We start from the raw sequence: 55,997 nt of genomic DNA on the forward strand, positions 1-55,997 counted from the left end.
CACCCCCCCCCCAGGCCGGGCAACCCGAAGGGAAGGTCCTTGCCGGCGCGCCACTCGTCGTTGCGCTCCTTGCGTGTGCACATGCACACGCCGTGTCACGCGCCTAGATTGGCACGCCGGCAAGGGCCTTCGCGACCCCGAAATGGGTGTTGACAGGCCCTAGATCCCGCCGCGCACCATGGACATCACCTTGGCCGCGTCCAGCGTGGCGGCCTTTTCCCGGATCTGCGGCAGGTACTGCGCCTGCAGGTCCTTGGCCGGGCCCAGCAGGTTCTGGAAGCTCTCGCGCAGCACGGCGGTGCTCATCACGCGGCCGCCCGCGTAGTAGCGTTTGGCCACCTGGCCCAGGGCATAGGTGGTGGCGAACGAGAAGGCCATGCCCGTGGCCGCCTGGCCGATGCCACCGATGGCGCGGCCCGCGACCTTGCCCAGCAGGCCGCCGAGCAGCTTGCGGCCGAACTGCTCGATGTACTGCGAGGCCATGCCCACGCCGGCCGCCGCGATGAAGTCCTTGATGTGGCCCTGGTCCAGCTCCACCCCATGCGCCTTGCCCACGGCATAGACCATCTTCACCTGCAGGGGGATGATGGCCATCGACGCCCAGGACTGCGGCAGCAGCTCCAGGGCACCGCACAGCAGCGCGTAGTTCAGGATGCTCTTGTCCAGCTCGGCGTCCGGCACCTGCGGCACATTGCGCACGGGCAAGGCCGCCGCTGCGGCAGCGGCCGCCGTGCCCGCAGCCACGGGCGCCAGGCCCCGGGCAATGGGCGCGGCGCGTTCGGCCACTTCCACCAGCGCATCGGCCTGCTGCTCGAAGGCCGCGGTGTCGCCGTCGCCCAGTTGCAGCCAGCCCTTGAGCTGCGCGAGGAAGGCGCGCTCGGTATCGGTCTGGCGCCCGTCCACATCGCAGACGCAGACCGCCATTTCGTAGGCCAGCTGGCGCAGGCCCGGTTCGGCCAGGGCCCGGGCTGCGGCCTCGGCGCTGGTGCGCTGCAGCAGCACGTCCTGCACCAGGCGTGGCAGGTCGATGGCGGGCGCGTCCTGGGCCAGCGACTGGGCAATGCGCCGGATCTCCTCGCGCTCGCTGTCACCCTTGTGGCCGTCGGCAAAGGCCGCTAACAGGGCGATGGTCAGGATGGCTTGTTGCTGGTCGAGTTGCATGGTGGCAGCGGCCGCGAGGGCTCCAAGGTGGCAGTACAGGGGTGCAGTGTGGCAAACCCGGGCTTTTCCACCAATGCGGTGGGGGCTTGCAGGGTGGCCAATGGCCGTACCGCTGCAAGGACGCGCCAATCGGCCTAGGATGTTGGCCAACCCATTTGACCTTTCGGTGACCGCATGACCACAGCCCTCAAGATCGATTTCGTCTCCGACGTTTCCTGCCCCTGGTGCATCATCGGCCTCAAGTCGCTGGAGCAGGCGGCCGAGCGCCTGAAAGGCGAGGTCGCGCTCGACCTGCACTTCCAGCCCTTCGAGCTGAACCCGCAGATGGTGCCCGAAGGCCAGGACATTGCCGAGCACCTGCACGAGAAGTACGGCGCCACGCCCGAGCAGAGCCAGAAGAACCGCGACGCCATCGCCGCACGCGGCGCGGCCCTGGGCTTCACCTTCAACATGGCGCAGCGCAGCCGCATCTACAACACCTTCGACGCCCACCGCCTGCTGCACTGGGCCGAGGAAACGGGCGACAAGCAGCCTGCCCTGAAGCACGCGCTGTTCAAGGCCTACTTCACCGACGGCCAGAGCCCCGGCGACCACGAAGTGCTGGCCCGCGTGGCCGGCGAGGTGGGGCTCGACGAGGCCGAGGCCCGCGCCGTGCTGGCATCGGACCGCTATGCCGACGCGGTGCGCGAGCGCGAGCAGTTCTACCTGCAGCAGGGCATCCACTCGGTGCCGGCCATCATCATCAACGACCGCCATTTGATCTCGGGTGGCCAGCCGCCGGAGGTCTTCGAGCAGGCCTTGCGCCAGATCGCATCCGGCAAGGCATAAATGACAAAAGGGCGCCGCAGCGCCCTTTGTCATTCTTCAGCCATTCATTTCAGAGGAATGGGCGTCGCCCGGTCCACCGGCACGGCCGTCACACTGTTCTGCGGCGAGCCGTCCACCAGCTTCTCCGAGTAGGTGAGGTAGACCAGCGTGTTGCGTGCCGGGTCCACCATGCGCACCACGCGCAGGCGCTTGAACAGAATGGACAGGCGCTCGCTGAACACCTCTTCCTGCTTGCGCAGCGGCGCCGGGAAGTTCACCGGCCCGGTCTGGCGGCAGGCGATCGAGGCTTCGGAGCGGTCCTCGGCCAAACCGAGCGAGCCCTTGATGCCGCCCGTGCGGGCGCGCGAGACATAGCAGGTCACGCCCGCCACGGCCGGGTCGTCGTAGGCCTCGACAATGATGTCGTGGTCGCGGCCCAGCAGCTTGAAGGCCGTGTCCACCGTGCCGATCTTGTCGGGGGCGGCGCTGGCCGCGCCTGCTGCCAGCAGTGTGAAGGCGGCCAGGGCCGCCGTGCGCAGGGCAGCTGCGCGCATCACGCGGCCGCCCCGGCTTCGGTGCAGCGCTTGGCCAGGTGGGCCAGGGCTTCTTCCACCTGGTCCACCAGCACCAGGCACAGGTCGCCCGGTTGCAGGCGGCCGAGGGCCGTGTCGATGGCGATGAATTCGCCGCGGATCTCTTCCACATGCTTGGTGCGTGCCGCGCCGGCCAGGCCTTCGCGCAGCAGCGCCATCACCTCGCCGTCGCCACGGCCGCGCTGGGCCGCGTCCTGGTACAGGATCACGTCGTCGAAAGCCGCGCCCAGGATCACGGTCTGCTCGCGGATGTCCTCGTCGCGCCGGTCACCGGCACCGCTGATGACCACGCTGCGGCGCTTGCCGGGCAGGGCGTCCACGGCGGCCACCAGGGCGCGCATGGCGTCGGGGTTGTGGCCGTAGTCGGCGATCACCGTGGCGCCGTTGTAGTCCATGATGTTGAAGCGGCCGGGCGCGTTGTCGCTGTCGTTCACGAAGCCCGACAGGCCGCGGCGGATGGTCTGCCAGGGCAGGCCCGCGCCCCAGGCGGCGGCCACCGAGGCCATGACGTTCTCCACCTGGAAGCCGATGCGGCCGTTGCGCGTGATGGGCACATCGCGCAGGTGGATGGTCTCGCGCCACGAGCCTTCGGAGGCGACGATGGAGTCGCCGTCCACGTACACCGTGCGGTTGCCCTGGGCGCGGTGCGTGGCCATCACGGGGTTGTGGCGGTCGCTCGCGAAGTAGATGATCTTGCCGGGGCAGACCGGTGCCATGGCCGCCACGATGGGATCGGCCGCATTGAGCACGCCGTAGCCGTCGGGTGCCACGTTCTGCACGATCACGCGCTTGAGCACGGCCAGGTCTTCCACCGTGGTGATGTAGTTCAGGCCCAGGTGGTCGCCCGCGCCGATGTTGGTGACCACGGCCACCTGGCAGCGGTCAAAGCCCAGGCCCTCGCGCAGGATGCCGCCGCGCGCGGTCTCAAACACGGCCGCATCCACCTCGGGGTGCAGCAGCACGTTGCGTGCGCTCTTGGGGCCGCTGCAGTCGCCGCTGTCGATCTGGCGGCCATTGACGTACACGCCATCGGTATTGGTCATGCCCACGCGCAGGCCCTGGGCCGTGAACAGGTGGGCGATCAGGCGTGCGGTGGTGGTCTTGCCGTTGGTGCCGGTCACGGCCACGGTGGGGATGCGGCCGTCGTCGCCATGGGCGTAGAGCTTGTCCACCATGGCCTGGCCCACGTTGCGCGGCTTGCCGTACGAGGGCGCCAGATGCATGCGCAGGCCGGGGGCGGCATTCACCTCGACGAAGCCGCCGCCTTGTTCTTCCAGCGGGCGCAGCACGGTCTCGGCGACCATGTCCACGCCGCAGATGTGCAGGCCCACCATCTGGGCGGCGGCAATGGCGCGTGCGGCCACCTCGGGGTGCACGTCGTCCGTCACGTCGGTGGCGGTGCCGCCGGTGGACAGGTTGGCGTTGTTGCGCAGGATCACGCGCTGGCCCTTGGGCGGCACGGAGTCGGGCGTCAGGTCCTGGGCCGCGAGCCGGGCCACGGCGATGTCGTCCAGGCGGATCTTGGTCAGCGAGGTGGCATGGCCTTCGCCGCGGCGCGGGTCCAGGTTGACCTGCTCGACCAGCTCGCGCACCGTGTGCTGGCCATCGCCCAGCACCTGGGGCGGCTCGCGGCGCGCGGCGGCCACGAGCTGGTCGCCCACCACCAGCAGGCGGAAGTCGTGGCCGGGCAGGAAGCGCTCGACCATCACCGTGCCGTATTCCTCGGCGTTCTTGTAGGCCGCTTCGAGCTGGGCGCGGTCGGTGATGTTCACCGTGACGCCCTTGCCCTGGTTGCCGTCCTGCGGCTTGACCACCACGGGCAGGCCCACCTTCTGGGCCACTTCCCAGGCCTCGTCGATGCACGCCACGGGCTTGCCCAGCGGCACGGGCACGCCCGCGGCGTGCAGCAGGCGCTTGGTCAGGTCCTTGTCCTGGCCGATGGATTCGGCCACGGCGCTGGTGGAGTCCACCTCGGCGGCCTGGATGCGGCGCTGCTTGGAGCCCCAGCCGAACTGCACCAGGCTGCCGCGCGTGAGGCGGCGGTAGGGAATGCCGCGCGCTACGGCGGCGTCCACGATGGAGCCGGTGCTCGGGCCCAGGCGCTCGTCCTCGTCGAGCTCGCGCAGCGCGGCGATCGCCTGGTCGGCGTCGAAGCTGCCCTGGCCCAATGCGGCCTGGATCAGCTTCTGGGCATCTTCGAAGGCCTGGCGGCCCACGGCCTCTTCGCTGTACTCCACGACCACCTGGTACACGCCGACATCGGTGGTGGCCGTGGTGCGCGCAAAGGTCACGCGGCAGCCGGCCTGGGCCTGCAGCGCCAGGGCGGCGATCTGCAGCACATGGGCCAGCGAGATGTCGCCATCGCCGCCTTCGGTATGCAGGGCGCCGACCGCGGGGAACAGGGCACGCAGCCGCGCCTCGAAGCCGTCCATGCGGCGGATGGCGCGCTCGCTCTCATCGCAGGTCACGATGGCCTCGATGGCCATGTGGCGGCTCCAGAGGTTGGGGCCACGCAGGGCCCGGGTGCGGGATACATCCATGGAAAAGTCTCTTTCAGTGTCCGTCGGGGCGGGCAGGCCCCGGAGTCATCGCAGTGTTCGGTCTCTCGGGCGCGCAGGGGCTCAGGTGCGCAAACCAGGTGGCGGTGGCAGGTCGGGCTCGAAGGTCTTGATGCCCGCGCCGATCAGGTCGGGCGCAATGTCCAGGGCCCAGGCGGCACCTGCGGCCGCCAGCAGGGCGTCGGTATCGGGCACCACGGCATTGCGGCCGAAGGTCAGCTCGGCGAGCGTGCCCAGCACATGCTCGGCGCTGCCCGTGGCCAGCACCACGCGGCCGTTCTTCACGAGCACGGCGCGGCCATTGTCCTTGGCGCGGTGCTCGGCAATCGCGGGCAGCGTGTGGTCCTGCGCGTACAGCACCACGTCGCCATCGCACAGGCGGGCCAGGTCGACGACCTGCTCCTCGGCGGCGTTGAGCACGGCAGCGCCATCGGCCAGCACCACGTCCACCTGGGTGCGCATGACCTTGGTCATCTGGTCCTGCTCGTGCACGTCGAACTCGGCCAGGGTGCTGGCGCCGTCCATGTCGGTCACCACGCCCACCTTGCAGCGGTCGTAGGCCAGGCCGTCGCGCAGGATGGTGCGGGCATCGTTCTCGATCACGGCGGCCTGCACCATCTGGTTCATCAGCAGGCGGTGGGCGGCTTCCCAGTGGGCGCTGTCGGTGGTGTCCACGTGGCGGCGGTCCAGGAACAGGCCGTCGCGGCAGGCCACGCCGGTGTGGCGGCCGCTCAGGTGCAGCAGCCAGGCCACCAGGCGCGAGATGGTGGCCGTGTTGCGCGTGCCGGCCACGCCCACCACGGGGATGCGGCCAGCTGTGCCTTCGGCATGGTCCTCGGCCGGGAACAGGTGCTCCACGATGGCCTGGCCCACGGGGCGGGGCGCGCCCACGGCGGGCTTCAGGTGCATCAGCAGGCCGGGGCCGGCGTTCACCTCGACGATGGCGCCACCCTGCGTGTGCAAGGGCTTGGAGATGTCCTGCGCCACCATGTCGATGCCGGCGATATCCAGGCCCACCACCTTGGCGGCCAACTGGGCGATGTAGGCGACTTCGGGGTGCACGTCGTCCGTGCAGTCCACGGCCACATTGCCGTTGCGTTGCACCACGATGACCCGGCCGGCGGCGGGCACGGAATCGGCCTCCAGCTCCTGGCGCTTGAGTTCGAGCTGCACCTTGGTGTCGGTGGCCAGGTCGATGATCTCCAGCGGGTATTCCTCCTCGTAGCCGCGGCGCGGGTCGGAGTTGAGCTGGCTGTCGATCAGCTCCTTGACGGTGGAGCGGCCATTGCCGGTGATGCTCACCACCTCGCCGCGCGCGGCGGCCACCACCTTGCCGCCCACCACCAGCAGGCGGTGTTCGTCGCCGGGGATGAAGCGCTCGACCATCACGTCGCTGCCCTCGGGGTAGGCCACGTGGTAGGCGGCCTCGATGTCTTCCTTCTTGCGCAGGTCCAGCGTCACGCCGCGGCCGTGGTTGCCGTCCGAGGGCTTGACCACCACGGGCAGGCCGATGTCCTCGGCCGCTTCCCAGGCTTCCTCGGGGCTGTTGACCACCTGGCCTTCGGGAATCGGCACGCCGCAGGCCTTGAGCAGGCCCTTGGTCAGGTCCTTGTCGCTGGCGATGCCTTCGGCGATGGCGCTGGTGAATTCGGTCTCGGCCGTCCAGATGCGGCGCTGGCTCGCGCCATAGCCCAGCTGCACCAGGTTGCCGTCGTTCAGGCGGATGTGGGGGATGCTGCGGTCCGTGGCGGCCGTGACGATGCAGGCCGTGCTGGGGCCCAGGTACTGGTCGTCCACCTCGGTGCGCACGCGCGCCACGGCGGCCGCCACGTCGAAGGGCTCGTCGTTGATGGCCGACATCAGCAGGCGGTGGCCCTGGGCCAGGGCCACGCGGGCCACCTGTTCGTCCCGCGCGCGGAAGACCATGCGGTACACGCCACGCTGCGAGGTGCTGCGCGTCTGGCCAAAGCCCGTGGGCATGCCCGCCAGGTTGAGCAGCTCGATCACGATGTGCTCCATCACGTGGCCGCACCAGGTGCCCTCTTCCAGGCGCTGCAGGAAGCCGCCGCGCTCGCCCACGCCGCAGTGGTGCTCGATCAGCGCGGGCAGCCAGGCCGTCAGGCGCTCGTTCAGGCCGGGCAGGGTGTGGGAGGGGTGGTCTTCCAGCACACCCAGGTCCAGCCAGACTTCCAGCACGGGCCGGTAGGTCCAGATGTTGGGTCCACGCAGGTAATTGATGCGAAGCAGTTGGATGTCGTTGAATTTCGCCATGGGATGCAGCGGTAGGGGTTCCGGCCTTTCGGGGCTATGCGGGGGAGGACAACGAGAAGAATATGGGGGAATATTGTGCTCCACTCGGATGGCAGCGGCGGCTGTCAGCCAGGGAGCCGTCGCAGACGTTACAGGTGGATGCCTTGATGTTCCTGCCTGCAGTATCGGGGAGAATTCGGGCTGTGGCGCAATCGGTGGCCGTTGGCTGCCAGGGGCGCAAATACCAATCCAACATGCAACATCACCATTCTGTGGACGCCTCCGGTGTCTTTTCCGGCCCCCAGGGGGCCGATCTGCGGGCCATGCTCGCTTCCCAAGAGAACGTGCTGGCCACGTTACAGGTTGACCTGAGCGGCGAACTGCGCTTTGCCACGGGCTGGGTGGTGGTGACTTCCGAGCGCCTTTTGGCCTGCGATCCCGGCACCAGCGCCTGGCGCGCCTGGCCTCGGGCCCCGGGCCTGGAACTGCGCATGCACGACCATGGCGGCATCGGCGCGCTGGAGCTGCACGATGCCGATGCCCGCCTGGCGCTGTGGCGCTTCACCCTGGGCCAGCACGCCCAGGCGCTGCGCCTGGTGCAGCGCTTCGAGCAGCCGGCCGGTGCCGCCGAATCGGACGAAGCCACCTGCCCCCAGTGCCACGCCCCGCTGCCGCCCGATACCGAGGAATGCCCGGCCTGCGCACGCGCCCAGCCGCCGCAGACCTCCACCTGGGTGCTGCTGCGCCTGTGGCGCTTTGCCCGGCCCTACCGCAAGCAGCTGGCCGCGGGCTTTGCGCTGACCCTGGCCTCCACGGCGGCCACGCTGGTGCCCCCCTACCTGACCATCCCTCTGATGGACGACATCCTGATCCCGTTCCAGAACGGGCAGAAGATCGAGCCCGGCCTGGTCCTGCTCTACCTGAGCGGGCTGCTGCTGTCGGCCCTGGCCGCCTGGGGCCTTTCGTGGGCGCGCACCTACATCCTGGCGCTGGTGTCCGAGCGCATCGGCGCCGACCTGCGCACCACCACCTACGAGCACCTGCTGCGCCTGTCGCTCGACTATTTCGGGGGCAAGCGCACCGGTGACCTGATGGCGCGCATTGGGTCGGAGACGGACCGCATCAACGTTTTCCTGTCCCTGCATGCGCTGGATTTCGTGACCGACGTGCTCATGATCCTCATGACGGCGGCCATCCTGTTCTCCATCAACCCCTGGCTGGCGCTGGTCACCCTGGTGCCGCTGCCCTTCATCGCCTGGATGATCCACACCGTGCGCGACCGCCTGCGCACCGGCTTCGAGAAGATCGACCGCGTCTGGTCCGAGGTCACCAACGTGCTGGCCGACACCATCCCCGGCATCCGCGTGGTCAAGGCCTTCGCCCAGGAAAAGCGCGAGGCCCAGCGCTTCCGTGACGCCAACCAGCACAACCTGGAAGTCAACGACAAGCTCAACAAGACCTGGTCGCTGTTCACGCCCACGGTGTCGCTGCTCACCGAGATCGGCCTGCTCGTGGTCTGGGCCTTCGGCATCTGGCTGGTCTCGCGCAACCAGATCACGGTGGGGGTGCTCACCGCCTTCATCGCCTACATCGGGCGCTTCTACAGCCGGCTCGACTCCATGAGCCGCATCGTCTCGGTCACGCAGAAGGCGGCCGCCGGCGCCAAGCGCATCTTCGACATCCTGGACCACGTGAGCAATGTGCCCGACCCGGCCCAGCCCGTGCAGGTGGACAAGGTGCAGGGCGCCATCGCCATGCGCGGCGTGGGCTTTCGCTACGGCAGCCGCGCCGTGATCAAGGGGCTGGACCTGGATATCCGCCCCGGCGAGATGATCGGCCTGGTGGGCCACAGCGGCTCGGGCAAGAGCACGCTGGTCAACCTGATCAGCCGCTTCTACGACGTCACCGACGGCTCCATCCAGGTCGATGGCGTGGACATCCGCCGCTTTGCCGTGGCCGACTACCGGCGCCACATCGGCCTGGTGCTGCAGGAACCCTTCCTGTTCTTCGGCACCATTGCCGAGAACATCGCCTACGGCAAGCCCGAGGCCACGCGCGAGGAAATCGTGGCGGCGGCCCGTGCAGCCCATGCGCACGAATTCATCCTGCGCCTGCCGCATGGCTACGACTCGCTGGTGGGCGAGCGCGGCCAGGGCCTGTCGGGCGGTGAGCGCCAGCGCATCAGCATTGCGCGCGCGCTGCTGATCGACCCGCGCATCCTGATCCTGGACGAGGCCACCTCGGCCGTGGACACCGAGACCGAGAAGGAAATCCAGAAGGCGCTGGACAACCTGGTCAAGGGCCGCACCACCATCGCCATCGCCCACCGCCTGTCCACCCTGCGCAAGGCCGACCGCCTGGTGGTGATGGACCGCGGCGAGGTGGTGGAAGTGGGTCCGCACGACGAACTCATGGAACAGCAGGGCGCCTACTGGCGGCTGTACGAAGCCCAGGCGCGCCGTGCCGAAGAGGATGCCCAGGCGGCCGGCGTGCTGCTGGACAGCAGCCTGCTGCACCCGGCCCACCCTGCGGGCAGCGCCTGAGCGCCCGCCCACCGACGGATGACAACACCGCCATGACCGATCTGACCCCTTCTTCCTCCGCCAGTCCGGTGCAGTTGCACCGCAACCCCCACGGGCGCCTGGTGCTCACCCTGCCCGACGGCACCCTGCACGAGGGCGTGGTGCCCGTGCGCGCCTTCCCCATCGCGGCACCTGCCGAAGGCCTGTCCCTGGTGGGCAGCGATGGCCACGAACTGCTGTGGCTGGACCGCCTGGACCAGCTGCCCCCGGCCGGGCGTGCCCTGGTCGAGGAGGAACTGGCGGTGCGTGAGTTTGTGCCCACTATCGAAAAAATAACGGCTGTATCGAGTTTCTCGACGCCCAGCACCTGGGATGTGGAAACCGACCGGGGCCCCGCGCGCCTGGTGCTCAAGGCCGAGGAAGACATCCGCCGGCTCGGCGGGCGCACCCGCCTGCTCATCGCGGCCGGCGAGGGCGTGCAGTTCAAGGTGCCCGATACCACGGTGCTCGACCGCCAGTCGCGCCGCTTCCTCGAACGCTTCCTCTGAGCGCCTGACGGGAACCGCACCCGCCCGCCGCCTGCTTTTTGCGGGCGGCGGGCTTTTTTTTGCCTTCAAAGGGCTTTCGACCTAGGGGTAAACCCTTAAATTTGAGCTTAAAGGTAAAAAAGACCTCAATTTCCCCTTTTGTTTGCCGTTATGAATGTACGAAGAGTCCGGAAGTGCCTCTGTCCATTCCATCCACCACCTGGGGCCTGCCATGCAAATGCCACCTGTTGATCGATCGCCGACCTGGCGTCCTCCGGGCGCCGATTTGTATTCCACCGGCGCCTCGGGGGCGCCGCCGATACGCCCTGTCAATGCGCCGCTGCCCGTCGAGTCCATGGACCGGCTGGGGGAGGGGGCCATCGTGCGCGAGCCCGACAAGCCCTCGGCGCCCGAGGCGCCGAACCGCGACTGGACCGAGGTGAAGAAGAAGGAAACCGTGGAAGAGCCGCCCGAGCCGCCGCCGGAGCCCATCTACAAGCAGTTGCTCGAACTCATCCAGTCCATGTGGCGTGCCAGCGGCAGCGCCGTGGAGGTGGCGCAGGACATCAACAAGGTGACCCAGCAGGAGCGCCTGGCCCAGCAGGTCAAGAACGAACCGCTGACCTACTCGGACCCCAAGGTCAAGCGCACGGCCGGGCTGTAGGCACGGTGGCAGGCTGGGGCGCGGCGACGGCGCCCGGCAGGGTGGATTTTGCTATTGAATCAATAGCGGTAGGGGTCAGGGAGCGCTGGCTGCGGGAGCGGGGGCAGCAGGCGCCTGTTGTTGTTGCTTGGCGCGATCCCGTTCGGCGCGGTACTTGGCCGCGAAAGCGCGCACCTCTTCGTACGAGACAAAGCCATCGTGGTCGGTGTCGGCCTCGTCAAAGGCATTGGCCAGGCGCGGGAACAGCTTCACTTCGGTCCGGCTGAGCTTGCCGTCGCCGTTGAAATCCAGCATCTTGAATTCGCGGATGGCCTTGGCCTCGCCCTTGGACAGGCCTTCGGTGTCGGCCGGGACCTGTGCAGCCGCCAGCCCGCAGCCCAGCAACGCGGCAGCGCCCCAGGCCAGGAAAATCGTCTTCATGTCGTTGAATCCTCGTGATGGGCCATGGTCCCACAAATGGGGCCACGGCCTGTGCTTAGAAGCCTGGTTTCACCACAAGTTGCAAACCATTGCACAACTTTGCGTACCGATGCCCCTGGCCGTGTTCAGTCGGCCAGCAGCGTGACGGGGTTGGACACCCCGCTGTTCACATGCCCGGCGGGCACATGCAGCGAGGCCGAGGTGACATGGCCGGTCTGGTCGTCGAAGAAGAAGTCGGGCTCGAACTCGCGCAGGAACTCCCCCTTGGCCAGGCCGCCGAGGAACATGGCTTCGTCCACCGCGATGTCCCAGTCCATCAGCGTGCGGATGGCGCGCTCGTGCGCCGGTGCGCTGCGCGCCGTGACCAGCGCGGTGCGGATGCGCATGCCCGTGCCGCCCGCATGCTGCAGCCGGTGCAGGGCGGCCAGCAAGGGTTTGAAGGGGCCGTCGGGCAGAGGCTGCGCCGCCTTGTCGCTCTCGTGCCGCTGGAAGGCGGCCAGGCCTTCGGCCTGGTAGATGCGCTCGGCCTCGTCCGAGAACAGCACGGCGTCGCCGTCGAAGGCGATGCGCACCTCGTTGGGGTTGGAGTCGCCCGCCCGCACGGATTCGGTCAGCACCCGTGCCGCGGGATAGCCCAGGTGCAGCGCCTCGCGCACATCGGCCTCGTTGGCCGAGAGGAACAGGTGCGCGCCCAGCGGGCGCAGGTAACGGAACGGATCGCGCCCCTGGGTGAACACCCCGCGCTGCACCATGGGCAGGCCATGGGCCACGCAGGAGCGGAACACACGCATGCCGCTGACCGGGTCATTGCGCGACAGCAGCACCACCTCCACCCGCTGGTGCTCGGTGGTGTTGAAGGCCAGCAGCTTGCGCACCAGCGAAAACGCCACGCCGGGCGCCGCGGGAATGTCGATGCGCTGGCGCTGCAGTTCCACGTAGGCACGGTCGTCACTGTCGTTGAAGACGCTGTTTTCTTCCTCGAAATTGAACAGCGCGCGCGAGGAGATCGCGACCACGAGCTTGTCGTCCAGGGTGGCAGCCATGGCTTTGTCTACTTCACGAACTGGTTGAGCTGGATGATGGGCAGCATCACGGCCAGCACGATGGCCATCACCACCAGGCCCATGGCCACGATCAGCAGGGGCTCCAGAATGGTCGCCAGCTGCATGGAGCGGCGCTGCACCTCGGCCGAGAGCTGGGCGGCGGCACGCTGCAGCATCACGGGCAACTGGCCGGTCTGCTCGCCCAGGCGCGCAAACATCGACAGCAGGCCCGGAAAGCGCTTCTTCTGCGCCAGGGCCGAGGCCAGGGGCGCGCCTTCGCGCACCAGCACCAGGGCGTCGAGCGCGTCGGCGCGCAGGGCACGGTTGTTCAAGGTCTCGGCAGCGGCCTGCAGGGCGCGCAAAATGGGCACGCCGGCGCTGGCCAGCATGGCCAGCGTGCCGGCAAAGCGCGCCGCGTTGTAGCCACGCGCCAGCTTGCCCACCAGGGGCAGTTGGAGCCAGGCGGCGTCGAAGCGCTCGCGCACCCCCTCGGACTTCAGCGACCAGCGCAGGCCCAGTGCGCCGAGGACCAGCACGCCGAACAGGGCCAGCCCGTAGCTGCGCACCAGCGCGCTGATGCCCAGCATCACCGTGGTGATCAGGGGCAGGGCCCGCTTGGAGCCGGCGAACACGCTGGCCACCTGGGGCACCACGTAGCCCAGCAGAAACATCACGATGGCAATCGCCACCAGGGTCACGATGGCCGGGTAGAGCGCGGCGCCGACCAGCTTGGCCTTGAGGGCCTGGCGGTCTTCCAGGTCGTCGGCCAGGCGTTCGAGCACCAGGCCCAGGTTGCCGCTGTGCTCGCCGGCACCGATCACGGCGCAGTAGATGTCGGAGAACTCGCGCGGGTGCTGGCCCAGCGCACGGGCGAAGGTGGCGCCGGCATTCACTTCGGCGCGCAACGCGGCCACCAGGTGGCGCTGGCGGTCGTCGTCGGCCTCGTCCGAGAGGGCGCTCAGGGCCCGCTCCAGCGGCAGGCCCGAACCCACCAGGCCGGCGATCTGCCGCGTCCAGATCGCCAGGCCGGTGGCGTTGAACACCGGCCGGGTGAACAGGCTGCGGTTCCAGCCCTGGGCAGCGCCGTCGCGGGACTGCCCGGTCTGGACCTGTTCCACTGCAATCGGCACCAGGGCCTGCGCGCGCAACTGGCTGCGGGCGGACTTGGCGGTGTCGGCCTCCATCAGGCCTTTGCGGGTCTGGCCCTGGGCGTCCAGGGCTTCAAAGGAAAAAGCGGGCATGCAGCAGGTGGTGGTGGGCGGTTGGGAAGTGCCGGGGCAATGCACCCTCGTCAACCCAGGATGGTAGCGGCAATGGGCCCGCTGCCCGTGGGCGGGCCCGCAAACCTTGTCAGCGGCCGTTGCGCGGGGCTGGGCATTCCTGCGGCGGCACCCATTGCACGCGGAACGAGGCGCCTTGGCCGCCGATGCCGGCCGAAAGGTCCACCGTCGCCCCGATGCGCCTGGCGGCCGAGCGCACCACCGCCAGCCCCAGCCCGGAGCCGTTCGCGCCGCTGCCGGGGGCGCGCACGAAGCGCTCGAAGACGGCCTCGCGCCAGGGCGGGGCAATACCGGGGCCATCGTCGCGCACTTCCAGCTGCATGCGCCCGGCCTGGCAGCCCAGCTGCAGCTCCACGCGCCCGCCCGGGTGGCCATGGCGGATGGCGTTGCCGACCAGGTTGTCGAGGATGGACTCGAACACCTGCAGCGGGCCCTGGGTGGGCAGGTGGTCGGGCCCGAGGTAGCCCAGCACGATGCCCCGCGCCGCCGCCGGGCCTGCGTGGGCCGCCAGGCAGTCGCGGGCGATGTTGGCCAGGTCCAGGGGAACGGACTCGTGCGGCATGTCCGCATCGAGCCGCGCCAGCGTGAGCAACTGCCCGACCAGGCGGCCGGCGCGCTCGATGCCGACGCCCAGGCGCTCGGCCGCCTCCTGGCGCTCTGGGGCACTGCCACTGTGCTGCAGCACATCGCGCTGCGCGCCGATGACGGCCAGCGGCGTGCGCAGTTCATGGGCGGCATCGGCCAGGAAGTTGCGTTCGCGCTGCAGCAACTCCCGCAGCCGTGCCAGCGTGGCATTGAGCTCGTGCACCACGGGCGCCAGCTCGGCATGCGGCGCGCTGACCGACAGCGCCTGCAGGTGCCCGGGCGGGCGCTGCGCCAGTTCCCGCGACAGCTGGCGCAGCGGCCGCAGCCCCGTGTGCACCGAGAGCCAGACCGGCAGCAGCACCAGGGGGAAGGCGACCAGCAGGGGCTGGAGCAGGCCTTCGCTGCTGACCATGACCGAGTCGAAGTTCAGGCGCCGGCTGTCGTGCGACTGGGTTACCTCGATGCGGTAGCGGCCGTCGGCACTGTGCTGCCGGTAGACCCGGTGCGGCTGGGCGCCGCCCTGGTCGGCATAGCCGTCCGGCCCGTCCGCCAGGGCATCGGGCCCGGTGCCGCCGCGCGCAAGCCGCCGTCCCTGGGCGTCCCGCACCTGAAAGCCCAGAAAGCCCACGGGGTAGTTGAGCAGCTCGGTATCGCTCTGGATGCGGGCGTCCAGGCCTTCGAGTGCGGCCGTGAAGCGTGCCTCGTCGCCGGCGGCAGCGCTGGCCAGGCGGTCGATGCTGCGCGCCAGGGCGAGCATTTCGCGGTCGAAGCTGCCCGTTTCCTCGGCATAGACCATGCCGTGCCCGAGCCCGTAGATGGCCGCCCAGACCAGCGCGCTGGCCAGCAGCAGCGACAGCAGCAGGCGCCGGGCGATGGAAGGGCGCAGCAGGGAAGCTGCCCGCAGCCTCATGGCTGCAACCCGGCGATGCGGTAGCCCACGCCGCGCATGGTGTGGATGCTGTCTTCGCCCAGCTTGCGGCGCAGGTTGTGGATATGCCACTCGAGTGCGCTGAATTCGAGCGGCTCGCCCAGGGGCGCCAGGGCGCGCGCCAGCCGGTGCTTGGGCACCACGTCGCCGCCATGGCGCGCGAGCTCGGCCACGATGGCGAATTCGCGCGGCGACAGGGGCACGGGCCCATCGCCGGTGCGCACCTCGCGCCGGCCCATGTCGATGGTGAGCGGGCCCACATTCCAGGTGCTCGAGGACTGGCCCGCCGCCCTGCGCGTGACGGCCTGGACGCGGCTGGCCAGCTCGGCCACCTGCACCGGCTTGATGACGTAGTCGTCGGCCCCCGCATCGAGACCGGCGATGCGCATCTCCAGCGCATCGCGCGCGGTCAGCACGATCACGGGCAGGGTGACCCCGGTCCTTCGCCAGCCCCGCAGCAGGGACAGGCCTTCGCCATCGGGCAGGCCCAGGTCGAGCACGGCACAGGCATAGGGCAGGGGCTCGTCGCCGGCAGCCTCGCACAGGGCCCGCGCCTGGCCGAGGCTGCGCACCCATTCGCTGCTCAGCCCGCAGGCCTTGAGCGCCTTCTGGAGATCGGCGCCCAGGTCCAGATCGTCTTCGATGAGAAGCAGGTGCATGTCGAAAGTCCCTTCTTAGATCGTAAACACGTTCTTAGGTGGGACCACAGCTTATGCGAGGCGGGCAAAGCCGGCGCAAAGGAAGCCCTGCCTAGCATGCGCGGCTTGTCAACCACCCATGGAGCCACCGCTGTGCGCCTTGTCCGAACCATGCCCCTTTCCATGATCGCCCTGCTGCTGGCCGGGGCCCTGCTGTCCGCCTGTGGCGGGGGCGACGACGCACCGCCCCGCGAGCAGGCCGCGGTGCAGGCCCTGCTGCAGCGTGCCGTGCCCGCGACCACGCCGCCCGGTGCGCTGGTGGCGGTGCGCGACGCCTCGGGGCACACCACCCGCTACGCGGCGGGCCTGGGCGCCATGGACCCTGCCACCTCCATGCGGCCCGAAGACCGCTTTCGCGCCGGCAGCGTGCTCAAGCTCATGGTCGCCACGGTGGTGCTGCAACTGGTCGAGGAGGGGCGGCTCGCGCTCGGCACACCGCTCGACCAGTTGCTGCCGGCCGCGCGCACCGCCGGCTTCGTGCACCGCAGTGCCATCACCCTCGAACATCTGCTCAACCACACCAGCGGCCTGGGCGACACGGCCTCCAGCGAAGCCCACGATGCCGATGTGCTGGCCCACCCGGAGCGCCTGCGCAGCGAGCAGGAGTACCTGGACATGGCCCTGCAGGAAAGCCAGAGCGCACCCGGCACGCATGCCTATGCCAACACCAACTACATCCTGCTCGGCCTGGCCATCGAGCAGGCCACCGGGAAGAGCTGGCGCAGCCAGGTGCGCGAGCGCCTGCTCACGCGCCTGGGCCTGGCGGATTCGTCGCTGCCCGAGCCGGCGGACCTGGAGATGCCCGCGCCCTTCGCCCATGGCTACCAGCCGATGGAAGGCGGGGCGCTGCTGGATGTCAGCCGCATCTCCCCCTCGATGGCCGGGGCGGCGGGCGGCCATGCCCTGGTGACGAGCACGGCCGACCTGGCGCGTTTTGCCGCCGCGCTGTTCAGCGGTGAACTCTACCGGCAGCCGGGCACCCTGGCGCAGATGCTGCGCTTCGTGCCGGCCGAGCCCATCGGCGATCTCACCTACGCCTATGGCCTGGGGGTCATGCGCCACCAGTTGCCCGACGGCACGGTGTTCCTGGGCCACGGGGGCTCCACGGCGGGCTATTCCTGCGCCATCGTCTACGACCCCGTGCGCCGGCTGACGGTGGTCGCGGCGCGCAATGCGCCGGACCTGGAGGCCACCTACATGGCGGTGGCCATACCGGTGGCTCGGGCCCTGCAGGGGCCGCGCTGAAGGGTCAGGCCGGCACCGTGGCCTGCAGCGCCGCGTGGGCCTGGGCTGCAATTTCCAGTGAGCGCAGGCGCAGGGCGGGGTCGTACACGTCGCTCACCAGCATCAGCTCGTTGGCGCCGGTCTCGCGCACCAGGTCGGCCAGGCCGGCCTGCACCGTCTCGGGCCCGCCGATCACGGCCGCCGCCAGGAAGTCGCCGATGGCGGCACGCTCCTGGGGCTGCAGGCGCGCCGCGAAGTTCTCCACGGGCGGCAGCAGCAGGCGCCGGTCGCCGGTGAGGATGCCCAGCACGCGCTGGTAGGTGCTGCTGGCCAGGAACTCGGCTTCCTCATCGGTGGGCGCCGCGATCAGCGGCACGCCGATGGCCAGGTAGGGCTTGGGCCAGGCGGCCGAGGGGCGGTACAGGTTGCGGTACAGGTCGATGGCCTGGTGCAGCAGGCGCGGCGCGAAGTGCGAGGCAAAGGCATAGGGCAGGCCGCGCTCGGCCGCCAGTTGCGCCGAGAACAGGCTCGAACCCAGCAGCCAGATCGGCACGTTGGTGCCGGCCCCGGGCGTGGCCACCAGGCGCTGGCCGGGCTCGGGGGCCGCCAGCAGGCGCTGCAGCTCGGCCACGTCCTGCGGAAAATCGTCGGCCGTCTCCACACGGCTGCGGCGCAGGGCGCGCATGGTGGCCGGGTCGGTGCCGGGCGCGCGGCCCAGGCCCAGGTCGATGCGGCCGGGGTAGAGCTCGGCCAGGGTGCCGAAGGCCTCGGCCACCACCAGCGGCGCATGGTTGGGCAGCATCACCCCGCCCGAGCCCACGCGGATGCGCGAGGTGCCGCCCGCGATGTGCCCCACCAGCACGGCCGTGGCCGAGCTGGCGATGCCGGCCATGTTGTGGTGCTCGGCCAGCCAGTAGCGCGCAAAACCGAGCTTTTCGGCGTGCTGGGCCGTGCGCAGCGCGATCTGCAGGGCGTCGGCCACGGTGCCGCCATCGCGGACGGCCACCAGGTCCAGCATGGACAGGGCGGTACGGGGGAAAACAGGTTCAGTCATGCGCCCATTGTGGTGCGGCCCGGCCGGCGCTGCTTGGGCCGGTGCCGAGAGCCGAGGCTGGCAGCAGGGCTGCAGTGCACATGCCGACAGGGGTATGCCATTTTTTGGTAGCCAAAACGCAAAACGCTACACAGAATGTTTCAAATGGCGTGACCTCTCAGGCGCAGGGGCCTGCCGCACACCAAAAAAGCGGGATGGAAAATGGGTTTCTTCAGCCGACTGTTCAAGATGCGGGAGCAAGACCCGACCAGCCCGGACACGACCTGGGCCATGGAAGACAACGGCAGCGAACTGGTGCTCGATGCCGAGTACGCCACCATGCTCATGACCGAGATCGACATCGATGCGGCCATTGCCAGCCATGAGCGCTGGCGCCTGCAGCTGGCGGACATGGTCAACGGGGTGAGCAGCGAGGTGATGCGCCCCGAACGCGTCTGCCAGGACGACCGCTGCGACCTGGGCCGCTGGCTCTATGGCACTGGCCGCGTGCGGCTGGGCCACTACCCCGCCTTCAGCATGCTGGTGGCGCGGCACAAGTATTTCCACCAGCAGGCCGCCAACGTGGTGACCCTGTTCCAGTCCGGCGAACGGCAGCAGTCGGTGCAGTTGCTCAACAGCAGCTGCCGCCATGCGTCCAACCAGGTGCTGTTGCTGCTCAAGGAACTCAAACGTGGTTTGGGAAAGTAAGCAGTTCCGGGTACGGGCGCGCCCCAAGCCAGTGCCACCGTGGAACTGGCTTTGCCAGGCCACGGGTGGCGTCCCCCTCAGGGGGAAGGCGCGAAGCGACTCAGGGGGGAGTCAGTAGCTTCTGCCGCCCTTGTACATGGCGTGCTGGCGCCTTTGCAGCGTGCCGGCCTCACCCAGGCGGGCCATGGCCGCACCCGCGTGGGCATGGGTGATGGCCATCCCCAGGCCGTCGGCGGCGTCGGTGCCCGGCAGGCCGGGCAGGGAGAGCAGGCGGCGCACCATCTCCTGCACCTGGGGCTTGGTGGCGCGGCCATGGCCGACCACGGCCTTTTTCATCTGCAGCGCGGTGTATTCGGCCACGGGCAGGTCGCTGGCCACCAGGGCCGTGATGCAGGCGCCGCGCGCCTGGCCCAGCAGCAGGGTGGACTGCGGGTTCACGTTGACGAAGACGATTTCGACCGACGAGGTGTCGGGCTCGTAGCGCGCCACCACCTCGGTGATGCCGTCGAACAGCATCTTCAGCCGCCCGGGCAGGTCGCCCAGCGCCAGCGTGGTGGTGCGGATGGTGCCGCTGGCCACGTAGCTCAGCCGGTGGCCGTCCACGTCGACCACGCCGAAGCCCGTGGTCTGCAGGCCCGGGTCGATGCCGAGGATCCTCATAGGCCGAAGTACCAGCGCACGGAGTGGAAGAACACCGGTGCCGCGAAGCACAGCGCGTCCACCCGGTCGAGCAGGCCGCCGGCCCCGGTGACCGACATGCCCTGCATGCCCCAACTGGTGATGCCGCGGTCGCGCTTGAGCGCCTTCATCACCAGGTGGCCCAGGCTGCCGGCCACGCAGGCCAGCAAGGCCATGCCCAGCGCCTGGCCGGGCTTGAACGGGGTGATGAAGCTCAGCAGTGCGCCCACCAGGCCACCCACCGCCACGCCGGCCAGCCAGCTCACCCACTGGAAGCTCTGGCTCACCTGCGGCGCCACGGGCTTGTGCGGGAAGCGCCGGCCCAGCAGGTGCTGCACCACCATGCAGGTCTGCACCACGAAGACCAGGAAGAACACCAGGAAGGCGCCCTTGTCCTGGTAGCCCGGGAAGTCGAGCAGCAGCAGCGCCGGCACATGGCTCATGCCGTAGACGCAGACCATGATGCCCCACTGCAGCTTGGCATTGCGCTCCAGAAAGCGCTGCGGGTCGTTGGCCAGCGCACTCACCACGGGCAGGGCCAGGAACACATAGACCGGGATGAACACCGTGAACAGGTCGAAATGCCGGCTGCCCACGATCCAGAACTGCAGCGGCAGCACCACGAAGAAGGCCAGCACCAGGCTGCGGTGGTCGCCCCGGCGCGTGGGCGAGAGCGTGATGAACTCGCGCAGCGCGAAAAAGCCGACGATGGCGAACAGCACCGTGGCCACGGTATCGCCCAGGGCCCAGCCGATCCAGAACACCGTGGCCATGGCCCAGGAGGTCTTGAGCAGGCCCCAGAAGCGCTTGGCTTCCAGCGCATCGGCCTCGGCCATGGGGTCGTCGGCATGCTGCTCGCGCAGCATGCGCACATAGGCCCAGATGGTGGTGATCGACAGGATGCCGAACACCACGAGGAACAGGGCGCCGATCTGCTGGGTGGCCGTGAGGCTGCGAAGGAAGTTGTTCATCTCACACCTCCCTCAATTCCATGACCGCGCGGCGCGCGCGGTCCAGGAAGGGGCGGCGCTCCTCGTCGGGCGCCAGCTCGATCGGTGCGCCGAAGGTCACCGAGCACAGGATGGGCACGGGCACGACCTCGCCCTTGGGCATCACGCGCTGCACATTGTTGATCCAGGCCGGCACCAGCACCACCTGCGGAAACATCTGCGCCAGCTTGTACAGGCCCGACTTGAAGGCCTGGGGCTCTTCGCCATGGCCGCGCGTGCCCTCGGGAAAGATCACGATGGAGTCGCCGCTCTGCAGCGCCTTCACCAGCGGCGCGAGCGGGTCGCTCTCGGGCAGCGCGGCGCGCAGTTCCTCGGGCGTGGGCTTCCTGGGCGGGGCCTCGGGCGACGGGTCCGGCCCGCCGGCCGAGGCGGTTTCGGTCTCGGGCAGGGCGGTGGCGCCGGGGGCAGGCTCCACGGCAGCCGGGCGTGCCGGGGTGGCCTGGCGGTCCACATAGACCGCATTGAACACGGCCGTGGTGATCCACTGGCGGAATGGCGTCTTGGTCCAGTAGTCCTTGGCCGCAATCGGGCGCGTGATGCTGCGCAACTCCTCGGGCAGGGCCGCCCAGATCAGCACCATGTCGGCATGGCTCTGGTGGTTGGCGAAGTAGATGCGCTGCTCCGCCTTGGGCGGGCAGCCATACCAGCGGGCCTGGGAGCCGGTGAGGAACCGCACTATTCCCAGCAGGAGAAGACTCATCAACTTGGCAAGCATGGCGCGCATGATACGGGCGAACCTGTGCGCCCTGGCCGGGGCGCCGGGGCCACCGCTGGACCCTGGCTGCGGCACGCCAGTATCATCCGGGCCCACGCCCCCCCATGAAAAAGCCCCCCGCCTTCACCGTCCACGACGTCGCCCGCCTGGCCGGTGTCTCTGCCATGACGGTGTCGCGCGCGCTCAACCACCCCGAGCGGGTGGCCCCTGCCACGCTGCTCAAGGTGCGCGAGGTGGTCAGCCAGACCGGGTTCGTCCCCAACGGCATGGCGGGCGGCCTGCGTTCCTCGCGCGCCCGGCTGGTGGCCGCGGTGCTGCCCACGCTGACGGGGCCGGTGTTCCAGGAAACCGTGCGCGCGTTGAACCAGGCGCTGGACGAGCGCGGCTACCAGCTGATGATCGGCCAGAGCGGCTACGACGCCTCGCGCGAGGACGCGCTGCTCGATGCCATCATCCGGCGCCGGCCCGATGGCATCGTGCTGACCGGCATCATGCATTCGGTGGAAGGCCGGCGCCAGCTCAAGGCGGCGGGCATTCCGGTGGTCGAGACCTGGGACCTGACGCCCACCCCCATCGACATGCTGGTGGGCTTCTCCCATGAGCGCATCGGCGAGTCCGTCTGCCATTTCCTGCACCAGCGTGGCTACCGCCAGCCCCTGCTGCTGGGCGCCAACGACGACCGGGCGCGCCTGCGCATGGGCGGGTTCCGGCGCGCGGCGCGCGAGCTCGGCCTGGCGGCCGAGGTGCCCGCGGTGCTGGTGCCGGCGCCCACCACGCTGGGCTCGGGGCGCAGCGGCCTGGTGGAGGCGCTGGCCGCCCACCCCGGCACCGATGCGGTGTTCTGCAGCTCGGACATGCTGGCCCTGGGGGTGCTGATCGAGGCCCAGGCGCGCGGCCTGTCGGTGCCCGGGCAGCTGGGCGTCGTGGGCCTGGGCGACCTGGAGTTCGCGGTGAGCCTGCAGCCGGCGCTGACCACGGTGCGCATCGACGGCACGCGCATCGGCCGCACCGCGGCGCAGTTCATCGACGACCGTGCGGAAGGCCGCGCGATCGAGCAGCCGATCCTGGACATCGGTTTCGAGATCGTCTCGCGCGCCAGCGCTTGAGCGCCTGAGCGCCTGAGCGCCTGGGCGGGCCCGTCACTGCACGGGCGTGCGGGCTTCGAGAAAGGCCTGGAGCTGCTCGGCCGCCAGGGGCCGGCTGAACAGGTAGCCCTGGTAGGCGTGGCAGCCATGCTCCGCCAGGAACTGCTGCTGGCTCTCGTTTTCCACGCCTTCGGCGATGACATGCAAGCCCAGGCTCTGCGCCAGGGCCACGATGGTGCGCACGATGGCGGCGTCGTTGGGGTCGCTCAGCAGGTCGCGCACGAAGGACTGGTCGATCTTGAGCTGGTCGAGCGGCAGCCGCTTGAGGTAGTAGAGCGAGGAGTACCCGGTGCCGAAATCGTCGAGCGAGAAGCAGACGCCGCGGCGCTTGAGCGCCGCCATCTTGGTGACGGTCTCCTCCATGTCGCTGACCAGCAGGCTTTCGGTGAGTTCGAGCTTGAGCCGGCGCGGGTTGGCGCCGGCCTCGTCGAGCACGGCCAGCACCTGGTCGACGAAGTCGGGGTGGCGGAACTGCAGCACGCTGACATTGACGGCCACGGTGAGCCCGGCGGTCTCCGGCCGGGCCGCCCAGGCGGCGATCTGCGCGCACGCGGTCTCCAGCACCCAGCGCCCCAGGGGCAGGATGCTGCCCGTCTCCTCGGCCAGCGGGATGAACACCGCCGGCGACACCATGCCGCGCTGCGGGTGCTTCCAGCGCAGCAGGGCTTCCACGCCCAGCATCTCGCCCTGGCTGTCGACCTGGGGCTGCCAGTGCAGCAGGAACTCGTTTTGCGCGAGCGCCTGGCGCAGGTCGCTTTCCAGCGCGGCACGGGCCGTCACGGCCTGCTGCATGTCCGGGTCGAAGAAGCGCAGGGTGTTGCGGCCCGCGGTCTTGGCCTGGTACATGGCCAGGTCCGCGCGCTTGAGCAGCTCGCCCACCTCCTCGGTGTGGACGAAGGGGGCGATGCCGATGCTGCAGGTGCCGCGGTGCTCATAGCCCATCAGGTCGAACGGCTGGTTCAGCGCGCCCAGCACGTTCTCCGCCACGGTGCGGCTTTGCAGGGCGGTCTCGTTCGCGCTCGCGCTGAGCTGCTCCAGCATCACGACGAATTCGTCGCCGCCCAGGCGCGCCACCGTGTCGCTCTCGCGCACGCAGCCCTTCAGGCGCGCGGCGACCTGCTGCAGCAGCAGGTCGCCCTTGTCATGGCCGAGCGTATCGTTCAGCGTCTTGAAGTTGTCCAGGTCGATGAACAGCAGGGCGCCGCCACGGCCGTTGCGCGCCCCCGCGGCCAGCGCATGCTGCAGCCGGTCGACCAGCCGGACGCGGTTGGGCAGGCCGGTCAGCGGGTCGAAGAAGGCCAGCTTCTGGATCTGCAGCTCGGTCACCTTGCGCTGCGTGATGTCGGTATTGATCGCCAGGATGGAGCGCGGCGTGCCCTGCGCGTCGCGCACCAGCGTCCAGTGCGCCTCCACCGTGAGGCTGCTGCCATCCTTGCGGTGCTGGGTGAATTCGCCGCTCCATTCCCCGAGGGCCAGCACATGGCGGATCGCCTGCTGGTAGGCCTGGGCATCGTCGTAGAGCAGGTGCGAGATCGACCGGCCCATGGCCTCCTGGGGAGTCCAGCCATACAGGCGCTCGGCGCTGCGGTTCCAGAACAGCACGCGGTCTTCGAGGCTGCGCACAATGATGGCATCCTGGGCCTTGTCCAGCAGCGAGGCTTGGTCGCGGATCTGCGCATCGGCCTCCTGGCGCTCGATCTCGGCCGCCGCGCGCGTCGCAAAGATGTGCAGCGTGGAGGCCATCATGGCATCGAGCTCGCGGCTGCTGTCGAACAGCAGGGCCATCGCGCCCAGCGGGCGGCCCGAGGCATTGTCGAGCCGGCGCCAGATGCAGGTGTGGGACTGCAGCCCCGGCAGCACCCGGGCCGCGAACTGCTCCACCGCAGTACCTTGCACAGTGCCGTGCGTTGCCTGCGGGGCCGGTGCCAGCGGCGACCCGTCGAGGGCGAAGTCGAAGTCGGCGACGGAGCGGCCCCGTGCCACCGCCGCCAGTGTGCGGGCCTGTGCCGGCCCGCCGTCGCCGCCCGCATGCAGGCGTGCCACAAAGCCCCCGTGGGCCCCGAGGGTCTCGGTGCTGCTGCGCACCAGCTGCTCGAAAAACGCCGTTCCCGTGCCGGCGGAGACCGCGGCGGCGACCTGGGCCACCGCCGATTGCAGGGCCTGCTGGCGGGCCTGGGCGCGCAGGCCCTCGATGCCGAACGCCAGGTCGTTGGCCAGGTCCTGCAGCAGCTTGGCCTCTTCGGCACCGATCACCAGCGGCTCCCGGGTGCACAGGCCCAGCAGGCCCAGCGCGCCCCCGGCGCGGCCCAGCGGCAGGAAGGCCGCGCCCTGAAAACCGTGCGCCAGTGCCATGCGCGCCCAGGGCTCGGGCGCCGGCTGGCCAGCGAGGTTTTCTGCCACCGCCAGTTGCCCGCTGGCCAGCGCCTGCTCCAGGGTGTGCCGCAGGGCCGCGTGCGCCGGGTCGCTCCAGGCGCCCTCCAGGGCCGTGAGCAGGCCGCTGTCGTCGCCCACCTGGGCCGCCAGCTGCAGGCCGCCGCCGCGCAGCCACCCGGCCCAGGCCATGCCATAGCCGCCGATCTCCACCGTGATGCGGCAGACCTGCTCGATCAGGGCCTGCTCGGTGCCGGCACGGATCTGCACCTCGTTGCAGGCGCTCAGCATGCGCTGCGCGCGGCTGGCCCGCGCCAGTTCGCGCTCGGCGCGCACGCGCAGGCTCACGTCGCTGGCGAGCACCAGGCGCGCACGCCGGCCATTGAAGTCGACCAGGTCGGCCGAGATCTCGGTGTCGATGACCGAGCCGTCCTTGCGCCGGTGGCGCCGCTTGATGCCGGTGACCTTTGGCACCTCCTCCGTGCTGCGCAGCGTCTTTTCCCACTCCGGGCGGTCCTCGGGCAGCCACAGGTCGCGCACGTCCATGGCGAGGAATTCCTGCTCGCTGTAGCCGTAGTGCAGCACCGCCGCCTGGTTCACGGCCAGGATCTGGCGCGAGCGCAGGTCCGACACCCACATGGGAAAGGGGTTGTGGTCGAACAGCAAGCGGTACTGCTCCCCCGCGGCCCGCCACTGCGCGATGCTGCCGTGGCGCACCAGGGTGGCGCCGAACGATTCCCCGAGGACCTGCAGCTCGGCCAGCGCCTGCGCGCCGAAGGCGCCGTGCGGGCCGGCCGCCACGCAGACCCAGCCGATCACTCCGGTGGCGGTGCGCAGCGGGGCCCTCAGCAGGGCACCGTCGGTCTGGGGCATGGCTGCAGGGGCCTGGTCCCCGCCGGGCCCGGCCAGGGCATCGCCCACGGCCGCCGCAATGGCTCCACCGACCGCGCGGCAGACGAAATCGCCGCCGTCTTCGCGCAGGTAGAGGGCGCAGCCTGCCGCCTCGGTCAGGGTGCGCGCCCAGCCGGTCATGCGGGCGAGCACTTCGGCCCGGGGCAGGCCCAGGTCCAGCGCCAGCATTTCCTGCTGCAGGCGCACGAGGCGGGCAGGGGCGGTGGCATCCTGGCCGGCATGCCGCAGCGGGTCGTCGGGGAGCAGGCCCATGGTGTCCTTTACCGTGGATGGGAGGCGCGGACGGCAGCAGTGCCGGGTGCCTGCCGCCGTGTAGGCGCTCCCCACTCTACCGCGCAGGGCAGGGGTGTCGGGCGGCGCAGGGTCACGAAGGCGCCACCGGGCGTGGCGCGTGGCCTGGGTGTCCTGGGTGTCGGGATGTTCATGGGCCTGGCCACCGGTCCGGCCTGGGGCCGCTGCTGCTGGGACAAGAAAGATGAATGGGTGGAAGGGGCCGGTACGCGCGCGCTATTGGTCCGCAAAGGCACTTGGGCTGAGAATGTAAGCAAATGAATCACCATTGAAAAGACAAGATTCTTCGGTGGGTGATCAAAAGATTTGATCACCAGAGCTGTTGCTGGGGCCGATACACAGGTACTGGAGTGGTATGGCGACCGATTCCCCGATCCGATTTAATCTGCGCCAACTGGGCGTCTTCCGGTCCGTGGCGGAGAGCGGCGGCATCCGCGCCGCGGCGCGCCGGCTGGGCCTGACCCAGCCGGCCGTCACGCACGCCGTGCGCGAGCTGGAGCAGGGCCTGGGCGTCGATCTGTTCGTGCGCAGCACCAAGGGCGTGCGCCTGACCGCGCCCGGCGAAGCCCTGCTGCTGCGCACCCAGCGCATCCTGCACGAGGCGCAGAGCGCCCAGGCGGAGCTCGAACAGATGGGCGGGGGCCTGGGCGGGCGGCTGCGCATTGCCCTGAGTGCGGCCGCCAGCAGCGTGCTGCCGCAGGCCCTGACCGACTTCCGCGCGCAGCGCCCCGATGTGGTGCTGGAGCTGCGCGAAATGACCTGGCCCACCCGCCTGGATGGCTGGAAGGAGGGGGAGTACGACTTCGCCGTGCTCGCGCAGGCCGATGTGCCGCACCAGGACGCCCTGGAGCGGGAGCCGCTCTTTTCCATCCCCGCGGTGCTGGCCGTGTGCACCGGGCATCCGCTGGCGGGTGCGCGCTCCATCGCCGAGCTGGCCCAGGCGCTGTGGCTGGCGCCGGGCTATGGCATGGAGGTCCTGGACCTGCTGTTCGCGCAGTGCCAGACGCCACCGCCGCGCGACATCATCTACTGCCACTCCGTCTCGATCGCCCTGTCGCTGCTGCGCACCACCGATGCCGTCGGCGTGGTCTCCTCGCGCCTGTTCCTGGACGCGGGCGCCAGCCGCGGGCTGGTGGCGCTCGCGGTCGCCGAGCCCCTGCCGGCCGCCCGCGTCTGCGTGGTGATCCGCGACCGCCAGGCCCTCACCCCGGCCGCCCGGCTGTTCATCGACTGCCTGCACCAGGCGGCCAAGGCCCTGTGAGCCGCGGGCGCGGTATGCTGGGTGCACCGACCTTCCACCCCCTCCATCCATGACCACCCTTCAGCGGCCCCTCGTCCTCGCACTGCTTGCGCTGTTGGTGGGGCCGGCCGCGGCGCAGCCGGTGCCAGGGCTCTGGGAGCGCCGCTTCACGGCCTTCCTGGCAGATCCCGTGACGGGCGAGCCAAAGCCCTGGGCCGAGCCCGCGCAGCAGCGTTGCATGTCCGAGGCCGAGCTGCGCAAGCTGCCCTTCCTCGGCGCGGCAGCGAGCAAGGCCTCGTACGAATCGAACGGCAGCAGTTGCACGGTGTCGGACGAAGCGCAGTCCGGCGCCACGGCCTCCTGGAACCTGCAGTGCCGGGAGAGAGATGGCCGCAAGGCGCAGATGCGGGTGTCTGTCGAAGTCTCGGCAGAGCGCATCGTCTCCCACAGCCGCCTGGCCCTGGAAGACCGGGCGCCGGGTGCGAGCGACGTGCGCGCCGAGGTCCGCATGCAGCGGCTGGGCCCCTGCGACGCCGGCAAGCCGTGAAGGCCCGCTGTGGCGGGAAAACGCCATGGCGCCCCACGGCGCTTGAAAACGCGGGCGCGAGCCCGTAGCATTCGCCCTCTTCCAAAAACCTCACCTTTGCGAGACCCACATGCCCCGCACCCCCCGTTCCTGCTGAACGACACGCCACACGAAGCCCGCGGCCTCAAGCCCCGGGTTATGCCGCTCGTGTGGGCCTGCAGACAAGCCAGAGCGTTCCCCTGCCGCCGCCCCATCGGCGCGGGTTTCTGAAGCTCCCGGCTTGATCTCGCCATCTCCGGTCCTGCGCTGACCACCTGCGTCGTCTTCGGCCCCTGTCCCAGGCTTTTGCTGCCTGGTTCCCTGCCTGCCGGAGACTTCCATGACGCAACCATCCTTTTTGCACAACCGCGAACTCGCGAAATACCCCCGTACGCCCCACCTGCAGGGCTCCCGCTACCAGCCCGGCGACAAGGGCGAGCCCGTGCCCTATGCCGAACTGCTGGGCAAGACCCTGGTGGTGGAGGAAAAGCTCGACGCCGCCAACGCCGGCCTGAGCTTCGACGCCGCGGGCCAATTGCTGCTGCAGTCGCGCGGCCACTACCTCGACGTGGACCGCCTGGGCGGGCGCGAGCGCCAGTTCAACCTGTTCAAGCAGTGGGCTCGCGCGCACGAAAGCCGGCTGCTTGAGGTGCTGGAAGACCGCTACGTGGTGTACGGCGAGTTCATGCACGCCAAGCACTCGGTCTACTACGACGCGCTGCCGCACCTGTTCTGCGAGTTTGATATCTGGGACCGCCAGGCAGAGGTGTTCCTCGACACGCCCGCGCGCCATGCGCTGCTGGCCGGCGTGCCCGTGGTCTCGGTGCCGGTGCTCTATGCCGGCCTCGCGCCGCCGCGCATGCAGGCGCTGCAGGCCCTGGTGGGCCCCTCGCTCGCGCGCACCGCGCAGTGGCGCACGGCGTTTGAGAGCGAGGTCGTGCGCCAGGGGCTGGACCTGGCCCTGTGCTGGCAGCAGACCGACCGGTCCGAGCTGGCCGAGGGCCTGTACATCAAGGTGGAGGAGGGCGGCCGCACCGTGGGGCGCTTCAAGCTTGTGCGGCCGGACTTCATCCAGACCATCCTGGATTCGCAGTCGCACCACAGCGAGCGCCCGGTGGTTCCCAACCGCCTGCGCGCCGGTGTGGACCTGTTCGCCCCCGAGGTCGACAAGCGCTGGCCCATCGCGGGCGGCGGCCGGCTCTGAACCCCATGGCGGGCCTGGTCCCGCCCAAGGAGAATTTCATGACGATGTTCCAATGGAAAGACGTGCAGGGCCTGGTCCCTGCCGCAGGCGGCACGCCCGATCTGGCCGCCTGCCTGGAGGCCTTCCCGCAGTTGCGGCTGGCCGCAACGACGCCGCAGGACCCCGTGTTCCATGCGGAAGGGGATGTGTGGACCCACACCGTCATGGTGCTGCGCTGCCTGCTGGACAGCGCGGACTATGCGGCGCTGGCGCGGGCCGACCAGGAGGTCGTGTTCCTCGCCGCGCTGTTGCACGACGTGGCCAAGTGCAGCACCACCGTGGTGGACGAGGCCACGGGCCGCATATCGCAGCCCGGCCACTCGCGCAAGGGCGCCATCGACGCACGCATCGCACTGTGGGATGCAGGCGCGCCGCTGGCCGTGCGCGAGGCGATCTGCCGCCTCATCGGAGTGCACCAGGTGCCCTTCTTCGCGCTGGAGACCTCGCGCAAGGGCGTGTCACCCGAGTTCACCGTGCGCCAGCTGTCCTGGCAGGTGGACCTGCGCCTGCTGGCGATGCTGGCCGAGGCGGACATGCGCGGGCGCATCTGCCCCGACCCGCAGCGCACGCTGGACGCCATCGAGCTGTTCCGCGAGCTGGCGCGCGAGGAGGGCTGTTATGGCCAGCCGCGCGCCTTTGCCGACGCGCACACGGCGCTCAGCTACTTCCGCGGCGCCAATGTGCACCCCGACTATGCGCTGCACCAGGAGCCGGGCTCGCGCGTGGTGGTGATGTGCGGCCTGCCGGCCTCGGGCAAGGACACCTGGGTCGCCACCCACCACCCGCGGCTGCCCGTGGTGTCGTTCGACGATGCGCGCGCCCAGCTGGGCCTGCGCCACGGCAAGAACGAAGGCCTGGTGGCCCACCATGCGGTGGACCAGGCCAAGGCCCTGCTGCGCGCGCATGCGCCCTTCGTGTGGAACGCCACGCACCTGTCCGACCAGATGCGCTCCAAGACGCTGGACCTGTGCTTTGCCTACCACGCCGAGGTGGAGATCGTGTACCTGGAGCAGCCGCGCGCCCAGTTGCTGGCGCGCAACCAGCGGCGCGACAGCTCGCTGCCCAACAAGCGCCTGCTGGAGATGCTGCTGCGCTGGGAGGTGCCGCTGCCGACCGAGGCACACCGGGTGGCTTACACCCAGATGCGGTAGGCCCAGAAGGCCTCGTCGCTGCGGATGCCCTCGTACAGCGCCTGCGGCGCATAGCCCGTGATGCGCCGCGTGACGCGGCACATGTGCGATTGGTCCGAGAAACCCGCGCCCGCGGCCACCTCGGCCCAGCGCACGGGCGATGCGGCCGCGTCCGCCGCGATGGTGTCGAAGAAGGCCTGCTCGGCGCGGCCGAAGCCACGCAGTTCGCGCAGCGGCAGGCCGGCCCAGCGCTTGATGCGCCGCTCCAGCTGGCGCAGGCTGCGGCCGGGGCCCGACAGGGCCGCGCGCTGCGCCAGGTGGGCCGCCCAGTCGCCGTAGCGCTGCGATGCCGTGGCCGCGCCGGGCCGGCAGGCCTGCCAGCGCGGCAGCAGAAACTGCTCCAGGCACTCCATGCGCGCCGCATCATCGGGCTGGTGCTGCACGGTCTCGCACATGGCCAGCCAGTCACGCGGCAGCAGCGTGGCGGCGTCCACCGTGCGGTCGGTCAGGTCCTCGGGGGCCAGGCCGGTGAGCAGGTGCAGTGCATCGGGCATGAACATCACCATCATGGCGTGCGTGGGCTCGGGGCACCAGCTGGTCGAGGGCCGGGTTTGCGGGCCTGCCAGCACCCAGCGCCCCGCGTAGGGCTCGCGCGGGCTGTCCAGGCCCGGCATGGTGTCGGGCCGCCCGGGCACCAGGCGCTCGCTGCGGCCGGTGAACCACCAGCTCAGGCTGCACAGCGGCGTGGCGGGAAAGCGGTTGATGCGCTCGGCATCGCTGAGCGCATGGCCCAGCGTGCTGCGCACGATGGTGGCGCGCAGGCAGGCCGACAGGCTGGCATGCGGCAGCCACAGCTGGCCCGAGGGGATCAGCCCTTCGGGGTGCCGGGTGGGAGAGGCAGCGAGGAAGGCCATGGGGCGCGAGTGTAGGCCAGCGGCCATGTCGCAATCGTTCAATACGCGGGGGGCGGGCCGTACCACCATGCCGGCATGAACACGATGCTCTCCACCGATCCTGCACACGCTGTTGCCCCTGCGGTCCCTCAGCCCTCGGGCCCGGTGTCGCGCTGGTGGGGCCTGCCGCTGCTGCGCCAGATGCGTGCTGACTACCTGGGCTTCGTCACCCGGCTGCAGCGCGAGCATGGCGACCTCACCCGCATGCGCCTGGGCTACGAGGATGCCTGGGACCTGCTCTCGCCCGAGCTGGTGCGCGAAGCCCTGGTCACCCATGCCGAGCACCTGGTGCGCTGGGAGCGCGGCATCGAAGTCTTCGAGCAGGCCTTCGGCCAGAGCGTGCTGGTGACCGAGCACGCCACCTGGCAGCGCCAGCGCCGCATGCTGATGCCGGCCTTCACACCCCGGCGGGTGGCGGGCTACGCCCAACTGATGGCCGATGCCGCCTGCCGCGCACTCGATGGCGCCGTTCCCCCGGGCCAGCGCGAAGCGCTGGTGGCCATGGACGGGTTGTGGTCGGGCGTGGCGATGGACGTGATCCTGCGCACCCTGTTCGGGGAGTCGGCACAGGACGATGCACGCGATGCCGCCTGGGCCACCCAGGTCCTGTCGGCCACGGCGTTCTCGGACATGTTCATGCCCTTCTCCCTGCCCGACTGGCTGCCTCTGCCGGGCAAGGCCGCCAAGCGCCGCGCGCTGAGACTGCTGCGCGCGCTGGTGCAGCGCCACATCGACCAGCGGCATGCACAGGCACGCGAGTCGGCGCCGCGCACCGATCTGCTGCAGATGCTGCTGGACCTGCGCGACGAGGCCACGGGCGAAGCCCTGTCGGCGCAGGAGGTGTTCGACCAGTGCATGGTCAGCTTCCAGGCCGGGCACGAGACCAGCGCCACGGCCCTCTTGTGGTGGAGCCGGCTCATGGCCGGGCACCCCGAAGCCGCGCAGCGCGCACAGGCCGAGGTGGATGCGGCGCTGCAGGGCCGCGTGCCGGGCCCGCAGGACATGGCGCAACTGCCCTGGCTCACCGCCACGCTCAAGGAGGCCATGCGCCTGTACCCGCCCGTGGCCGCCGTGATGAGCCGGCGCACCACGGCGCCCATCACCCTGGGTGGCGTGGCCGTGCCGCGGGGCGCGCTGCTGCGCATCACGCCCTGGGTGCTGCACCGCGACGCGCGCTGGTTCGCCGAGCCCGGGTGCTTTCGGCCCGCGCGCTTTCTGGAGGGCGCGCCCGAGCTGCCGCGTGGCGCGTTCATGCCCTTCGGCCTGGGCCCGCGCGTGTGCATCGGCCAGCATTTCGCGATGCTGGAGATGCAGCTGCTGGCGGCCATGCTGCTGCAGCGCTACACCCTGCAGGTGCCCGAGGGGGCCGCGCCGCTGCAGCCCCAGTTGCATGTGACCCTGCGGCCGCAGCAGCCCATCGCGCTGCGGCTGCGCCGGCGCAGCTAGGGCAATTCCGCGCTGCCCATGCGCGCCAGAATGGTGCGCGTGCGCCCCGCCAGGTAGGCGGACCCCGGTGTCTTCTCGAAGCGCTTGGGCGCCGGCAGCATCACGGCCAGGCGGGCCGCTTCGCCCGAGCTCAGGCGGCTGGCGCTCTTGCGGAAGTAGTGCTGCGCCGCGGCCTCGGCGCCGAATACGCCTTCGCCCCATTCCACGCTGTTGAGGTAGATCTCCAGGATGCGCTCTTTGCTCAGCAGCTGCTCCAGCAGCAGCGTGAGCACGAACTCCTGGCCCTTGCGCAAGAGCGTGCGCTCGCCCGAGAGCAGCAGGTTCTTGGCCAGCTGCTGGGTGATGGTGGAGCCGCCGCGGATCTTGGGGGCGCGCTGCGGGCGGTCGGGGGCGCGGGCCTGGGTCTTGGCGGCCTGGGCCTCGGCCTTGGCATTGCGCTCCCAGGCCTTCTCGATGGCGGCCCAGTCCACGCCGTCGTGGTTGGCAAAGCCGTCGTCCTCGGAGGCGATCACGGCGCGCTTGAGGTGCTCCGAGATCGTGCCATAGGGCACCCATTCCTGGCGCCAGCGCACCTTGCCGCTGGCGGCCACCTGCACCCAGGCTTCGGAGCGCTGGAAGCTTGTCGATTCGGGGTTGACCACCACCATGGCCGCGATGCGCAACACGAAGAACAGCTGCAGCGCCACGAAGGCGAACACCAGCAGGCCCAGCCAGCGCAGCACGGCTTTCATGGTGTGGTGGTTTCCTCGGGGCGGATCAGTGGGGCTGCAGCGCCAACTGCGCCTGCAGTTCGGCCAGCACCTGGGCCGATGGGGGGCGCACGCCGCGCCAGAAGGCGAAGGCCTCGGCCGCCTGCTCCACCAGCATGCCCAGGCCATCGCGCGGCACGGCGCCGTGCGCGGCTGCCCAGTCCAGGAAGCCCTGGGCCGCGGGGCCGTACATCATGTCGTAGGCCAGGCCGCCCGGGCGGAGCACGCTGGCCGCCACGGGCACGGCGTCGCCGGCCAGGCTGCTGGCCGTGGCGTTGACGACCACGTCGAACGCGCCGACCACCCCCTCCAGGCTGCTCGCTGCCAACTGCGCGCCCAGGCTGGCGGCCAGCACCTGGTGCGATTGCACCAGCGCCTCGGCCTTGGCCACGGTGCGGTTGGCGATGGTGACCTGGGATGCCCCGGCCTGCAGCAGCGGGCCCAGCACGCCGGCCGCGGCACCACCGGCACCGACCAGCAGCACGCTCGCGCCCTGCAGGGCCACGCCGGCATTGCGCGTGATATCGGCCACCAGGCCCAGGCCATCGGTGTTGTCGCAGTGGATGCTGCCGTCCGGCCGGAAGGCCAGGGTGTTGGCCGCGCCCGCGAGCTGCACGCGTTCGCTGCAGTGCGTGGCCAGCAGCGGTGCCTCGGTCTTGAACGGCACGGTGACATTGCAGCCGCGCCCGCCCTGGGCCGCGAAATCGCGCACACCCTCTGCAAAGCCATCCAGCGCGACCAGGCGCCGTTCGTAGGCCAGCACCTCGCCGGTCAGTTCGGCAAAGCGCGCATGGATGGCGGGTGAGCGGCTGTGCGCCACCGGGTTGCCCATCACGCAGTACAGATCGGTGGCTTGGCTCATCTCAAACATTACAAGGGGTGGGGCGCTGCCGCCAGGGCGTCGCGCCGGGGATCAACGAACAGTGGTTTCCAGGGTCTGTTCGCGGGTGAAGCGAAAGCGTGCCACCATGGCGATCTGGTCGGCCTTGGCGCGCATGTCCTGGTTGAAGGTGCCGAACGGGCCGGCGGCGCGCGCGATGGCCTCGGCCCGGCGGTCCAGCGTGGCATTGCCCGAACCCTGCACAACCTCGGTTTCAAGCACGCGGCCATCGTGGTTGACGGTGACGATCATCGTCAGCTCGCCATAGAGCTTGCGGCCCGCCTGCTCGGGGAAGTTTTCGGTGCCCTTGTCCTCGACCTTGCGGCGCAGTGCGTCGTAGTAGATCGCGTAGGCCTCTTCGCGCGTGGCCGGGCTGATGTAGCGCTTCTTGGGGCGCGAATTCTCTTCGTTGATGCGCTTTTCGATCTCGGCCAGCAGCTTCACGAGTTGGCGGCGCTTTTCGTCCTGCGCCGACTGCTCGGCGCTCTGGCTGGGTTTGCGCGGATCGGGGGGCGGCATGCTGGCCAGCTGCTTGCGCAGCTGCGTGAGCAGCTGGGTCTGCTGCTCCTGCATCGCGTCCATCTTGCGCTGGGCTTCTTCGAGGTCGTCCCCCATGGCCGTGAGTGCCGAGTAGGGCAGGGGGCTGGTGGCCCGGCCTTTTTCCGCATCGCCGCCGCCGGCCAGGTTGGACTGGGCGATGGCCTGGGCCTTCTCCGGCCGCTCGTTGGACTTGGCATTGACCAGGATGACTTCGAGCGGCGTGTCCTGGAACACGCGGTTGAAGCCCTCGGGGTCGATGAAGCGCACGGTGATGAGCGCCGCATGCACGGCAATCGAGATGCCGAGCGCGAGCTGCAGCGTGCTGAAGGTGCGGAGGAAGGCAGGCAGTTTCACGGCGTCAGATTATCAGCGCTGGCAGGCGCGTCGGCTTCATTCACGTCCACCGCGATGGCGATCGGGCCGGCCACGGTGTCCTCGTCGTCCTCCGCCGCCTCGTCGGCACCGGCTTCGGCTTCGTCGCTGTCCAGGCGCTCCAGCACCGTGCCGTGGATGTCCAGCGTGATCTCGTCGATCTCGCCGAGCTTCACGCGCAGGCGTGCGCCGCGCGGCAGGTTCTGCGCGCCCAGCACCGGGAACACCAGCGGAATGTCGTCCGCCCGCACCAGGAAGCTGCCCCCCGGGCCTTCCTTGAAGACCGTGGCGGTCAGCTCGGTGAGGCCGTGCTGCTGCACGTACTTGAGCGTCCAGAAGCGCTCCATGCCGGCCTGGTAGCCGTTGTAGGCGCTGTAGGCCGCGTCGAAGCTGCTGATGATGGAGAACAGGTCGGCGTCCTTGGGCTTGAACGGCGCGGCCAGCGCGGCCGTCTTGCCATGGCGCGCGCAGGCGATGATCTGCCACTGGTTCACCAGGTCGGTGTAGCGGCGCAGCGGCGAGGTGGCCCACGAGTAGCACTTCACGCCGATGCCCGCATGCGGCAGCGCCTTGGTGCCCATGCGCACCTTTACGCCCGGCGCCATGCTGGCCTGGCTGCGGTAGATGCCGGGCACGCCGAGCTCGGCCATCCAGGCGCCCCAGGTGCTGTTGGCCACGATGGCGGCCTCGGCCACGATCAGGTCCAGCGGCGCGCCGCGGCGGCGCGTGGTGATCTGCACCTGCTCCGATCCATTGGGCTCGCCGCGGTCGTTGCCCACCAGGCGGAAGTTGTAGTCCGGCCGGTTGAAGTTCTCGGGCTTGCCACGCACGATTTCGCGCTGGGCCTTGAGGCTTTGCGCCAGGCGGAACAGGAAGGACAGCTCGGCGCGGCGCACCGCCAGTTCCTCGGGCGTGCCCTCCACCTGCACGCCGGGGTCGGTCAGCCAGGCCTCGGTCACGATGTGGTCGAGCTGGTCGTGGCGCAGGTTGGCCGCCACCGGCACGCGCTCCAGGCGCGTCTCGGTGGACAGGATCTCCAGCGTGCCCTCGTTGATGGTCACGTACAGCGACACCGCCGGGTTGGCGCGGCCTTCGTCCAGGGTGTAAATCTGCACCACCTCGTCGGGCAGCATGGTGATCTTGTAGCCCGGCATGTAGACCGTGGACAGGCGGGTGCGGCCCACCTGGTCGATGGCGCTGCCCGGCTGCACGGCCAGGCCGGGCGCCGCGATGTGGATGCCCAGCACCACGGTGCCCGTGCCCAGGCCCTGGACCGACAGCGCATCGTCGATTTCCGTGGTCTGCGAATCGTCGATGGAATAGGCCTGCACATTCGCCAGGGGCAGGTCCTCGGGCGGCTGGGGCGCGGCCAGGTTGGGAAAGCCCGTGCCCTTGGGGAAGTTCTCGAACAGGAAGCGCTTCCAGTGGAACTGGTAGGCCGAGTCGATGGCGCCGGCCTTTTGCAGCAGGTCCAGCGGGGCGGTGTGCGTGGCGCGGCTGGCCTCGACCACGGCCTTGTATTCGGGCGCGTTCTTGTCGGGCTTGAACAGAATCTTGTAGAGCTGCTCGCGGATGGGTTGGGGGCATTCGCCCCGGCCCAGGGCCGCAGCCCATTCGTCGATCTGGGCCAGCACGGCCTTTTTCTTCTCGATGGCGGCCAGCGCCTGCTGCAGGATCTCGGCCGGTGCCTTCTTGAAGCGGCCCTTGCCCGCGCGGCGGAAGTAGTGCGGTGCCTCGTACAGGCGGAACAGGGCGCCGGCCTGCTGGACCAGCGTGGCGTTTTCGGAGAAATAGTCGCGCGCCAGGTCGGCAAAGCCGAAATCGTCCTCGGGCGCGAATTCCCAGGCCAGGTCCAGCTCGATGGTTTCGGCCACGGCCTGTGCCTGGGCCACCAGCTCGGCCGGGGCGGGCTTCTCGAACTTCAACAGGACGTTGGCGGCCTTGACCTTGACCCGCTTGCCCGAGTCGAGCTCGACCTGGGCCGAACTCTCGGCTTCCGACAGGATACGGCCGGCCATGAACTTGCCGGCTTCTTCAAACAATGCATGCATGGGCGGCATTGTCCCATGGGGCGCCCTGCGTCCCTGGCCGAAGCCTCAGGACTTTGCCGGGCCCAGGCAATCCACGGGGGTGGCAATGGCCGGAAGGCTGGTGGCATCCTTGCCCTGGACGGTCATCTTGTCCGGCACCTTGGCCTTGCCGCAGACCCAGGCAATGGGCACCTGCGGAAAGTCGGTGACGATGGCCGGCCGCAGGGTCAGGACCTTGCCCGCGATGGCCTTGTTGGCCTTGTTGCCGTAGACGATGTTCACGGCGCCGCCCGCCACGGTGACCTTGGCCACGTTGGTGCCCACGATGCGGTCCTCGGGCGGCAGGCCGGCAGCGGCATTGTCGGCGGGCATGGCTTTCTTGAGCGCGTAGTGGGCGGCCACCGCCTGCTTGACGAATTCCACCATCTCCCGGCCCTCCTTGACCTGGGTGCGCAGCATCCGATCCTGGTAGGAGGGCAGGGCCATCAGGGCCAGCACGGCGACGACGGCAACCACCATCATCATCTCGATCATGGTGAAGCCCCGCGGGCGAAGGGCGGGCGGGAAGGCGGTGCGCTGCGGCTGGGTCATGTCGGTGGTGCGGCCGGGGTGGGCGCTGCGGGGGAGCGTCAATAGGGGGGAATATAAGGGCTTGCGCCCCCGGGTCCCCGGGGTGGTGCGCCTCAGAGCCGGCGCGCCACCGGGCGGGGCTCTATGATTCGCGGCTTCCCTTGCCGCACAACCCGCTCCCGCGCCCGCCTTCCCGATGCCGATCGATGCCATTGCCGCACCGCTGACTTTGCTGGCAGTGGCCCTGCCCTTTCTGTTCTCCATCACCACGCCCCCGTCCACCAACGTCTGGCCGTTGCTGGCCTCGTGGACATGCATGCTGCTGCTGGCGGCGCTGGCCTGGCAGCGCGCGCTGCGCTCGCGCCGCCACCCAGGGCTGTGCGACGGTGGCCGCACCATGGCGACCCGGCTGGCGCTGGGGCTGCTGCTGGCCGCGGTCGTGGGCAGCCTGGTCTGCCTGGTGCAGTATTTCGGGGGCGATGTGGGCCTGGCGCCCTGGATCAATGCCTCCACCCCCGGCCAGGCCGTGGGCAACCTGCGCCAGCGCAACCAGCAGGCCACGCTGGTGGCCTTGGGGGCCTGGGCGTTGGCCTGGTCGGTGGCGCAATGGCAGGCCCGCGCGGAAGGGGTGGCCGACCGGCGGCCGCCCCGTGCCGAGAGCCTGGTGGGCCTGGCTTTCGGCATGGCCTTGACCGTGCTGGCCCTGGCCAGCGCCGCCACGTCTTCGCGCACCGGCGCCGTGCAGTGGCTGGTCATCGTGGTGCTGCTGCTGTGGTGGCGCCGCTCGCTCGGGCGCATGGCGCTGTCCGTGGCGCTGGGTGGGGTGGTGCTCTACATCGCGGCGGCCTGGTTGCTGCCGCTGGCGCTGCACAGCTTCAGCGGCGTGCAGGCCGAGGGCCTGTTCAACCGCTTCTCGGGCGACTCCCACCAGTGCACCAGCCGCCGCGTGCTCTGGTCCAACGTGCTCACCCTGATCGCGCAGAAGCCCTGGACGGGCTGGGGCTGGAACGAGCTCGACTACGCCCACTACACCACCCTGTTCCCCGGCGAGCGCTTTTGCGTGCTGCTGGACAATGCCCACAACCTGCCCTTGCACCTGGCGGTGGAACTGGGCCTGCCGGCCGCCGTGCTGCTGTGCGGTGCGGCGCTGGCCTTGATCCTGCGGGCGCGGCCCTGGAGCGAGACCGACCCCTTGCGCCAGCTGGCCTGGGGCATCCTGGCCCTGATCGGCGCCCACAGCATGCTGGAGTTTCCGCTCTGGTACGGGCCGTTCCAGCTGGCGGCCCTGGGCGCGCTGGCCCTGCTGTGGCCGCGCCGCCGTGTTCCGCGCGCGCCCTCCACGGCAGCGCTGGGGGCGGCGGGCATCGTGCTGGTGGCGGGGGCCTTGTTCCTGGCCTGGGTGGCACACGACTACCACCGCATCAGCCAGCTCTACCGGGTGCCCGAGAAGCGCGACCCCTTGTACCGGGACATGGCGCCGGCCACGACGGCGCCCTCCCTGCTGTTCCAGGACCAGGTGGACTTCGCCCTCCTGCCCTCCATCGCGCTCACCCCCGCCACGGCGCAGCAGGTGTTCGACCTGTCCGGCCAGCTGCTGCACTACTCGCCCGAGCCCCGGGTCATCGAGCGGCGCATCGACAGCGCCATCATGCTCGGCCGGGATGACGAGGCCGCCTACCAACTGCGCCGCTACCGCATCGCCTACCCCAAGGACCACGCGCGCTGGCTGAACAAGGCGCCAGCCTCGTCCGCAGCCGCATCAAAGCCGCAGGAATGAGCCCACCAGGGGCAGGTGCACCTCGAAACCCGTGAGCGCATGGTCGCCGCCTTCGAGCACCCGCTGTTGCGCGGCCGGGTAGCGCGCCACCATTTCGCGCCAGTCCAGCACCTCGTCGCCCTGGGCGATGATGGCCAGCTCGGGGGCCGCGGGCGGCAGGCCGCGCACATCCAGGGCCTGCAGCTCGGCGATGTACTCGGGCCGGAAGAAAAAGCGCTCCGCCGGGTCGTGCCAGCTGGTCTGTTCGCCGATGTAGCGCGCCAGGTCGCGCGCCGGGTCCACGGCGGGGTTGAGCAGCACGCTCGGGCAGGCAAGCTGCTGCGCCACCCAGCTGGCATAGAAGCCGCCCAGCGAGGAACCCACCACCGCACTCGTGGCCCGGGGCCAGTGCGCCACCGTGCTGGCCACCAGGGCCATGGCCTCGCGGGGCGAGGGCGGCAGCTGCGGGCACCAGAAATGCACCCCGGGGTGCTCGGCCGCCACATGGGCGGCCATCTGCCGCGCCTTGGCCGACTGGGGAGAGGAGCGGAAACCGTGCAGGTACAGGAGGTGCGTGGTGCGGTTCATGGAAACGGCGGCCGGGAAAAGGCGTAACAGGGGTGGGGGGCAGGGGAATCACTGCCTTGCCAGGCCTTGCACAGGCATAAGATGTTGCAAAGTGTATGTTGCTGTGTGCAGCACCACACCGCCCTGATTCGCCCGACCATGACCGATTTTGCCCCGCCTTCCCCCGCCCGCCGCTCTGCCTGGGTGGTCGGAGACCGGGTGCCTGCGCCGCAAGGACGGTTCGAGCTGCAGCAGGCGCTGGTGGCCAACGGGCTTTTCACCCAGTGGCGGGCGCTGGACCGGCGCGGCAAGCGGCCGGTCACCCTGCGGCAGTGGGCGGTGGCGCCGCCGCATGCGGCAGCGGCGCTCGAGCGTTGGCTGCAGGCCGCCGAGCAGGCCACCCGGCTGGGCCATGCCTTCCTCGTGCCGGTGCTGGAGGCCGACGTCCTCGCGCGCCAGCCCTACATCGTGCACGAGACGGCCCCGGGCCCGACGCTGGCCGAGCACCTGGCGCGCCAGGGCCGCTGCACGCCACACGATGCCGTGGCGCTGCTGGTGGATGTGCTCGATGCGCTGGAGGCCGTGCACGGGGCCGGCCTGGTGCATGGCCGGGTGGACCTGGAGCATGTCGCCATGGACCCGCAGCGCCACGCCCGCCTGCTGGGCCTGGGCTGGCATGCCCCGGCGTTCGGCGACGGGGACACCGAGGCCAGCGCGGCCGACGACCTGCGCTCGGCCGCCCAGGTGCTGGTGCATCTGCTCACCGGCAGCCCCTGGGTCGGGGCTGCCGAGGCGGGGCGCGCCTTGCCTGCGGTGCTCGTGGGCGCCCTGGACGAAGGCTTGCGCACCCTGCTGCAGCGCGCCCTGGGCCAGGACGGCGCGGCCCCGTTCTCCGGCGTGACCGAGCTGCGCGATGCCCTGCGCGCCTGGGCGGCGCCCGTGAGCGCGCCAACGGCCGCCAGCAATGCCACGCTCGACTTCCTGCTGCGGCGCATGCGCCACAAGAGCGATTTTCCGGCCCTGTCCGACTCGGTGACCCGCATCCAGCGCGTGGCGCATTCCGAGGACGACAGCATCAGCGACCTCACGCACGAGATCCTCAAGGACGTGGCGCTCACCCACAAGCTGCTGCGCCTGGTCAACAGCGTGCACTATGCCCATGCGGGGCGCGGAACCATCAGCACGGTCTCGCGCGCGGTCAGCCTGGTGGGCTTCAATGCCGTGCGCAACATGGCCCTGAGCCTGGTGCTGCTCGACCACATGCAGGACAAGGCCCATGCCGAGCAGATGCGCGAGGAGTTCCTGCGCTCCATGATGGCCGGCTCGGTGGCAGCCGAGCTGTGCGGGCCCGGGCAGGGCGCCGAGGAGGCCTTCATCGGCGCCATGTTCCAGAACCTGGGGCGCATGCTGTGCAGCTTCTACTTCCCCGAAGAGGCCGATCAGGTGCGCCGCCTGGTGGCCGCAGGCCGGCTCGAGGGTGGGGAAGAGGCCGCCGCCATGCAGGTGCTGGGCCTGGGTTTCGAGGACCTGGGCACCGGCGTGGCCCGTGTCTGGGGCTTGCCCGAGAGCCTGCAGCGCTGCATGCGCAAGCCCCTGGGTTCGCCCACGGCGCGCCCGCCCGAGCAGGGCCCGGAACGCCTGCGCTGGGTGGCGCTGGCCGCCAACGAGGTGGCCGACATGCTGCTGCACAGCGAGCCCGCCCGGCTCGAAGAGCGCCTGCAGGGCGTGGGCACCCGCTACAGCCGCACCCTGGCCCTGGCGCCCGCGGCCATTGGCGAGGCCACGCTGCGCGCGCGCCACAAGCTGGTGTCGCTGGCCGAAACCCTGGAGCTGCGGGTGCCGCCCGGCACGCCCGCCGCCCGTCTGCTGCAGTTGCCCCGGGTGAGCGAGGAGGGAGCGGCCGCCGCGCCGGACGACGCGCTCGCGCCCCATGAGCTGGGCGCGGGGGAGGCGCCGCCGCTGCCGGCGGTGCTGGCCTCGCAGGCCGGTGGCGGTGTCTCCGTGGCCCAGGTCAACGAGGTGCTGGCGGCGGGGGTGCAGGACGTCACCAACGCCATGGTGGACACCTTTGCCCTCAACGATGTGCTGCGCATGATCCTGGAGACCATGTTCCGGGCGCTGGGGTTTCGGCGCATGGTGTTCTGCCTGCGCGATGCCCGCACCGAGACACTGGTGGGCCGCTTTGGCCTGGGCGAGGGCAGCGAGGCCGCCGTGCGGGCGATGCGGGTGCCCCTCAAGGTACCCGGCGACCTGTTCGCCGCCGTCTGCCTGCGTGCCGCCGACACGCTGATCAACGATGCCACCGATCCGCGCATGCAGGCACGCCTGCCCGAGTGGTACCGCGACGGGCTCAACGCCCCGTCCTTCCTGCTGCTGCCCCTGCAGATCAAGGGCCAGACCTTCGCACTGATCTATGCCGACCAGTCGGTGGCCGGCGGCATCGTGGTGGACGACAAGGCCCTGGGCCTGCTGCGCACCCTGCGCAACCAGGCCGTGATGGCCTTCCGCCAGGCGGGTTGAGGTGCTTTTGCCGGCGGCCATGGCGGCCGGCCCCCGATAATCGGGGGATGGCCGCCGTTTTTGACAAGCCCTCCTTTGCCCAGCGCTTCCTCCCCCTGTTCCGGGGCTTCGACCTGCCGCTGGTGCTGATCATTCTGCTGCTCGCCAGTGCGGGCCTGCTGGCCATGTATTCCTCGGGCTACGACCATGGCACGCGCTTCATGGACCATGGGCGCAACATGCTGATCGCCTGTGCCATCCTGTTCGTGGTGGCCCAGGTGCCGCCCCAGAAGATCATGGTGTTCGCCGTGCCGCTGTACGCCGCGGGGGTGGCGCTGCTGATCGCGGTGGCGTTGTTCGGCATCACCAAGAAGGGCGCGCAGCGCTGGGTGAACCTGGGCATCGTCATCCAGCCCAGCGAAATCCTCAAGATCGCCATGCCGCTGATGCTGGCCTGGTGGTTCCAGAAGCGCGAGGGTGCTCTGCGGCCGCTCGATTTCGCGGCGGCCGGGCTGCTGCTGGCGATTCCGGTGGGCCTGATCATGAAGCAGCCCGACCTGGGCACCTCGCTGCTGGTGCTGGCGGCCGGCCTGTCGGTGATCTTCTTTGCCGGCCTGCCCTGGAAGCTGGTGCTGCCGCCGGTGCTGATCGGCGGCATCGGCATCGCCATCCTGGTGGTCATGGGCGACCCCTGGTGCGCCGACGGCGTGCGCTGGCCGGTGCTGCACGACTACCAGCAGCAGCGCATCTGCACCCTGCTGGACCCCACGCGCGACCCGCTGGGCAAGGGCTTTCACATCATCCAGGGCATGATCGCCATCGGCTCGGGCGGCATGTTCGGCAAGGGCTTCATGGCCGGCACCCAGACCCACCTGGAGTTCATTCCCGAGCGCACCACCGACTTCATCTTTGCCGCCTATTCCGAGGAGTTCGGCCTCGCGGGCAACCTGTTCCTGATCACCTGCTTCCTGCTGCTGGTCTGGCGCGGGCTGGCCATTGCCGTGGGCGCCACCAGCCTGTTCGGGCGCCTGATGGCGGGCGCCGTGTCCATGATCTTCTTCACCTATGCCTTCGTGAACATGGGCATGGTCAGCGGCATCCTGCCCGTGGTGGGGGTGCCGCTGCCCTTCGTGAGCTATGGCGGCACGGCCATGGTCACGCTGGGGCTGGCGCTGGGCATCCTGATGTCGGTGGCGCGCGCCCAGAGGGCCGACCCCAAGGACGCGCCGCCCGCCCTGCAGGCGGGCTGAGCGCGGGGTAGCTGCCATTGTCACGGCGCGCGCTTGGGGTTACAAATGCCGGACTACCGGCTTTTCGACAACCCCAGGGAGGTGCTTCCATGGCGTCCAAGTTCGAGCTCAAGAAGTCCAGGAACGACAAGTTCGTCTTCAACCTGCTGGCCGCCAATGGCCAGGTGATCCTCACCAGCGAGTTGTACGAATCCCGCGCCAGTGCCCTGAATGGCATCGAATCCGTGCGCAAGAACGCATCCGATGACGGCCGCTACGGCCGCCTGTGCGCCAAGGACGGCTCGCCCTACTTCACCCTCAAGGCCGGCAACGGCCAGGTCATCGGCCAGAGCCAGCGCTATTCGGGCGAGAAGGCGCGCGAGGCGGGGATCGAGTCGGTCAAGGCCAACGCCCCCGGTGCCGTGGCCGACGACCAGAGCGCCTGAACCCCGCCAGGGCCTTGTTGCCCCTGTGCCGGACGGGGCCTGCATGCGCGCCTAAAATGCCCGCATGACCTTCAGCTCCTCTACCGCCGCGCCGCAGCGTGCGTCCACCACCCAGCGCATCGACGTTGCCCGGCAACTGCTGCTGGCCCCCTTTGGCCTGGATGAGGGCCACCTGGCCCGTGCGCTGGCCGAGATCCGCACGCACCAGGTGGACGATGCGGACCTGTACTTCCAGTACACGCGCAGCGAAGGCTGGAGCCTGGAGGAGGGCATCGTCAAGACCGGTTCCTTCAGCATCGACCAGGGTGTGGGCGTGCGTGCCGTGAGCGGCGAGAAGACGGCATTTGCCTACTCCGACGACATCTCCGAGGCCTCGCTGCTCGATGCCGCGCGCACGGTGCGCACCATCGGCGCGGCCGCACAGGCGGGCCGCGTGAAGGTACCCGGCCAGAAGATCGCCACCAGCCGCAGCCTCTACCCCGGCGTGGACCCCATCGCCTCGCTGGACAGCACGGCCAAGGTGGCCTTGCTCGAACGCCTGGAAAAGCGCGCCCGCGCCAAGGACCCGCGCGTGGCCCAGGTCATGGCCGGCCTGGCCAGCGAATACGACGTGGTGCTGATCGCCCGGGCCGACGGCACGCTGGCGGCCGACGTGCGCCCGCTGGTGCGCCTGTCGGTCACGGTGATCGCCGAGCAGAACGGCCGCCGCGAAATGGGCTCGGCCGGCGGCGGTGGTCGCTTCGGCCTGGCCTACTTCGACGACGAGCAGATGGGCAAGTACGTGGACGAGGCCGTGCATGCCGCCCTGGTCAACCTGGAGTCGCGCCCGGCCCCCGCAGGCGAGATGACGGTGGTGCTCGGTTCGGGCTGGCCCGGCATCCTGCTGCACGAGGCCATCGGCCACGGGCTCGAAGGCGATTTCAACCGCAAGGGCTCGTCGGCCTTCAGCGGCCGGGTGGGCCAGCGCGTGGCGGCCAAGGGCGTCACCGTGCTGGACGACGGCACCATCGCCGACCGCCGCGGTTCGCTCAACGTCGACGACGAGGGCAATGCCAGCCAGCGCAATGTGCTGATCGAGGACGGCATCCTCAAGGGCTACATCCAGGATTCCATGAACGCACGCCTGATGGGCGTGGCGCCCACCGGCAACGGCCGGCGCGAGAGCTATGCTCACATCCCCATGCCGCGCATGACCAACACCTACATGCTGGGCGGCGACAAGGATCCAGAGGAGATCATCGCCAGCATCAAGAAGGGGCTGTATGCCTCCAACTTCGGTGGTGGCCAGGTGGACATCACCTCGGGCAAGTTCGTGTTCTCGGCCAGCGAAGCCTACTGGGTCGAGAACGGCAAGATCCAGTACCCCGTGAAGGGCGCGACCATCATCGGCAGCGGCCCCGAGTCGCTCAAGAAGGTGACCCTGATCGGCAACGACATGCGCCTCGATAGCGGCGTGGGCACCTGCGGCAAGGAAGGCCAGAGCGTGCCCGTGGGCGTGGGCCAGCCCACGCTGCGCATCGAAGGCCTGACGGTCGGCGGGACAGCTTAAGCACCCCCTGAGTCGCTTCGCGCCTTCACCCCTCTCTCGACTCGCTGCGCGAGTCGGGAGGGGGACGCCCCCAGCGCGGCGGGGCGGCCCTTGCGCGGGGGCGCTGGCCTGGGCCGCGCCGGTTCAGAGGCTTTGAACGATGCCTAGCGCAAGCGAAGGCGAGGCACCGGAGGTCTTACGGCCGCCTTGCCAATTGTTGCGTGGCTGCACCACCCCCGCCATCCATTGCCCGCAATTGGCCGGTCTTCACCCGCCAATTGGCGTGCCTGGGGCTTGCCCGTAGCCGCACAGGGCCTGGGCGGCGCACAATGCCATCCATGACGGCCACGCGCCCCAGTCTGCAGCACACCCTCCAGTCGTTTGGCGACATCAGCCGCTTTCTGCGCGAGAGCGTGGCCGATGAGGATTCGCGCCTGCTGCGCGACAGCCTGAGCGGGCTGTCCAACCACATCGACGAGGCGGTGCGCACGCGCCGCACCAGCACCGACACGGTGGCCATCACGCGCCGCGTGGTGGGTTTGTCGCACTGCGCGCGCGAGCACCAGCTGTTCCTCACCGGCCTGGGCTCGGCCTGGCATGCGCTCTACGAGTTCGGTGCCTACCAGCGCGCCCTGCGGGAATTGCGCCAGGCCATCACCGCCTGGCAGCAGGCGCTGGAGCAGCGCCACACGCGCGAAAGCGCCTGCTTCGACCAGTTCGAGCTGCTCGCCTGGCGCACGCTGGGCGAGGCCTTGCTGCTGGTGGACATGTACGAGCACCAGAGCGAGCCGGTGAGCGAACTGCCCAGCGAGCCGCCGCCCCCGCGCTCGGCCTTGCAGCGCGCGGCTGCCTGGCTGCGCCGTCTGCGCAGCTGATTTTTCGGCTGCGCTTTTCGGCCCCGCTGCCGCCCCTGGATCGCCTGGCAGACCGCTGTGGCGTTGCAACTTCGCAACGCACGGGGGTTGTTGCAATGCGGCAAGACTGTGCTACATTGATTGCCATGCAAGTTCGCAGCGCGTTTTATTTTTGGTTTTTTATCTCAGTCCCCGGCGGATGAGAGGCGAACGCGCAAGCACACACAACCTCCCCATACCAACCGCCGACGCTGCAAAGCCCGGCGGTTTTTGTTTTTCTGCCCTCCCTTTTTCCATCCATCCACTTTGCAGCCCACGAGGAAGACAACATGACGGCCCATTCCAACCCCACCAGCGATGCCTGGTACCGCAGCGTCGAGAAAACCAGCCAGACCGACGACGAACGTATCAAGGACATCACCGTGTTGCCCCCTCCCGAACACCTGATCCGCTTTTTCCCCATCAGCGGCACGCCGGTGGAATCGCTGATCACCCAGACCCGCAAGAACATCCACAACATCATGGCCGGCGAGGACGATCGCCTGCTGGTGGTCATCGGCCCCTGCTCCATCCACGACCCGGTGGCCGCGCTCGAGTACGCGCGCCGCCTCAAGGTGGCGCGCGAGCAGTACAAGGACACGCTGGAGATCGTGATGCGCGTGTACTTCGAGAAGCCCCGCACCACGGTGGGCTGGAAGGGCCTGATCAACGACCCCTACCTCGATGAGACCTACCGCATCGACGAAGGCCTGCGCATCGCGCGCCAGCTGCTGATCGACATCAACCGCCTGGGCATGCCCGCGGGCAGCGAGTTCCTGGACGTGATCTCGCCCCAGTACATCGGCGATTTGATCTCCTGGGGCGCCATCGGCGCGCGCACCACCGAAAGCCAGGTGCACCGCGAACTGGCCTCGGGCCTGTCGGCCCCCATCGGCTTCAAGAACGGCACGGACGGCAACATCCGCATCGCCACCGACGCCATCCAGTCGGCCAGCCGCGGCCACCACTTCCTGTCGGTGCACAAGAACGGCCAGGTCGCCATCGTCAACACCAATGGCAACAAGGACTGCCACGTCATCCTGCGCGGTGGCAAGGCCCCCAATTACGACGCCGACAGCGTGGCCGCGGCCTGCAAGGACCTCGAAGCCGCCAAGCTGCCCGCCACGCTGATGGTGGACTGCAGCCATGCCAACAGCAGCAAGCAGCACCAAAAGCAGATGGACGTGGCGCGCGACGTGGCCGGCCAGATCGCCGGTGGTTCGCGCAGCGTGTTCGGCCTGATGATCGAAAGCCACCTGTCGGCCGGCGCCCAGAAGTTCACGCCCGGCAAGGACGATGCCTCGGCACTGGCCTACGGCCTGAGCATCACCGATGCCTGCCTGGGCTGGGACGATTCGCTGCAGTCGCTGGCCGACCTGTCGGCCGCCGTGCAGGCCCGCCGTTCGCGCTGAGGGCGTGTTTTAGCTGCTGCGTGTAAGCTCCTGGCATGGCCTCTGGCGGTCGCCGGGGGCTTGCATCCTGCAGAAAAAGAAAGGCACCCCATGCACAGCGAAGTCTCCGTCCGTCTGGCGGGCAACCAGGAATTCCGCTTCGATCTCGCAAGCGCCGAGCCTATGGCCCATGAGGAAGGGCGCCGCTGGCTCGACGAGCAGTTCACCCGCCTGGACTGCGAGCCCCTGCGTGCCAGCGGCAAGGTGCTGCTGGCCGACAAGGTGCTCGTTGTGGCCCAGGCTGCGGGCAGCCCGCTGATGGGCGACGTGCAGTGGTCGCGCGATTTCGCGCGCGCCGCCAGTGCGGCGCTGGCCCGGCCGGTCGTTCGGGTCGATGTCCCCGCAATGGCTGTAACCTTCTAATTACGACCGCGCCAGCGCCTGCAGCAGGCGCGCATGCACGCCGCCGAAGCCGCCGTTGCTCATGCACACGATGTGGTCGCCGGGGCGTGCCGCGGCGCTGACCTGGGCCACCAGGGTGTCGATGTCGGGGGCGGTCTGGGCGCGCTGGCCCGGGCCGACGCCCAGGGGGGCGAGGGCTTCGGGGGCATCCCAGTCCAGCCCGGCCGTGTGGCAAAAGGCCAGGTCAGCCGACTCCAGTGCCCAGGGCAGCTGGCTTTTCATGGCGCCCAGCTTCATGGTGTTGCTGCGCGGCTCGAACACCGCGAGGATGCGCGCGCCGGCCGGCAGGGTGCGGCGCAGGCCATCGAGCGTGGTGCGCAGCGCGGTCGGGTGGTGGGCGAAATCGTCGTACACGGCCACGCCGTTGACCGTGCCGCGCAGTTCCATGCGGCGCTTGACGTTCTGAAAGCTCCCCAGCGCCCGTGCCGCCTGCTCGGGCGCCACGCCCACGTGCTGGGCGGCGGCGATGGCGGCCAGCGCATTGAGCTGGTTGTGCACGCCGGTCAGCGCCCACTCCACGCGCGCCACGGCGCGGCCCTGGTGCAGCACATCGAAGGCCTGGGGCTCGCCCAGGGCCGCAAAATCACCCACGGCCGCGCCGAAGCTGCTCACGCTGCTCCAGCAGCCGGCATGCAGCACGCGCGCCAGGCTTTCCTCCAGCCCGTTGACCACCACGCGGCCCGAAGGCGGCACGGTGCGCACCAGGTGGTGGAATTGGCGCTCGATCGCGGCCAGATCGTCGAAGATGTCGGCGTGATCGAACTCCAGGTTGTTGAGCACGGCCGTGCGGGGGCGGTAGTGCACGAACTTGCTGCGCTTGTCGAAAAAGGCCGTGTCGTACTCGTCGGCCTCGATCACGAACAGCGGGCTCGCGCCCAGGGGGCCGTCGGCCGCATGCGGCCGGGCGGCGGCGCCCAGGCGGGCCGAGAGACCGAAGTTCAGTGGCACGCCACCGATCAGGAAACCGGGCTGCTGGCCTGCGCTCTCCAGGATCCAGGCCAGCATCGAGGTGGTGGTGGTCTTGCCGTGCGTGCCGGCCACGGCCAGCACATGGCGGCCCTGCAGCACCTGCTCGGCCAGCCACTGGGGGCCGCTGGTATAGGGGGCGCCCGCATCGAGGATGGCTTCCATCAAGGGGTACTTGGGGCTCCCGTCGGGCAGGCGCGCCCGGCTGACCACATTGCCGACCACGAACACATCGGGCGCAAGGTCCAGCTGGTCCGTGCCATAGCCCTCGATCAGCTCGATGCCCAGGGCGCGCAACTGGTCGCTCATGGGCGGGTAGACGCCCGCGTCGCAGCCGGTGACCCGGTGGCCCGCTTCGCGGGCCAAGGCAGCCAGGCCGCCCATGAAGGTGCCGCAGATGCCCAGTATGTGAATATGCATGGGCGATGATTCTAAGGTTCCCGGTCTGCAGGTCTGCGTTGGCAGTCCGGTGCATTGGATTGCTATTGTTTGAATAGCGTGGTGTGCAAATGGCCCTGTGCTCTGCCATGCTGTGGGGGAATGCAGGCCACACCGCGCACGCGTTCGCGCCACAATGGAGTTCCCATTGCCTGCCCGGTGTGTGCCATGACCTCCGACCTCAGTGCCGAAATCGCCCAAGCCACCGCCCGCATCGTCGTCGAGGAAGGGATGGAGTGGGGCCCCGCCAAGCGCCGCGCCGTGCGCGACATGGGCCTGTCCGCCCGCACGCCGCTGCCCGGCAATGACGAGGTGGAGGATGCCGTGCGCGAGTACATCGCGCTCTTCTGCGCCGACACCCAGCCGCGCGAACTGCGCGCCCTGCGCCAGCTGGCGCTGGTGTGGATGGAGCGCATGGCGGCCTTCCGGCCCCACCTGGCAGGCGCGGTCTGGCACGGCACGGCCACGCGCCTGTCGGATATTTACCTGCAATTGTTCTGCGATGACTCCAAGTCGGCCGAAATTGCGCTCATCGACCACCATGTGGACTATGAGCCGCGCACGGTCACGGGATTCCATGGCGAGTCGGTCGAGGCCCTGAGCCTGGGCAGCAAGTCGCCTGAACTCAATGAGATGATCGGCGTCCACCTGCTGGTGTATGACCTGGATGACCTGCGTGGGGCCTTGAAACCCGATTCCAAGGGGCGCACGCCCCGCGGCGACATCACGGCCGTGCGCCGCCTGCTCCAAGACACGGAAACCCCTGCTCCATGAATTCGCCTTCGTCCGAGACCTCCCCGCCTGCATCCCCCTCCGCAGCGTCTGCGCCCCCGGATGCGGCACGCCGCCGCTGGCTGTATGCCGGTGTGGCGGGGGCAGCCGCCGTGGCGGGGGCGGGGGTGGCCTGGTGGAAATTCCAGCCGCATGCGATGGAAAGCGAGGCCGAGAAGGCCCTGTGGGCCATGGAGTTCGAAACCCCGGAGGGCGCGGCACTGCCCTTGAAGCCCTACCTGGGCAAGCCGCTGCTCATCAACTTCTGGGCTACCTGGTGTGCCCCGTGTGTGGAAGAGCTGCCCATGCTCAATGCCTTCTACCGTGAACAGGCGCCCAAAGGCTGGCAGGTGGTGGCACTGGCCATCGATCAGCCGTCTTCTGTGCGCAAGTTCCTGGCCAAGCTGCCGCTCGCCTTCCCGGTCGGGCTGGCGGGCATGCAGGGCACGGACCTGGGGCGCTCGCTGGGAAACCTCACGGGGGGCCTGCCCTTTACCGTGGTCCTGGGCGGGGAGGGGCGGGTGCTGCACCGTAAAATGGGCCAGGTCACGGCGCAGGATCTGCAGCAGTGGGCGGCCCTGCGCTGAGCCGCACCGCACGCAATGCCCTGTTGATCCGCCATTTGTGCTGATGTCGGCACTCCGGCGTTCATCAAAATTGTGCTTCAAAGACGGAAATAGGGCGAAATTGGAGTAAATTCGCGCCCTGTTCAGTTTTTAGCCGTTGGAGCTTTCATGGATCTGCGAAAACTCAAGACCCTCATCGACCTCGTGTCCGAGTCGAATGTGTCCGAACTCGAAATCACGGAAGCCGAGGGCAAGGTCCGTATCGTCAAGAGCGGCGGTGCCGTGGTCCAGCAGTATGTCCCCGCGCCCGTGCAGCAGGCCCCGGCTCCGGCCCAGGCCGCCGCGGCCCCCGTGGCCGAGCTGCCAGCCCCCGCACCCGCCGTGCCGGCAGGCCATACCGTCAAGTCGCCCATGGTCGGTACCTTCTACCGCTCGTCCAGCCCCGGCGCCAAGCCCTTCGTCGAGATCGGCAGCCAGGTCAAGGAAGGCGAGACCATCTGCATCATCGAGGCCATGAAGATCCTCAACGAGATCGAGGCCGACAAGTCCGGCACGGTGACCCGCATCCTGGGCGAGAACGGCCAGGCCGTGGAATACGGACAACCGCTGTTCGTGATCGAATAAGGTTCGCATGTTCAAGAAGATTCTTGTTGCCAACCGGGGTGAGATCGCCCTGCGGATCCAGCGCGCCTGCCATGAGCTGGGCGTGAAGGCCGTGATGGTCTACTCCGAGGCCGACCGCGACGCCAAGTACGTCAAGCTGGCCGAAGAGGCGGTGTGCATCGGCCCCGCGCCCTCGCCGCTGTCCTACCTCAACATGCCGGCCATCATCTCGGCCGCCGAAGTCACCGATGCCGAGGCCATCCACCCCGGTTACGGCTTCCTGTCCGAGAACGCCGACTTCGCCGAGCGCGTGGAAAAGAGCGGCTTCCAGTTCATCGGCCCCACGCCCGAGTCGATCCGCATCATGGGCGACAAGGTGTCGGCCAAGCAGGCCATGATCCGCGCGGGCGTGCCCTGCGTGCCCGGCTCCGAGGGCGAGCTGCCCGAAGACCCGGTGCAGATCCGCCGCATCGCCAAGGCCGTCGGCTACCCCGTGATCATCAAGGCCGCAGGCGGCGGCGGTGGCCGCGGCATGCGCGTGGTGCACACCGAGGCGGCCCTGGTCAATGCCGTGCAGATGACCAAGGCCGAAGCCGGCGCCGCGTTCGGCAATCCGGCGGTGTACATGGAGAAGTTCCTCCAGAACCCGCGCCACATCGAGATCCAGATCCTCGCCGACAAGCACCGCAACGCCGTCTACCTGGGCGAGCGCGATTGCTCCATGCAGCGCCGCCACCAGAAGGTGATCGAGGAAGCACCGGCCCCGGGCATCCCGCGCAAGCTGATCGAGAAGATCGGCGAGCGCTGTGTCGCCGCCTGCAAGAAGATCGGCTACCGCGGCGCGGGCACCTTCGAGTTCCTGTACGAAAACGGCGAGTTTTACTTCATCGAGATGAACACCCGCGTGCAGGTGGAGCACCCCGTGACCGAATGGATCACGGGCGTGGACATCGTGAAGACGCAGATCATGGTGGCGGCCGGCGAGAAGCTGCCCTTCACCCAGCGCCAGATCGAGATCCGCGGCCATGCCATCGAGTGCCGGGTGAATGCGGAAGACCCCTACAAGTTCACCCCGTCGCCAGGGCGCATCACGACCTGGCACCCGCCAGGCGGCCCGGGCGTGCGCGTGGACTCGCATGCCTACACCAACTACTTCGTGCCGCCCAACTACGACTCGATGATCGGCAAGATCATCGTGCACGGCGATACGCGCGAACAGGCGCTGGCGCGCATGCGCACGGCGCTGTCGGAGACGGTGATCGAAGGCATCAACACCAATGTGCCGCTGCACCGCGAGCTCATGGTGGACGCCAAGTTCATGGCCGGCGGCACCAACATCCACTACCTGGAAGAGTGGCTGTCGCACCATAAGCGCTAGGCCATTTCCGTGGTTTGATTTGCATGCTGGCCCTTGGCAACGGGGGCCGGCATTTCATTTTTTCTGAGAGGCCTTTGCCATGTTCGAGCTGATTCTGATGTGCCCCGAGGACCGGATCGAGTCGGTCAGCGACGCGCTGGATGCGCTGGACGCACTCAGCGTCTCGGTCGAGGACGCCGATGCCCAGACCGATGCCGAGCAGGCCCTGTTCGGCGAGCCCGGCATGCCGCCGCCCAAGGACGGCTGGCAGCGCAGCCGCGTGGTGGCCCTCTTCCCCACGCGCGAGGCCGCGGCCGAGGCACAGCAGCTGCTGTCGGTGCAGGACTTCTTCGAGGGCTGCCAGGTGCTGGGCCTGGCCGAGGTGGCCGAGCAGGACTGGGTGCGGCTCACGCAGTCGCAGTTCGCGCCCGTGGACATCACGCCCGACTTCTGGATCGTGCCCACCTGGCACGAGCTGCCGGCCCAGGCCGTGCGCAGCATCCGTCTGGACCCGGGCCTGGCCTTCGGCACCGGCACCCACCCCACCACGCGCATGTGCCTGCGCTGGATCGCCCGCAAGGGCGCAGCCGGTGAGGGTGCTGCCGCGTTCGGCCGCGTGCTCGACTACGGCTGCGGCTCGGGCATCCTGGCCATCGGCACCGCCAAGTTCGGCGCCACCGACATCGATGCAGTGGACATCGACACGGCCGCCGTGGAATCCACGGCCCTGAACGCCGAGGCCAATGGCGTGCAGCTGCGCGCCGGCCTGCCCGACAAGGCCAGCGGCCAGTACCAGACCGTGCTCGCCAACATCCTGGCCACGCCGCTGCGCGTGCTCGCGCCTCTGCTGTGCAACCATGTGGCGCCCGGCGGCCATCTGGTGCTGGCGGGCATCCTCGCGCGCCAGGCCGACGAGCTCAAGGAGGCCTATGCCCCCTGGGTGCAACTGGAGGTGGCGGACTCGGAGGACGGCTGGATCCTCATGACCGCGTCGCGCTGAGGCGCGCGCTGCCATGCGGTGCATGCCGCCCCCTACAATCGACTGCAGATGAGCCAGATCACACGCTGCCCGGCCTGCGCGACCCAGTTCAAGGTGGTCGCCGACCAGTTGCGCATTTCCGAGGGCTGGGTGCGTTGCGGGCAGTGCAAGGAGGTGTTCGACGCGGCCGCGCACCTGGTGGCGGCGCCACCCCCGCCGATGCTGCCCGATGTGTCGCTCACCGACACGCGTCCGCCGCCCGCGATCGTGGCGCGGCCCGCCGAAGAGCGTGGCGCCTGGGGGGTGTTCGACGCGCCCGCGCCCCGGCCCGCATCCCAGCCGCCGGCGCCTGTCCCGGCACCCGTGCCGGCCATGTCTCCACCCGTGCCGGCCGCCCCGGTGCAGGGCGCGGCCAGCGAGGCGTTCGAGATTCCCGCCCCCACGGTTCCGGCCTTCCTGTCGGCCACGCGTGCGCCCTCCGCGGCGCTCGGCGCCGATGAGCTGAGCCTGGAGCCCCTGCAGACCTTTGGCTGGCGTGCACCGCCACTGGCTCCCCTGGCACCGCTCGCGCCATTGGCACCCGTGGCCCCTTTGACCCCCTTGGAGCCGCCGGCGCCTGCGACACCGATCGCGGCGCCCGCTGCCACCACGGCCTTCGTGCCCCCGCCGCCGCGCGAGGAGAGCCGTGTGCTGCCCGGCCTGGCGGCCTCGCTGCTGGCCGACCTGGCCCCGGTGGCGAGCCCGGCGCCATCCCGGCTGGTGGTGGACCCGGCGGCCGAGGGTTTGGCGCTGCCTGCCGGCTACGAGCTTCCCGTGGCGGACTTTTCCGACCCGCTGCCCCAGGTCGATGGCGGGCGACCGGACGACGACGGCCCGGACACGGAGATCATGTCCCTGCCCGCAGACCTGGGCGACGAGGACGCCTATCCCGCCCTGGATCTACCGGCCCTCCCGACGCCGCGGCGCGAGCCCCTGGTGCCGCAGGGGGATGATGACGACCATGATGACGGTGTGCCGCTGTTCGGCCATGTGTCCGTGGAGCCCGAGCCGGCGCCTCCGCGCACGCCGGTGGCCTACGAATCCTCCGCCAGCGGGTTTTCGGATTCCGTGACCCCGTTCCCCCCCGATGCGGACCTCGAACTGATGCCCGATCCGGTCTTTCCGGCATCGGCTCCGGCGCTGGCCCGGGTGGATGCTGCGCGTGGGGCCGCGTCCGCGCAGGGCCTGGACGCCGACGAGGACGAGCTGCCGGCCGGCCCGTCCGAGGCCGATGAAGTGAGCTTCGTGCGGGCGGCGCGGCGCAAGGCCTTCTGGCGCAGGCCGCTGGTGCGCACCGTGTTGTCGCTGGTGTTCGTGCTGTTGCTCGGTGTGCTGGCCCTGCAGGTCGCCGTGCACGAGCGCAACCGCATTGCCGCGATCGAGAGCCGAACCCGCCCCTGGCTGCTGCAACTGTGCGCCCACCTGGGCTGCACGCTGGCACCCCAGCGCCAGATTGCCGACCTGGTGATCGACAGCTCGTCCTTCAACAAGGCGCGTGGCGATGGCTACCTGCTGGCATTGACGGTCAAGAGCCGTGCCGACATACCGCTGGAAATGCCGGCGGTGGAACTGACCCTCACCGATGCGCAGGACCAGCCGGTGCTGCGGCGCGTGCTGCTGCCTGCCGACCTCGCCGCGCCTGCCGAGCTGGCGGCGCGCGGCGAGTG

48 protein-coding genes (1 of these 48 running past the window's edge) are annotated in these 55,997 nt (G+C 69.7%); 26 read left to right on the forward strand and 22 right to left on the reverse strand.

Annotated features, from left to right (window positions below; translation table 11 throughout):
• Positions 1-159: 159 nt before the first annotated feature.
• Complete coding sequence (locus tag AC3WOH_RS28220) at positions 160-1,161, reverse strand: YcjF family protein (RefSeq protein WP_492232626.1); 1,002 nt, start codon at positions 1,159-1,161, stop codon at positions 160-162.
• 174 nt (positions 1,162-1,335) lie between these two features.
• On the opposite strand from AC3WOH_RS28220, the gene AC3WOH_RS28225 reads away from it, so the two are divergent.
• A complete protein-coding gene (locus AC3WOH_RS28225; protein ID WP_492232627.1) occupies positions 1,336-1,989 on the forward strand; it encodes a DsbA family oxidoreductase in 654 nt (217 codons plus the stop codon).
• Positions 1,990-2,033: 44 nt separating this feature from the next.
• On the opposite strand, the gene AC3WOH_RS28230 is transcribed toward AC3WOH_RS28225, so the two are convergent.
• From AC3WOH_RS28230 to AC3WOH_RS28240, 3 genes are all read right to left on the reverse strand, one after another.
• Positions 2,034-2,522, reverse strand: coding sequence for a CreA family protein (locus AC3WOH_RS28230; RefSeq protein WP_492232628.1), 489 nt, complete (start codon positions 2,520-2,522; stop codon positions 2,034-2,036).
• Positions 2,522-5,101 carry a cyanophycin synthetase gene (cphA, locus tag AC3WOH_RS28235; protein ID WP_492232629.1) on the reverse strand — a complete coding sequence of 860 codons (2,580 nt, stop codon included), beginning with the start codon at positions 5,099-5,101 and terminating at the stop codon, positions 2,522-2,524. The genes AC3WOH_RS28230 and cphA overlap by 1 nt, the downstream gene beginning before the upstream one ends.
• Positions 5,102-5,182: 81 nt before the next feature.
• A complete protein-coding gene (locus AC3WOH_RS28240) occupies positions 5,183-7,390 on the reverse strand; it encodes a cyanophycin synthetase (protein WP_492232630.1) in 2,208 nt (735 codons plus the stop codon).
• A 233-nt stretch (positions 7,391-7,623) separates the two neighbouring features.
• On the opposite strand from AC3WOH_RS28240, the gene AC3WOH_RS28245 reads away from it, so the two are divergent.
• The 3 genes from AC3WOH_RS28245 to AC3WOH_RS28255 all read left to right on the forward strand — a co-directional run bounded on the left by AC3WOH_RS28245 (position 7,624) and on the right by AC3WOH_RS28255 (position 11,082).
• The gene (locus AC3WOH_RS28245; protein WP_492232631.1) at positions 7,624-9,912 is read left to right on the forward strand and encodes a cyanophycin metabolism-associated ABC transporter; all 2,289 of its coding nucleotides are present in this window, start codon (positions 7,624-7,626) and stop codon (positions 9,910-9,912) included.
• Positions 9,913-9,944: 32 nt separating this feature from the next.
• A complete protein-coding gene (locus tag AC3WOH_RS28250; RefSeq protein ID WP_492232632.1) occupies positions 9,945-10,439 on the forward strand; it encodes a cyanophycin metabolism-associated DUF1854 family protein in 495 nt (164 codons plus the stop codon).
• A gap of 211 nt (positions 10,440-10,650) precedes the next feature.
• Entirely contained in the window at positions 10,651-11,082 is a 432-nt protein-coding gene (locus tag AC3WOH_RS28255; protein WP_409960072.1) for a hypothetical protein, read from the forward strand.
• 75 nt (positions 11,083-11,157) lie between these two features.
• Here the strand turns inward: AC3WOH_RS28255 and AC3WOH_RS28260 are convergent, their stop codons facing one another.
• The 5 genes from AC3WOH_RS28260 to AC3WOH_RS28280 all read right to left on the reverse strand — a co-directional run bounded on the left by AC3WOH_RS28260 (position 11,158) and on the right by AC3WOH_RS28280 (position 15,997).
• Complete coding sequence (locus AC3WOH_RS28260; RefSeq protein ID WP_492232633.1) at positions 11,158-11,502, reverse strand: EF-hand domain-containing protein; 345 nt, start codon at positions 11,500-11,502, stop codon at positions 11,158-11,160.
• Between the two features lie 125 nt (positions 11,503-11,627).
• On the reverse strand, positions 11,628-12,545 hold the full coding sequence (locus AC3WOH_RS28265) for a 5'-nucleotidase (protein WP_492232634.1): 918 nt from the start codon (positions 12,543-12,545) through the stop codon (positions 11,628-11,630).
• Between the two features lie 8 nt (positions 12,546-12,553).
• Complete coding sequence (gene gspF, locus AC3WOH_RS28270; RefSeq protein WP_492232635.1) at positions 12,554-13,786, reverse strand: type II secretion system inner membrane protein GspF; 1,233 nt, start codon at positions 13,784-13,786, stop codon at positions 12,554-12,556.
• Between the two features lie 109 nt (positions 13,787-13,895).
• Complete coding sequence (locus AC3WOH_RS28275) at positions 13,896-15,320, reverse strand: ATP-binding protein (protein ID WP_492232636.1); 1,425 nt, start codon at positions 15,318-15,320, stop codon at positions 13,896-13,898.
• Positions 15,317-15,997, reverse strand: a complete 681-nt coding sequence (locus AC3WOH_RS28280) for a response regulator (protein ID WP_492232637.1) — start codon at positions 15,995-15,997, stop codon at positions 15,317-15,319. The genes AC3WOH_RS28275 and AC3WOH_RS28280 overlap by 4 nt, the downstream gene beginning before the upstream one ends.
• Positions 15,998-16,159: 162 nt before the next feature.
• On the opposite strand from AC3WOH_RS28280, the gene AC3WOH_RS28285 reads away from it, so the two are divergent.
• Entirely contained in the window at positions 16,160-17,281 is a 1,122-nt protein-coding gene (locus AC3WOH_RS28285; protein WP_492232638.1) for a serine hydrolase domain-containing protein, read from the forward strand.
• Between the two features lie 4 nt (positions 17,282-17,285).
• Here AC3WOH_RS28285 and AC3WOH_RS28290 read toward each other — a convergent pair whose 3' ends face one another.
• Positions 17,286-18,314: an LLM class flavin-dependent oxidoreductase gene (locus tag AC3WOH_RS28290; RefSeq protein WP_492232639.1), complete on the reverse strand. Its 1,029-nt coding sequence runs from the start codon at positions 18,312-18,314 to the stop codon at positions 17,286-17,288.
• A 201-nt stretch (positions 18,315-18,515) separates the two neighbouring features.
• Here AC3WOH_RS28290 and AC3WOH_RS28295 point away from each other — a divergent pair, with 201 nt between their 5' ends.
• On the forward strand, positions 18,516-19,001 hold the full coding sequence (locus AC3WOH_RS28295; protein ID WP_492232640.1) for a CZB domain-containing protein: 486 nt from the start codon (positions 18,516-18,518) through the stop codon (positions 18,999-19,001).
• Between the two features lie 111 nt (positions 19,002-19,112).
• Here AC3WOH_RS28295 and ruvC read toward each other — a convergent pair whose 3' ends face one another.
• From ruvC to AC3WOH_RS28310, 3 genes are read right to left on the reverse strand one after another with little or no spacing between them, the layout of a single operon-like run.
• Positions 19,113-19,661, reverse strand: coding sequence for a crossover junction endodeoxyribonuclease RuvC (gene ruvC / locus AC3WOH_RS28300; RefSeq protein ID WP_492232641.1), 549 nt, complete (start codon positions 19,659-19,661; stop codon positions 19,113-19,115).
• Positions 19,658-20,650 (reverse strand): phosphatidate cytidylyltransferase, encoded by a 993-nt coding sequence (locus tag AC3WOH_RS28305; RefSeq protein ID WP_184857286.1) that lies wholly within the window; start codon positions 20,648-20,650, stop codon positions 19,658-19,660. Before AC3WOH_RS28305 ends, ruvC begins: the two co-directional genes overlap by 4 nt.
• Position 20,651: 1 nt before the next feature.
• Positions 20,652-21,404: a lysophospholipid acyltransferase family protein gene (locus AC3WOH_RS28310; protein ID WP_492232642.1), complete on the reverse strand. Its 753-nt coding sequence runs from the start codon at positions 21,402-21,404 to the stop codon at positions 20,652-20,654.
• Positions 21,405-21,508: 104 nt separating this feature from the next.
• Here AC3WOH_RS28310 and AC3WOH_RS28315 point away from each other — a divergent pair, with 104 nt between their 5' ends.
• Positions 21,509-22,510, forward strand: a complete 1,002-nt coding sequence (locus tag AC3WOH_RS28315) for a LacI family DNA-binding transcriptional regulator (protein ID WP_492232643.1) — start codon at positions 21,509-21,511, stop codon at positions 22,508-22,510.
• A 33-nt stretch (positions 22,511-22,543) separates the two neighbouring features.
• On the opposite strand, the gene AC3WOH_RS28320 is transcribed toward AC3WOH_RS28315, so the two are convergent.
• The gene (locus AC3WOH_RS28320) at positions 22,544-26,083 is read right to left on the reverse strand and encodes a sensor domain-containing protein (RefSeq protein WP_492232644.1); all 3,540 of its coding nucleotides are present in this window, start codon (positions 26,081-26,083) and stop codon (positions 22,544-22,546) included.
• A 394-nt stretch (positions 26,084-26,477) separates the two neighbouring features.
• On the opposite strand from AC3WOH_RS28320, the gene AC3WOH_RS28325 reads away from it, so the two are divergent.
• The 4 genes from AC3WOH_RS28325 to AC3WOH_RS28340 all read left to right on the forward strand — a co-directional run bounded on the left by AC3WOH_RS28325 (position 26,478) and on the right by AC3WOH_RS28340 (position 30,321).
• Positions 26,478-27,383 (forward strand): LysR family transcriptional regulator, encoded by a 906-nt coding sequence (locus AC3WOH_RS28325; RefSeq protein ID WP_492232645.1) that lies wholly within the window; start codon positions 26,478-26,480, stop codon positions 27,381-27,383.
• Between the two features lie 49 nt (positions 27,384-27,432).
• Positions 27,433-27,909, forward strand: coding sequence for a DUF3617 domain-containing protein (locus tag AC3WOH_RS28330; RefSeq protein ID WP_492232646.1), 477 nt, complete (start codon positions 27,433-27,435; stop codon positions 27,907-27,909).
• A 358-nt stretch (positions 27,910-28,267) separates the two neighbouring features.
• Positions 28,268-29,131: an RNA ligase family protein gene (locus AC3WOH_RS28335; protein WP_492232647.1), complete on the forward strand. Its 864-nt coding sequence runs from the start codon at positions 28,268-28,270 to the stop codon at positions 29,129-29,131.
• Positions 29,132-29,175: 44 nt separating this feature from the next.
• Positions 29,176-30,321 carry an AAA family ATPase gene (locus AC3WOH_RS28340; protein ID WP_492232680.1) on the forward strand — a complete coding sequence of 382 codons (1,146 nt, stop codon included), beginning with the start codon at positions 29,176-29,178 and terminating at the stop codon, positions 30,319-30,321.
• On the opposite strand, the gene AC3WOH_RS28345 is transcribed toward AC3WOH_RS28340, so the two are convergent.
• Positions 30,303-31,241 (reverse strand): AraC family transcriptional regulator, encoded by a 939-nt coding sequence (locus AC3WOH_RS28345; RefSeq protein WP_492232648.1) that lies wholly within the window; start codon positions 31,239-31,241, stop codon positions 30,303-30,305. The genes AC3WOH_RS28340 and AC3WOH_RS28345 overlap by 19 nt on opposite strands.
• Before the next feature lie 48 nt (positions 31,242-31,289).
• Between AC3WOH_RS28345 and AC3WOH_RS28350 the strand changes: the two genes are divergently transcribed.
• Entirely contained in the window at positions 31,290-32,699 is a 1,410-nt protein-coding gene (locus AC3WOH_RS28350) for a cytochrome P450 (RefSeq protein ID WP_492232649.1), read from the forward strand.
• Here the strand turns inward: AC3WOH_RS28350 and mtgA are convergent.
• Genes mtgA through AC3WOH_RS28375 form a run of 5 tightly spaced genes read right to left on the reverse strand, consistent with a single transcriptional unit; the run spans position 32,696 to position 37,903 of the window.
• Positions 32,696-33,430 (reverse strand): monofunctional biosynthetic peptidoglycan transglycosylase, encoded by a 735-nt coding sequence (gene mtgA, locus AC3WOH_RS28355; RefSeq protein ID WP_492232650.1) that lies wholly within the window; start codon positions 33,428-33,430, stop codon positions 32,696-32,698. The two genes, AC3WOH_RS28350 and mtgA, sit on opposite strands and share 4 nt — an antisense overlap.
• A 25-nt stretch (positions 33,431-33,455) precedes the next feature.
• Entirely contained in the window at positions 33,456-34,310 is an 855-nt protein-coding gene (aroE, locus tag AC3WOH_RS28360; RefSeq protein ID WP_492232651.1) for a shikimate dehydrogenase, read from the reverse strand.
• 51 nt (positions 34,311-34,361) lie between these two features.
• On the reverse strand, positions 34,362-35,222 hold the full coding sequence (locus tag AC3WOH_RS28365; RefSeq protein ID WP_492232652.1) for an energy transducer TonB: 861 nt from the start codon (positions 35,220-35,222) through the stop codon (positions 34,362-34,364).
• A complete protein-coding gene (locus AC3WOH_RS28370) occupies positions 35,219-37,291 on the reverse strand; it encodes a ribonuclease catalytic domain-containing protein (RefSeq protein WP_492232653.1) in 2,073 nt (690 codons plus the stop codon). Before AC3WOH_RS28370 ends, AC3WOH_RS28365 begins: the two co-directional genes overlap by 4 nt.
• Positions 37,292-37,336: 45 nt before the next feature.
• Positions 37,337-37,903: a pilin gene (locus tag AC3WOH_RS28375; protein ID WP_492232654.1), complete on the reverse strand. Its 567-nt coding sequence runs from the start codon at positions 37,901-37,903 to the stop codon at positions 37,337-37,339.
• Positions 37,904-38,036: 133 nt separating this feature from the next.
• Between AC3WOH_RS28375 and AC3WOH_RS28380 the strand changes: the two genes are divergently transcribed.
• Positions 38,037-39,617 (forward strand): Wzy polymerase domain-containing protein, encoded by a 1,581-nt coding sequence (locus AC3WOH_RS28380; protein WP_492232655.1) that lies wholly within the window; start codon positions 38,037-38,039, stop codon positions 39,615-39,617.
• Here AC3WOH_RS28380 and AC3WOH_RS28385 read toward each other — a convergent pair.
• Positions 39,600-40,184 carry a YqiA/YcfP family alpha/beta fold hydrolase gene (locus AC3WOH_RS28385; RefSeq protein ID WP_492232656.1) on the reverse strand — a complete coding sequence of 195 codons (585 nt, stop codon included), beginning with the start codon at positions 40,182-40,184 and terminating at the stop codon, positions 39,600-39,602. The two genes, AC3WOH_RS28380 and AC3WOH_RS28385, sit on opposite strands and share 18 nt — an antisense overlap.
• Before the next feature lie 138 nt (positions 40,185-40,322).
• On the opposite strand from AC3WOH_RS28385, the gene AC3WOH_RS28390 reads away from it, so the two are divergent.
• From AC3WOH_RS28390 to AC3WOH_RS28420, 7 genes are all read left to right on the forward strand, one after another.
• Entirely contained in the window at positions 40,323-42,683 is a 2,361-nt protein-coding gene (locus AC3WOH_RS28390) for an HDOD domain-containing protein (RefSeq protein WP_492232657.1), read from the forward strand.
• A gap of 47 nt (positions 42,684-42,730) precedes the next feature.
• A complete protein-coding gene (rodA, locus tag AC3WOH_RS28395; RefSeq protein WP_492232658.1) occupies positions 42,731-43,912 on the forward strand; it encodes a rod shape-determining protein RodA in 1,182 nt (393 codons plus the stop codon).
• 89 nt (positions 43,913-44,001) lie between these two features.
• A complete protein-coding gene (locus AC3WOH_RS28400) occupies positions 44,002-44,337 on the forward strand; it encodes a YegP family protein (protein WP_492232659.1) in 336 nt (111 codons plus the stop codon).
• A gap of 64 nt (positions 44,338-44,401) precedes the next feature.
• Entirely contained in the window at positions 44,402-45,886 is a 1,485-nt protein-coding gene (gene tldD / locus AC3WOH_RS28405; protein ID WP_492232660.1) for a metalloprotease TldD, read from the forward strand.
• 317 nt (positions 45,887-46,203) lie between these two features.
• On the forward strand, positions 46,204-46,740 hold the full coding sequence (locus tag AC3WOH_RS28410) for a hypothetical protein (RefSeq protein ID WP_492232661.1): 537 nt from the start codon (positions 46,204-46,206) through the stop codon (positions 46,738-46,740).
• A 308-nt stretch (positions 46,741-47,048) separates the two neighbouring features.
• The gene (locus AC3WOH_RS28415; protein ID WP_184857331.1) at positions 47,049-48,170 is read left to right on the forward strand and encodes a 3-deoxy-7-phosphoheptulonate synthase; all 1,122 of its coding nucleotides are present in this window, start codon (positions 47,049-47,051) and stop codon (positions 48,168-48,170) included.
• Between the two features lie 90 nt (positions 48,171-48,260).
• Positions 48,261-48,572 (forward strand): hypothetical protein, encoded by a 312-nt coding sequence (locus tag AC3WOH_RS28420; RefSeq protein ID WP_492232662.1) that lies wholly within the window; start codon positions 48,261-48,263, stop codon positions 48,570-48,572.
• On the opposite strand, the gene mpl is transcribed toward AC3WOH_RS28420, so the two are convergent.
• Positions 48,573-49,997 (reverse strand): UDP-N-acetylmuramate:L-alanyl-gamma-D-glutamyl-meso-diaminopimelate ligase, encoded by a 1,425-nt coding sequence (gene mpl / locus AC3WOH_RS28425; protein ID WP_492232663.1) that lies wholly within the window; start codon positions 49,995-49,997, stop codon positions 48,573-48,575. It abuts the gene before it with no gap.
• Positions 49,998-50,183: 186 nt separating this feature from the next.
• Between mpl and AC3WOH_RS28430 the strand changes: the two genes are divergently transcribed.
• The 6 genes from AC3WOH_RS28430 to AC3WOH_RS28455 all read left to right on the forward strand — a co-directional run.
• A complete protein-coding gene (locus tag AC3WOH_RS28430; RefSeq protein WP_184857337.1) occupies positions 50,184-50,789 on the forward strand; it encodes a hypothetical protein in 606 nt (201 codons plus the stop codon).
• On the forward strand, positions 50,786-51,373 hold the full coding sequence (locus AC3WOH_RS28435; protein ID WP_492232664.1) for a TlpA family protein disulfide reductase: 588 nt from the start codon (positions 50,786-50,788) through the stop codon (positions 51,371-51,373). Before AC3WOH_RS28430 ends, AC3WOH_RS28435 begins: the two co-directional genes overlap by 4 nt.
• Positions 51,374-51,520: 147 nt before the next feature.
• Positions 51,521-51,976 (forward strand): acetyl-CoA carboxylase biotin carboxyl carrier protein, encoded by a 456-nt coding sequence (gene accB / locus AC3WOH_RS28440; RefSeq protein WP_184857341.1) that lies wholly within the window; start codon positions 51,521-51,523, stop codon positions 51,974-51,976.
• 7 nt (positions 51,977-51,983) lie between these two features.
• Positions 51,984-53,333 (forward strand): acetyl-CoA carboxylase biotin carboxylase subunit, encoded by a 1,350-nt coding sequence (gene accC / locus AC3WOH_RS28445; protein WP_492232665.1) that lies wholly within the window; start codon positions 51,984-51,986, stop codon positions 53,331-53,333.
• 79 nt (positions 53,334-53,412) lie between these two features.
• Positions 53,413-54,312 (forward strand): 50S ribosomal protein L11 methyltransferase, encoded by a 900-nt coding sequence (gene prmA, locus AC3WOH_RS28450; protein ID WP_492232666.1) that lies wholly within the window; start codon positions 53,413-53,415, stop codon positions 54,310-54,312.
• Positions 54,313-54,360: 48 nt separating this feature from the next.
• Positions 54,361-55,997, forward strand: the 5' portion of a protein-coding gene (locus tag AC3WOH_RS28455; protein ID WP_492232667.1) for a zinc-ribbon and DUF3426 domain-containing protein. The gene runs 79 nt beyond the window's last position; the window shows 1,637 of its 1,716 coding nt (coding positions 1-1,637); the start codon lies at positions 54,361-54,363; the stop codon falls past the right edge of the window.

This window comes from Acidovorax sp. FW305-C-20-28, assembly GCF_058783375.1.

Excerpts from the sequence above, each read along its gene's own strand:
- AC3WOH_RS28220 (WP_492232626.1), bottom strand. The coding sequence starts at position 1,161 with ATGCAACTCGACCAGCAACAAGCCATCCTGACCATCGCCCTGTTAGCG.
- AC3WOH_RS28225 (WP_492232627.1), top strand. The coding sequence starts at position 1,336 with ATGACCACAGCCCTCAAGATCGATTTCGTCTCCGACGTTTCCTGCCCC.
- AC3WOH_RS28230 (WP_492232628.1), bottom strand. The coding sequence starts at position 2,522 with ATGCGCGCAGCTGCCCTGCGCACGGCGGCCCTGGCCGCCTTCACACTG.
- cphA (WP_492232629.1), bottom strand. The coding sequence starts at position 5,101 with ATGGATGTATCCCGCACCCGGGCCCTGCGTGGCCCCAACCTCTGGAGC.
- AC3WOH_RS28240 (WP_492232630.1), bottom strand. The coding sequence starts at position 7,390 with ATGGCGAAATTCAACGACATCCAACTGCTTCGCATCAATTACCTGCGT.
- AC3WOH_RS28245 (WP_492232631.1), top strand. The coding sequence starts at position 7,624 with ATGCAACATCACCATTCTGTGGACGCCTCCGGTGTCTTTTCCGGCCCC.
- AC3WOH_RS28250 (WP_492232632.1), top strand. The coding sequence starts at position 9,945 with ATGACCGATCTGACCCCTTCTTCCTCCGCCAGTCCGGTGCAGTTGCAC.
- AC3WOH_RS28255 (WP_409960072.1), top strand. The coding sequence starts at position 10,651 with ATGCAAATGCCACCTGTTGATCGATCGCCGACCTGGCGTCCTCCGGGC.
- AC3WOH_RS28260 (WP_492232633.1), bottom strand. The coding sequence starts at position 11,502 with ATGAAGACGATTTTCCTGGCCTGGGGCGCTGCCGCGTTGCTGGGCTGC.
- AC3WOH_RS28265 (WP_492232634.1), bottom strand. The coding sequence starts at position 12,545 with ATGGCTGCCACCCTGGACGACAAGCTCGTGGTCGCGATCTCCTCGCGC.
- gspF (WP_492232635.1), bottom strand. The coding sequence starts at position 13,786 with ATGCCCGCTTTTTCCTTTGAAGCCCTGGACGCCCAGGGCCAGACCCGC.
- AC3WOH_RS28275 (WP_492232636.1), bottom strand. The coding sequence starts at position 15,320 with ATGAGGCTGCGGGCAGCTTCCCTGCTGCGCCCTTCCATCGCCCGGCGC.
- AC3WOH_RS28280 (WP_492232637.1), bottom strand. The coding sequence starts at position 15,997 with ATGCACCTGCTTCTCATCGAAGACGATCTGGACCTGGGCGCCGATCTC.
- AC3WOH_RS28285 (WP_492232638.1), top strand. The coding sequence starts at position 16,160 with ATGATCGCCCTGCTGCTGGCCGGGGCCCTGCTGTCCGCCTGTGGCGGG.
- AC3WOH_RS28290 (WP_492232639.1), bottom strand. The coding sequence starts at position 18,314 with ATGACTGAACCTGTTTTCCCCCGTACCGCCCTGTCCATGCTGGACCTG.
- AC3WOH_RS28295 (WP_492232640.1), top strand. The coding sequence starts at position 18,516 with ATGGGTTTCTTCAGCCGACTGTTCAAGATGCGGGAGCAAGACCCGACC.
- ruvC (WP_492232641.1), bottom strand. The coding sequence starts at position 19,661 with ATGAGGATCCTCGGCATCGACCCGGGCCTGCAGACCACGGGCTTCGGC.
- AC3WOH_RS28305 (WP_184857286.1), bottom strand. The coding sequence starts at position 20,650 with ATGAACAACTTCCTTCGCAGCCTCACGGCCACCCAGCAGATCGGCGCC.
- AC3WOH_RS28310 (WP_492232642.1), bottom strand. The coding sequence starts at position 21,404 with ATGCTTGCCAAGTTGATGAGTCTTCTCCTGCTGGGAATAGTGCGGTTC.
- AC3WOH_RS28315 (WP_492232643.1), top strand. The coding sequence starts at position 21,509 with ATGAAAAAGCCCCCCGCCTTCACCGTCCACGACGTCGCCCGCCTGGCC.
- AC3WOH_RS28320 (WP_492232644.1), bottom strand. The coding sequence starts at position 26,083 with ATGGGCCTGCTCCCCGACGACCCGCTGCGGCATGCCGGCCAGGATGCC.
- AC3WOH_RS28325 (WP_492232645.1), top strand. The coding sequence starts at position 26,478 with ATGGCGACCGATTCCCCGATCCGATTTAATCTGCGCCAACTGGGCGTC.
- AC3WOH_RS28330 (WP_492232646.1), top strand. The coding sequence starts at position 27,433 with ATGACCACCCTTCAGCGGCCCCTCGTCCTCGCACTGCTTGCGCTGTTG.
- AC3WOH_RS28335 (WP_492232647.1), top strand. The coding sequence starts at position 28,268 with ATGACGCAACCATCCTTTTTGCACAACCGCGAACTCGCGAAATACCCC.
- AC3WOH_RS28340 (WP_492232680.1), top strand. The coding sequence starts at position 29,176 with ATGTTCCAATGGAAAGACGTGCAGGGCCTGGTCCCTGCCGCAGGCGGC.
- AC3WOH_RS28345 (WP_492232648.1), bottom strand. The coding sequence starts at position 31,241 with ATGGCCGCTGGCCTACACTCGCGCCCCATGGCCTTCCTCGCTGCCTCT.
- AC3WOH_RS28350 (WP_492232649.1), top strand. The coding sequence starts at position 31,290 with ATGAACACGATGCTCTCCACCGATCCTGCACACGCTGTTGCCCCTGCG.
- mtgA (WP_492232650.1), bottom strand. The coding sequence starts at position 33,430 with ATGAAAGCCGTGCTGCGCTGGCTGGGCCTGCTGGTGTTCGCCTTCGTG.
- aroE (WP_492232651.1), bottom strand. The coding sequence starts at position 34,310 with ATGAGCCAAGCCACCGATCTGTACTGCGTGATGGGCAACCCGGTGGCG.
- AC3WOH_RS28370 (WP_492232653.1), bottom strand. The coding sequence starts at position 37,291 with ATGCATGCATTGTTTGAAGAAGCCGGCAAGTTCATGGCCGGCCGTATC.
- AC3WOH_RS28380 (WP_492232655.1), top strand. The coding sequence starts at position 38,037 with ATGCCGATCGATGCCATTGCCGCACCGCTGACTTTGCTGGCAGTGGCC.
- AC3WOH_RS28385 (WP_492232656.1), bottom strand. The coding sequence starts at position 40,184 with ATGAACCGCACCACGCACCTCCTGTACCTGCACGGTTTCCGCTCCTCT.
- AC3WOH_RS28390 (WP_492232657.1), top strand. The coding sequence starts at position 40,323 with ATGACCGATTTTGCCCCGCCTTCCCCCGCCCGCCGCTCTGCCTGGGTG.
- rodA (WP_492232658.1), top strand. The coding sequence starts at position 42,731 with ATGGCCGCCGTTTTTGACAAGCCCTCCTTTGCCCAGCGCTTCCTCCCC.
- AC3WOH_RS28400 (WP_492232659.1), top strand. The coding sequence starts at position 44,002 with ATGGCGTCCAAGTTCGAGCTCAAGAAGTCCAGGAACGACAAGTTCGTC.
- tldD (WP_492232660.1), top strand. The coding sequence starts at position 44,402 with ATGACCTTCAGCTCCTCTACCGCCGCGCCGCAGCGTGCGTCCACCACC.
- AC3WOH_RS28410 (WP_492232661.1), top strand. The coding sequence starts at position 46,204 with ATGACGGCCACGCGCCCCAGTCTGCAGCACACCCTCCAGTCGTTTGGC.
- AC3WOH_RS28415 (WP_184857331.1), top strand. The coding sequence starts at position 47,049 with ATGACGGCCCATTCCAACCCCACCAGCGATGCCTGGTACCGCAGCGTC.
- AC3WOH_RS28420 (WP_492232662.1), top strand. The coding sequence starts at position 48,261 with ATGCACAGCGAAGTCTCCGTCCGTCTGGCGGGCAACCAGGAATTCCGC.
- mpl (WP_492232663.1), bottom strand. The coding sequence starts at position 49,997 with ATGCATATTCACATACTGGGCATCTGCGGCACCTTCATGGGCGGCCTG.
- AC3WOH_RS28430 (WP_184857337.1), top strand. The coding sequence starts at position 50,184 with ATGACCTCCGACCTCAGTGCCGAAATCGCCCAAGCCACCGCCCGCATC.
- AC3WOH_RS28435 (WP_492232664.1), top strand. The coding sequence starts at position 50,786 with ATGAATTCGCCTTCGTCCGAGACCTCCCCGCCTGCATCCCCCTCCGCA.
- accB (WP_184857341.1), top strand. The coding sequence starts at position 51,521 with ATGGATCTGCGAAAACTCAAGACCCTCATCGACCTCGTGTCCGAGTCG.
- accC (WP_492232665.1), top strand. The coding sequence starts at position 51,984 with ATGTTCAAGAAGATTCTTGTTGCCAACCGGGGTGAGATCGCCCTGCGG.
- prmA (WP_492232666.1), top strand. The coding sequence starts at position 53,413 with ATGTTCGAGCTGATTCTGATGTGCCCCGAGGACCGGATCGAGTCGGTC.